The sequence below is a fragment of the Haloprofundus marisrubri genome (assembly GCF_001469955.1).
GTDB lineage: Archaea > Halobacteriota > Halobacteria > Halobacteriales > Haloferacaceae > Haloprofundus > Haloprofundus marisrubri.
Genome location: NZ_LOPU01000013.1, coordinates 1 through 55,494 on the forward strand (window position 1 = coordinate 1; position 55,494 = coordinate 55,494).

Consider the following 55,494-nt stretch of genomic DNA (forward strand, 5'->3'; position numbering starts at 1 on the left):
CCGTCTCCCGGTGCCCGGAAAACTCCCCTTTCGTCTCGAAAGCGTACTCACCGGCACCGAGTCCGGCCTGTGATATCTCCGATTCGCTGCTGGTGAACCTGTGCTCGGCTTCGCTCAGTTCCGTGTTGTCGACCCTGAGCGTCCACGTGTGACTGTCGCCCGCTTCGAGATACATCAGCGGTTCTTGGACGACGCGCGGCGCGATATGGAACCACTCGCTATCGACGCGTTTCCACAGTCCCCAGTCGTAGTAGTTCGTCTCGAACGCCACTTCCGTCCGGTTCGAGAGCGTGAACTCGACCATCGCTGCCGGCAGCGACGCGCTGTCTGTAGAGGACACGAGCGACAGCGGTGACTCGTCCGGAGTCACTTCGGGATAGCAGACGATGCGCCCCACGGAGTCGCCCACCGGCGGGCAGTCGGCGTCTTCGGGAGCGACCCCGACTTCGGGCGGTTCCGGTGGTTCGGAAGTCTCGGTCGGGTCGTCAGTCGTCACGCTGGACGTACCCGAACGCTCCGTCTCGTTCGTCGCTCCGCTGGCATCGCCGGAATCGTTCGGAGCGGTACAACCACCGAGTCCGACCGCAGCGGCGACGAGGAGGGCTCTTCGCTTCACACCACCGCGCTCACAGCGGTCGCATAAATGTCTCGTGGTCGACCAAGTAGCAGAAAACGCCGAGTCGCGTTCCGGAACGGAATACTACTTGCCCCCGTAGCGGCACACCTCGGACATGCCAATCGTCTCGCTGTCTCCGGAGGTGCGCTGAGTGGCCTCGCACGTCGGCGTCGACGTGGGCGGCACGTTCACCGACGTCGTTCTCCTGACCGACGACGGGTCGCTCGTCACCGCGAAAGTCCCCAGTACCGACGACCAGAGCGTCGGCGTGATGGAAGGAATCGAGAAAGCCTGTTCGGAGGCCGACCTCGACCCCGCAGACCTCGACGCGTTCTCGCACGCGATGACCGTCTCGGTCAACGCACTGCTCGAACGCGACGGTGCGAAGACAGCGCTCGTCACGACGGAGGGCTTCCGCGACGTGCTCGAAATCAGACGCCAAAATCGGCCGAGTCTCTACGACCTCGACGCCGACCTGCCGGAACCACTCGTCCCCCGTCGCCGCCGGTTCGAGGTCGACGAGCGTGCGACGACCGAGGGAATCGAACGCCCCGTCGACGCCGACGAACTTCGGACTCTCGCCGGTGACATCGCGGCCGCCGAAGCCGAGAGCGTCGCCGTCTCGCTGCTCCACGCGTACGCCCACCCGGAGAACGAGCAGGCCGTCGCCGACGCGCTCCGTGAAGAACTCGACGTGCCCGTCTCGGCGTCACACGAAGTGCTCGCGGAGTTCCGCGAGTACGAGCGAACCTCTACCACTGCCGTCGACGCGTACGTCACCCCGGCCATCGACGCCTACGTCGGTCGTCTCGAAGAGCGCGCGGGCGACGCAGGCGTCCCGACGCCGCGCATCATGCAGTCGAACGGCGGCATCGCCTCAGCGAAAACGGTCAGAGAACACGCGGTGACGACCGCGCTTTCGGGGCCGGCGGCGGGTGTCGTCGGCGCGGGCGCAACCGTCCAAGCCTCCGAGTCGCTTCGCGGCCTCGTCACCTTCGACATGGGCGGCACCTCCAGCGACGTGAGCCTCGTCCGAGACGGCGAGGTGGAACGAACGACAGACGCCGAAATCAACGGCCACCCCATCCGCGTACCGATGGTCGACGTCCACACCGTCGGTGCGGGCGGCGGAAGCGTCGCGTGGGTCGACGCCGGCGGCGCACTCCGCGTCGGCCCCGAGTCCTCGGGTGCGAACCCCGGACCGGCATCGTACGGTCGCGGCGGCGAGAAGCCTACTGTGACGGACGCGAACGTCGTTCTCGGCTACATCGGCGGCGACACCGCCTTGGGTGGCGAACTCTCGCTCGACGTCGACGCCGCCCACGACGTGCTCTCCGAACTCGCCGACGAGGCGGGCCTCGACGACGCTCTCACTGCCGCGCAGGGCGTCTACCGCGTCGCCAACGCGAACATGACGCGCGCGATTCGCACTATCACCGTCGAACGCGGCCACGACCCGCGGCAGTTCGCCCTCGTCGCTTTCGGCGGTGCGGGGCCGATGCACGCCGCCGCTCTCGCCGACGACCTGGGCGTCGAAACCGTCGTCGTCCCGCGCGCCTGCGGCGTGCTCTCGGCGTACGGTCTCCTCGCCGCCGACGAGAAACACGACTCCGTCAGAACCGTGCGAACGCCGCTTTCGGAAATCGACCTCGACCGGGTCGAAGCCGCCTACGACGACCTTCGAGCGGACGTGCTTGCGGACGTCGAAAAGTCCGAGGAGGCCAGCGTCGGTCGCGTCGCCGACCTGCGCTACGCCGGTCAGAGTTTCGAACTCTCGGTTCCTGTCGATGACGAGTTCGACGCCGAGGCGGTCGCAGAGCGGTTCACCGCCGCTCACGAGGAGACGTACGGCTACACGCTCTCGGACCCCGTCGAACTCGTCAACCTCCGGTCGACGGCGACGGTCGAACGCGACTCCCTCGACGTGACGTACGAGGCGACCGACGACCCGAGTCGCGGAACGCGTGAGGCGTTCTTCGGATTCGACGGCGACGGCGAGTTCCACGAGACGGCGGTGTACGACCGCGAGGCGTTCGCTCCGGGGGCGACCTTCGAGGGACCGGCGATTCTCGAACAGAACGAGAGCACCGCCGTCGTCCCGCCGGAGTGGTCGGGGGAAGTCGACGCCGATGGCACTGTGGTCCTCACCAAAGGAGGTGAGCGCCGGTGAGCGACGACCCGAACGCCGACGCCGAAATCGACGCGGTGACGCTCGAAATCGTCCGCAACCAGTTGGAGGGTGTCGCCGAGGAGATGGGGCAAGTGCTCATCACCTCGTCGTACTCGCCGAACATCAAGGAACGCCGCGACTGCTCGACGGCGCTGTTCGACGCCGAGGGCCGCCTCGTCGCCCAAGCCGAACACATCCCGGTCCACCTCGGCGCGATGCCCGCCTCCGTCGCGGCCATCCTCGACAGAGACCCCAAACCGGGCGACGTGTTCGTCCTCAACGACCCGTTCGAGGGCGGTACCCACCTGCCGGACGTGACGATGGTCTCACCCGTCGCCGTCGACGACGAGATTCTGGGATACGCCGTCTCTCGCGCGCACCACGCCGACGTGGGCGGGATGACACCCGGCAGCATGCCCGCAGGCGCACGCGAAATCTTCCAAGAGGGACTCCGCCTCCCGCCCGTCCGACTCGTCTCGGGGGGCGAGGTGGTCGACGACGTGATGAACGTGCTGCTCGCAAACGTCCGCAGTCCGAGCGAGCGCCGCGCGGACTTCCGCGCGCAAATCGCTGCCAACGACCGCGCGCAGTCCCGTGTCGCGGACCTCGTGAGCGAACACGGGAGAACGCAACTCCTCGCGGCGTTCGACGCGGTCATCGACTACTCTCGCCAGCGTATCACGTCCGAACTCGCCGAATTGCCCGACGGAACCTACCGCGCGACCGACGCGATGGAAGGCGATGGCGTCACCGACGACGACGTTCCTATCGAAGTCGAAGTCGAAATCAGTGGGGCGGAAGTCCGCGTCGACTTCGCGGGTACCGCCGACCAGGTCGCGGGCAACGTCAACGCGCCCTTGGCGGTCGCAAAAAGTGCAGTTTACTTCGTCGTTCGCGCGGTGACCGACCCCGATATCCCACCGAACCAGGGCTGTTACGACCCGATTTCGGTCTCCGCGCCCGAAGGGTCGCTTCTCAACCCCGTTCCTCCAGCGGCCGTCGTCGGCGGCAACGTCGAGACGAGTCAGCGCGTCACCGACACCGTCCTGACTGCGCTCGCCGACGCCGCCCCCGACCGCATCCCCGCACAGGGACAGGGAACGATGAACAACCTCATCATCGGCAATCGGGACGCTGGTGGGTTCACCTACTACGAGACGATTGCCGGCGGATTCGGCGCGCGCCCGACCAAAGACGGGATGGACGGCGTTCAAGTCGGGATGACGAACACGCTCAACACGCCCGTCGAGGCGATGGAAGCCGAGTATCCGCTGCGCGTCGAACGGTACGCCTTTCGGCAAGATAGCGGCGGCGACGGCGAGTTCCGTGGCGGCCTCGGTGTCGAACGTGCGGTCACCGTCGACGTCGATTCGACGGTTTCGCTTCTCACCGAACGCCGTCGGACCGCACCCGCTGGCGTCGCCGGCGGGGGGCCGGGCGCTGTCGGCGAGAACCTCGTCGGCGACGAGTCGGTTCCGGCGAAGACGACGCGCGAGATTCCGGCGGGAACGACCGTCACCGTGCGGACCCCGGGCGGTGGCGGGTACGGCGACCCCGCCGACCGCGACATGGAGGCCCGAGAACGCGACCGGGCCGACGAGAAAACGAGCGAGTGAGTACGACTCGAAGTCGTCGGCTTCGTTCGAGATTTGAGTTAGACGTCCGGCGACTCCATCACCTGCGGGACGCCTTGGGCGGTGATGGTTTCGCCGACGACGTACGACGACGCGGGCGCAGCCAAAAATTGTGCAATGTCCGCAATTTCCTCGCTGACGCCGATGCGTCGTTTCACCTCGCTTCGTTCGATGTCGTCGCCGGAGACGCCCATCTGCGTCTCGACGCCCGGCGTGGCGACGAATCCGGGCGCGATGCAGTTGACGCGGACGTCGTGGCCGGCCCACTCGTACGCCAGCGAGGTGGTGAGGTTGATGATTCCAGCCTTGGCCGCGCCGTAGTGGCTCATGTACGGTGACCCTTGCTGGCCGGCGACGCTGGAGAGGTTGACGACGCTGCCGCCGCCGTTCTCGCGCATGTGCTCCCCGGCGACTTGCGTGCAGTGGAACGTCCCGGTGAGGTTGATGTCGACGATAGTGCCCCAGCCGTTCGGCGAGATGTCCTCGAAGGAAGCCATGAACGACGCGCCCGCGTTGTTGACGAGCGTGTCGACGCCGCCGAACTCCTCGACGGTGGCTTCGACGAGCGCTTCGACGGCCTCGCGGTCGGTCACGTCGCACTCGACGGCCAGCGCGTTCGCGCCCGTCTCGCGGATTTCCGCGGCCACCGGTTCGACGTTGTCGTGGTCGCGCGAGCAGACGACGACGTTCGCGCCGTCGGCGGCGAACTCCTCGGCGATAGCCTTCCCGATACCGCTGGATGCTCCGGTGACGATAGCGGTCTGTCCAGCGACGCTGAACCTGTCAGTTACCATGGAACCGACGAGGTGTGCTGGAGTAATAAACGTGATACACGAGGCAGTTCGTCAATCGACGACGCGTTCGAGCAGTCGCGGAAGCAGTTCGGTCACATCGGCTCGAAAGACGTAGTCGGCGACTCCGTCACTCCCCGTTTTGTCGAGGTTGACGACGGCGAGCGTCCCGTCTCGCGCCGCGGTCCGCGGCAGCGACGCCGCGGGTTCGACCTGTAGCGACGACCCGATAGCCAAGAACGCGTCGCTCTCCTCGGCCAGTTCGCGTGCATCGGCCAGCGTCTCTCTGCCCAACTGCTCGCCAAACAGCACCACATCGGGTTTCCAAACGCCGCCACAGTCGCAGTGCGGTGGGGTCTCGCCGTCGCGGACGCGTTCGCGTACCGGCCCCGCAGTTTCCTGCTCACCGCATCGACGACAGACGACACGCTCGGCGCTGCCGTGGAGTTCGACGAGGCGCTGGGTTCCGGCCTCGGCGTGCAGGCCGTCGGTGTTCTGCGTGACGACGGCGTCCAGTACCCCTTCGCGTTCGAGCGTCGCCAGCGCGTCGTGGGCGATGTTCGGTTCGATTCCCGACGGGCGCATCGCGTCGTGGAGTTCGAGGCGGTCGGTCCAGAAGCCGGCGGGGTCGCGTTCGAACCGCGAGATGTGGAACGCTGCGGGGTCGAACTGGTCGCCCCAGATGCCGCCGTCGCCGCGGAACGGTGGGATACCCGAAGGAACGCTGATTCCCGCACCGGTGAGCGCGACGACGCTGTCGGCGTCACGGAGTTCGGCGGCGAGCGAGTCGAGTCGGTCGGTCACGACGCGTCTTCGGGGTCGACGGACAAGAAAGGGGCTGTCGACACACTCTCGCAACACTGTCCGAATCTAGTCCGCATCCGTCACCGTTCGCCGTACCTCGTAGACGGTCATCCCAAGCGTAATCAGCAACATCACTACGAGCGAGAGTTCGTAGAGCGTGTCGATGGCTGTCAGTCCTTCGGTGGCAATTCCGGTGAGCGTCTCCCGTTGGAGGGAGAGGTAGACGAGACAGAGTCCGAACAGCGAGAGCGCCCCGCTCCAGCGCCGCAGTCCATCAACGAACGTCATAGTGTCACGTCCTGCACCTGATACTTGAACGGTCGCACTCTCCAGTGGTTCGTCTCCATTTTTGACGTATCGCTCGCTTCGTCAACTCGCGAGGCCGTGTCGTAGCCACTAAACGTGGCTACCGATAGTTGAACCGCAGGCTACCGGAGCGAGCGAGGCCGAACGAAACCGGACAATCAGTTCTCGACCGGTGGCGAACGCGGCGGACTCTCGGCGTACTTCTGGTCGAACTCGCCGATGAGTTGCCCCATCTTCGCGTACCAGTCGTTGAGCATCCGCTGCATCTCCTGTGCGATTTCGTCGGCGCTGCGTGGGCGGTAGACGTGGTAGTAGCCGCCCTGTTCGTAGTTCACTTGTTCCTTCTGGAGGAACCCCGCCTGCAGCAACCGCTGGACCGAGCGGTACGCCGTCGACCGTTCGCGGTCGATTTCCTCGGCGATTTCGTCGACCGTGAGGGGGTCCGCGCGGTCGTTCAGCAGTTGGAAGACGTCTTTATCTATCTCCTTGAGGTCGTGGAAACACTCCAGCAGCCCCTCACACTGCATATCCTGTCGGAGCATCTCACCCATCGAGTTGGCCATCGGACACCTACGCTACGCGACGAACGTCCAAAACGGTTTGCATAGTCTGCGCAATACTGACACGGCGACCAACACGCCATTCGCTCGGATAACTCTGTACCGATGCGAGTGCTGCTTCGACTCTTCGCTCACTCTCGTTCGCTGTTGTTCGACCCGTTCGTCCGACAGTAGCCGACTGCTCCGGCGTAGCGGTCACAGTCGGCCCGAACGAGAACGTACACCGGTTGGTCGGTGTTCGGGCCGGGTTCGTAGTGTACCGAGGCAACGACGCAGTCGGGTGACTTTTCGACTTGCTTCAGGAGGTCGAACTCGTTCCAGTCCCCCTCGTCGACGCGGGCGGAGACGACGTACCGCCCGGCGACGGGATTCCACGTGCAGTCAGCAACCGAACCCGGTATCTGGTCGCCTTCCATCCGGTCGACAGCGTGCGACGACTCGTGGACCACTTCGCCGTCACGCACGACTCGAAGGCCGAACGAGTGGCCGGCGTCGCCGTCGTGGTTGCTGACGGTGAGTCTGCCGAGCGTCGTCGACCTCGAAAGCGGGAAGCGGTCGAGACACCCTGCGAGGCTCGACGCGCCGAGAAAGCCGACCGAACTGAGGAGGGCACGGCGGTTCATGCCTGTCGTCGTCCGTCGCCCAACAAATCTTTTCTGCGATTCGTCGACACGGGTCCGCTGACGGACGAATACGCTCAGAATGACTCGGTTCTCGACTCTCGGCCACAGCACGCAATTTGATATATCGATATATGATTCATGTGTGGCGACACGGACGAATTCTGCTCGTTCGTGGTTCGGATTCGAGCACGAACTCCCTCCAATCCGGGCGAAATTCCTCCTCTCGTCTCACCCCGACACACAGTTATTCATGCCTCCGGTGCGCGTGTACACGCATGACACGCGAGGGCGACTACTTCACCCGCCTCGTCGACCCCGAACGCCTCCGCGAGTATCTCTCCGCGGAACTCGGTCCCGTCGACGACGAAGCGTACGCTGTCGACCACCACCAGGAGGGTCACTCCAACGAGACGCTGTTCGTCACGTGGGACGACCGCGAACTCGTGATTCGCCGCCCGCCACCGGGGGAGACGGCATCCAGCGCCCACGACGTCCTTCGGGAGTACGAGGTTATGGACGCACTACAGGAAACTGATGTCCCCCTTGCGAACACCGTCCTCGCCTGCGACGACCACGACGTTCTCGGCAGCGACTTCTACGTGATGGACCGCGTCGACGGCGACGTGTTTCGAGAGTCCGAACCCGAGCGGTTCGCCACTCCCGACCACCGCGAGCGAATCGGAACCCAACTCGTCGACACGCTGTCGACGATTCACGCCGTCGACGTCGACGCAGTGGGCCTCGACGAGTTCGGCTACCCCGACGGGTTCACCGAGCGGCAAGTCAAGCGGTGGTCCGAGCAGTTGACGTGGGCGTTCTCGCGGACGACCGAGGAGCGCGAAGTCCCCGTGTTGTACGACGTGATGTCGTGGCTCACCGACAACGTCCCCGAGGAGTACCCGCACACGCTCGTCCACGGCGACTACAAACTCGACAACGTGATGTACGCCCCCGGAACGCCGCCCGAAATCAGCGCCGTCTTCGACTGGGAACTGTCGACGCTCGGCGACCCGCGGACGGATTTGGGGTGGATGCTCTCGTACTGGCGCGACGACGACCCTGAACCCGCGGTTCCAGACCTGACGACGACGTTCATGGAACATCCCGACTACTCGACCCGCCGCGAACTCGTCTCGCGGTGGGAGGAGGTGACCGGATTCGAGTACGAACACGACCGCTTCTATCGAACACTAGCAGTGTACAAACTCGCAGCGCTCGGCGAGATGTTCTTCCGACGCTACCTCGAAGGTAACTCCGACGACGACCTGTACCCACAGATGGAGACACAGGTTCCCGCACTCGCCGACCGAGCGATGCGAATTATCGACGGCGACGAACCGCTCTGAGAGCAGTCCACAACACTTAGTCCGTCTCCCGTCGATGGTGGGAGTATGACTGGTAGTGACTGGGGTGACTGGCTGCCGCGCGCCGTCGCAGCGGCCGAACCCGAGACTGTCGCCGTCTGGTATCTCGGTTGTAACGGCTTCGTCGTCAAAGGAAATCGCGGCACGACGCTGCTCATCGACCCGTACGTCGGTGTCGGTGACCCACCGCGGACGGTCCGGATGATTCCCATCCCGTTCGACCCCGAAGACATCGAGGAAGCGGACGCGATTCTCGCCACCCACGAACACACCGACCACGTCCACGGCCCGAGTCAGGCCCCGATTCTCGAAGAAACGGGCGCGCAGTTCTACGCACCGGACGACTCGCTCGCTGTCGCTCACGAGGACGAAAACTGGACGAGCGTCTGGGACGTCAGCGACGACCAGTTCACCGAAGTCACCGAGGGCGACACGTTCGAGGTTGGCGAGTTCACCGTCCACGTCGAACTCGCCGCCGACGCCGACGCGACCCACCCGGTGAGCTACGTCATCGAACACGACGCGGGCACCATCTTCCACGGCGGCGACACGAAACCGAGCGACGCCTTCGACGACATCGGCGAGAAGTACGACATCGACCTCGGCATCCTCGCGTTCGGGTCCATCGGCAACATCCCGAACAAGGAGACCGGCGAGATGGTCCGCACGAAGTGGTACAGCACCGAAAACGAGATTATCGACGCGGCTAGCAGCCTCCAGTTCGACCGCCTGCTGCCGAGTCACTGGGATATGTGGCGCGGGATGACCGCCGACCCGACGTCGCTGCACAAACACGCCGCTAGCTACGAGTACCCACGGGCACTGAGTATCGTCTCTATCGGTGACCGCGTCGACCTCTGAGGTCACCGCTTTTCTTCTCGTCTTTCGACTTCGCACACGCTTTTCGTTCCGCTCGTATCTCCGGTTCGACATCACGCTCTCCTTGTTCGATTCTCCAAACTGTCGTTCGTACCAGCATTTTCGCCGGTTGTTTTATGTACTATCTCCTGAATTACCCGGTATATGAGCCAAGAGTCAGACCACGGTGAAACGGTGACAGCCTCGGCGGGTGGAGTGACCGTCGAAAAGACGTTCGCGGCCGACGAGTTCCCCGTTCCTGCCGTCAAGTTCGTGATTCAGTCCGAGCGAGACGACGTCGTCGACGTTCGTCTCTCCGACGACATCCCGGAGTCGTTCTCGATGGACCGCGTGGGCTTTCACCCCGACTACGAGAGCGCGAACTGGACTGCCTACGAGGACCAGTTCGTCGAATACGAACGAACGCTCGACCCGTCCGAGGAAGTCCTGACCGTCTACGGCGTCCGTATCGAAGAGGACGAGGACTCCTCGGCGTTTCTCACCGACCCGATGCTGGAGACCATCGTCCCCGGCGACGGCGGCGACTCCGTCGAGTCCGTCGTGGGCGACGACAGTTCCCGTGCCGTGCGGAACGCCCTCGCCGACGAGGCGACCGAACTGCCCGGACTGGATGCCGACGACCCGCTCGCTGTCGACGCTGTCCCCGTCGAACCGGCGGAGTCGGACGCCGAGGAAACGGACGTGCCGGACCCGCTCGAACTCGACGACCCGCTGGCCGACGACCCTCTCGACGAAGACACCAGTGAGGACGTTTCGGAAGTGAGCGACCCGGAGACATCGGACGAAGACGACACCGACGTACCCGAACCCTTGGCGCTCGAAGACCCGCTCTCTGAGTCCGAAGAAGCGGCTGGAGAAGACGATGACCTCGATTCATCGGCCGAAGACAACCCAGAGGAGACAGAGACTCCGGCTCCGCGTTCACTGTCGGCGAACCTCACCGCAGCGGTCGTTCCTCGCTCGTCGGACGCCGAACCGTTCGGCACGCAGTTCGACGACGTGTCGGACAGTCACGTTCCCGACGACGGCGAATCCGAACCCGAGGCCCAAGCCGAACCCGAACCGAAAGCCGAATCCGAACCTGAATCCGAAGTGCCACCGGCAGATTCAGTCGCTCCCGCACCGACTCCACAGACTGGTATCGCATCGGCGCTTGCCGCCGAAATCCGAGCGGGTGAGGTCGCCGACGAGGACCTCGACCTCCTCCGTGAGGAACTCGACTTCGGCCTTCCACGGAGCGTCGACGTCCGGATTCGCCGCCTCCAGTCGCAGATGGACGACCTCGAAGCGTACTCCGACGCGCTCGAAACGTTTCTCGACGAGAACGGCACCGCCGACGAACTCGTCACCGAACTCCGGTCGGAACTCGATTCTCTCTCGACGACGACCGACGACCTCGAAGACGACATCGCTTCGCTGCGCGACGAAGCCGCCGACTTGAACGAAACGACGAAAACTGTCGACAGCCGAGTCGACGAGGTATCGAGTCGTCTCGACGGTGTCGACGACCGGGTCGAAGACGTCGCCGCCGGCGTCGACTCGCTGGACGACGAGATGGGTGACGTCCGAAGTGACCTCGCTGACCTCGACGAACGTATCGTCACCGTCGAAGAACTCAGCGCGGACGAACGTGCGGAACTGGAGGCCGAACTCGACGCGATAGAGGAAGAACTCGAAGCGCTCGACGCGTTCCGAGACCGTCTGAGCAGCGTCTTCGGCGGCGAACAGTAACGCTCGTCGGTCGAATCGCCACGGTTTTAAAGAATCTCCCGAAACGTAATCGGTTTACGACACCGCCCCTTCTCAGCGGACAATGACACAGACCGTGTCCGTCGCCGTCCCACGGAAGGGACGCCCGCTCGAAGCGGTACTCGAACGATTTGCAACCGTGGCGGGCACGCATTCGCATTCGCATTCGGTCGCCGACGACATCTCCTCGACGCTTCGATACGAGAAGTCGGTCACGAAAGGCAACACCACCGACGACCGGACGGTGTACGAACGACTCACCGAGTACAGCGACCTCTCGGACCCGAACCGCCCCGAGTACACGCTACTTCGTGACGGCCGGGACGGACTGCCGCGACGAATCGTCTTCGACAGCGTGACGCTCTCTCTCGACGGCGTCGACGTCCAACTCGTCGGCCGAGAGGAACCGTTCCGGGCGCTGCGAACCCACGAGTTCGCACTTGGATTCGACAGTGCGGACCTCGTACTGGAGGAAGTCGTCAGCCTCGAACCCGACGGCGTCGGTAGTCTCGGCGACATCAACGCCCGCATCGACCCGATGGAGTCCGACGTTCGCGTCGTCACCGGTCTCGGCGACACCGTCTACCACACACTGATGGCGAAACCGGAGATACTGCCGGCCGGAGCGACCCTCGACCGCTCGTTCGTTACCGACTACGAGGGCCCGCTCTGTATCTCCCCGCGATACGAACGACTCGTCGAAGCGGTACTCGGAACCGACGCCATCGAAGACGTCGAGTTCCGCTACCCCGAAGACGAGAGCGAAGAGGAAGCCGCTATCGCCAACACTGGACTCGGGGTCTACCTCACCATGACGGGGTCGACGGCACGCGAACACGGCCTCGTTCTCGGCGACCACCTCTTCCCGAGTGAAACGGTGTTGATGGAGAACGACGCCGAACGAGAGAGTGCCGTCGACCGAGTCAAATCGCTGCTCTCGGAAGTTTCACCCGAGACGGCGATTCGCGTGTAACCCCCGAAAAGCAACTTTTTCACGACCCGATTTTACTTTCGTACCGTCGACCGGGCCGAGAACCACTCCGATATCTCGAGAAGATTCTCTACTCTCCCGAGCGACTGTCGTGAGAGTCACTCCACTGTCTTGTTGTATAGATTGAAATGTGGGACTAGAATGGCCAACACTAGAGCTATAATTCAATCTGTCATGTAACAGCGCCGGCTGAATGCGGGTCTAGAAGAACATCTTAGTGAGCTAAGATTCGTGTGTAGGGATACACTCTTGTGACCGCAGTTCGACGCCAAACCGTGAGCGAACCGGACACCTCTCGGTCGTCGGTGAAGACGTACGTGCCGACCTACCAGAAACAACAGTGGGCCGACCACGCCGACGAACTCGGGATGACACAAAGTGAGTTCGTTCGGACGATGGTACAGGCGGGACGACGAGGCTTCGATTTGGAAGGTGAAGACGAAAAACCGGAGGCCCCTGTTGAGCCCTCGAACCCCGGGGGTAACGCCCTCGAAGGCAGGGTCCAAGAAGTGCTCCATCGACGAGGGGTCATGTCGTGGGACCAACTGGTCGAGGCGCTCTCGGGTGACTTCGAGAGTCGACTCGAAGAGACGCTCGACTCGTTGCAGTCGGCGAACCGGATTCGGTACAACGGGCGCGAGGGTGGATACGTGGTGACCGACAGTGAGTGAGAGCGAAGCAACCGACGACCCTATCGGCTACTTCCTCCAAGACATGGTGTACCACGGTAAGTCGGAACGAACACGAACCGAGTACGAACGAGTGCTCCGTCGGTTCGAGTCGTTTCTCGCTGACCCCGACGTGAATCCGGCCGGCCGGTCGGTCGTTCCCGCCGACGCAACCCATCGCGACTGCATGGCGTGGGTCCACTCGCTTCGCGGCACCGTCGCGTCGAGTACGGTCGCCATCTACGCGGCCTACCTCCACCGTTTCTACGGCTACATGACGCAGGTTGGCGTCTTCGACTCGAATCCGATGACGCTCGTCACCGAGGAGATGGACGAGTCCATCGAGAAGGACCCGACTCGTCGCGACATCGACGTCCCGACGATGCGGGCGTTCGTCGCCGACGTTCGCCACCCGCTGCACCGAGCGCTCGTCGGTACGTTTCTGAAAACCGGGATTCGTGTCGGCGAACTCTGTAATCTCGACCTTCAGGACCTCTCGCTCGACGACGCAGAACTCTCGAACGCGTACGACCTCGGCGGTCGACCCCAACTGGATGCCCGCCCGAACTCGCTTTTCGTCTCCTCGAACCCCACCGTCGGCGAACAGCACAACGGCGACGTTCGGTCGGCATCGAACAAACGGAAACGCGACACCGTGATTCCGATAGACGACGAACTCTCACAGCTCCTAAAATCGTGGCTGGCGATTCGGCCCGATTCAGTCTCACCGGCCGACCCACTGTTCGTCGGGACCAGCGAAGGGTGGGGTGAACGACTCACCCCGAACGCCGTCCACAATATCGTCACGACCTACGCGAGCGAGGTGGGATGGTATCGCTCCGGCGGCGGTGCCACCGAGAACGTTACGCCGCACTACTTCCGACACTTCTTCACCACGCATCTCCGCGACCGGACGGGTGACCGGGGTATCGTCAAATATCTCCGCGGCGACGTCGCCACCGACATCATCGATACGTACACCCACAACTGGGGCGGGCAAGTCCGAGAGACGTACGAGTCGAACATCTACTCGATACTGTGAGTCGTAGATAAGAGCGGAAGCCAGTCATCCGAGACGTTGCTGGAGTTCTCGTCTACTCTTGTTGGACACTGCTTTGAATAGCCATCCGGATATCCTGCTAGATAGATTTTCAGAAACCTATGCAAACATCTGGTTATCTAGCTGTATCGAAATTTCGACCGACAGGTACCGCGAGTCTCTCACTGCCGAACGACCAGTAGACATCGACCATGCCTCACCGATATTCGTCCAACCGGAGTTCGCTCGACTGTACGACCCATAGACATCGACACCGAAGACCCATCGCTGAGCTATCGAACTCTGACTCCCCCGAGACGTTGGTATCGCTCGAACGCCGAGTTCACCGATTCCGAGCGACCAACCGGGTTCGAGTTCGGAACTTCGTCCGTCACCGAACAGACAAACCACATGTCGCTATACCTAATTGGTGGTCTCCCTTCGAGTTTCAGAGCTCGAAAATACCGCTCTCCGTTCAGTCGGACGAGGTGCGCTGAACTGCGCTGTTCGGCGTCTGCAACGGTTCGGAGGCCGACAGACGTTTCTCTCGAATCTACCTACGGTCACTCGGAAGCGCACAGAATGTCCCTTCGACGCAATATCATGGACTGCTTGCGTCTCGACGAGCGAGCGTTTCGACCCGCCGTGGTCGAACTCCACGACGAGTACGGCCTCGGCGAGGGGCGACTACGTGAGTCGCTGTCGGACGGGTTCGAGGCGTTCGACGGCCCCGACGAACTCGACGACTACGAGACGTTCGGCGAACACGAGCGCAGACTCGTCTGGCGCATCTGGCTACTGGACGCGGTTTCCCTCGGCCTCACGCTCTCGGGGCCGGTGTATCAGGACAACCCGCTTATCTACGCGAACTCGGCGTTTCGAGAACTGACGGGCTACTCGATGGCGGAACTTCGCGGCGAGAATCCGCGACTGCTTCAGGGACCAGAGACCGAATCGTCGCCCGTCGACGACCTCCGGGAGGCACTCGATATCTGGGAACCGGTGACGGTCGAACTGTGGAACTATCGAAAGGACGGCACTCCGTTTCGGAACCGGGTCTCGCTGCTGCCGGTCGAAGACGACACGGGGATGGTCACTAACTGGGTCGGCGTTCAGGAACGCGTCGACCACGAGGCTGACTCGGAATCGGCGTCGAACTGAGCGACCTTGGCCGTCTCTTCTCCCGTTTCCCTCTCACACCGACTGTTTTTCTTCGACCAACGCCGGCGAGTCGTTCGCGGGGCTGTTCACCTGCGTCGAGACCGGGTACGCCCGCATCTCGGCTTCGGGGTACGGGTCCAGAAGCGTCGACGCCCCGTCCGCGTCGGCAGTGAGCCACTCGTGTTCTTCTTCCGGCGCGAGCACTACCGCCATCCGGTCGTGCAGCGGCGAGACGACTTCGTTCGGTTCCGTCGTGATGATAGCGAACGTCTCTATCGGGTCGGGGTCGCTCGCCCCACCGTCGTCGGTGAACTCGCCGAGTCCAGTCTGTGCTTCCGAGGGCGTCCACCGTTCCCAGATGCCGGCCATGGCGAACGGCCGGTCGTCTTCGAAGGCCACCCGATACGGTTGCTTTCCGTCGCCGTTCTCGCGCGGGGTCCACTCGTAGAAGCCGTCGGCGGGAACGAGACAGCGTCGCCGCTCGAACGCGTCGCTGAAACTCCGTTTCTCGGCGACGCTCTCGGCGCGAGCGTTGATGAACGACTTCGAACGCGACTCCGCCCACGTGGGGATGAACCCCCACTGGACGAACTGCAGACTGTCGGGTGCGTCGTTCGTGATAATCGGAAGGTTTTGACCGGGCGCGCAGTTGTATCGCGGTTCCAGCGGGCGCTCGGCGGTCACGTCGAACCGGTCTTCGAGTTCGGGTTGCGGGGTGAACAGCGTGTAGCGGCCACACATAGTTCGAGAGAGGGTGGCGACCGAGTTAGGTCGTCGGTTCGTCCGCCTCGCGTGACGGTGCGACGGCTTTAGGTTTCCCCGTCTCCGGCGTACGGACGTGCGAATCGAGAACAGTTTCATCCCCGTTCGCGGCGTCGGCGAGAAGACCGAACGCCAACTCTGGGAGTCGGGTATCACCCACTGGGACGAGTTCGAGCGGTCGGCCGTCGGCGAAACCACTGCGGACCGCATCGAGACGTTCATCGCCGAAGCGACCGAGCGCCTCGATGCCGGCGACTCGCAGTACTTCGATACCGCCCTCCCAAGCAGCGCGCGCTGGCGACTGTACGAGAACTTCCGCGACGACGCGTGTTTCTTCGACATCGAGACGACCGGCCTCGACGCCTCCTACGCCGACGTGACGACGGTGAGTCTCCACCGCGACGGCGAGACGACGACGCTCGTCCGCGGGCAAGACCTCTCGGCGGAGAGACTCCGAGACCACCTCGCGGACGCGCCGCTTCTCGTCTCGTTCAACGGCATCCGCTTCGACGCGCCGTTCTTAGAGGAGTCGTTCGACATCGACGTCGACGCCCCGCATCTCGACTTGATGTACCCGTGCAAAACGCTCGGGTTCTCCGGCGGTCTCAAACGTATCGAGAAGGACCTCGGCATCGACCGTGACCGGCCGGACCTCTCGGGCCGTGACGCGGTTCGACTGTGGCGCGAGTACGAACGCGGCGACGACGAGGCGCTCGATACGCTCGTCTCGTACAACCGTGACGACACCGTGAACCTCCAGACGCTCGCCGACGACGTCTCCTCGCGTCTGCACGACGACGTGTTCGCCAGCGTCTGCGGGCGTTGAAAAAGGGGCGCTAAACGAGCAGTTCAGGCGAGAATATCGCCGATGCGGCGCGCTTCGCCGTTCAGTTCGGGCTGTTTCTCGACGATTTTCAGCACCTCGTGGTCGGTCACGTCCGGGTAGGATTTCTGCGTCGCGTCCTCGATAAGCTGTTTTTCGAGGCGGAACTCGGTTCCGTCGTAGACGACGTCGACGCCCTGTTCGTCGAAAGAGAGGACAGTCATACCCGCCGTTTGCCACCGGGACGTAAAAACGTGGCCTGTCGTCGGACGGGCGTCTTGCGGACGGTTTATTATCCCTGACGTTTTGGTGCGGACTGTGCCACCCGGTCAGGACCCCCTCGACGCACTCCGCATCCCCGACGGAACGACCGTCGAGGAACACGACTTGGTCACCGACGGCGACGTCATCGTCGGGAGCCAAGCCACCGTCGACTTCGGCGTCCGCGGCCGGAACCTCGCGGCGGGCGAGCGCGTCACCTTCGGCGGCGACATCGAAGCCGACGGCGACTGCCGTCTCGATATCTGGTGCGACGTCGCCGGCAACGTCCTCGTCGGCGACGACGCTTACCTCGGCGAACGCGTCCACATCGGCGGCCGCCTGATGGTCTCGGGCGATTTGGACATCGGCGACGACGTCGAGATAGACGAGGGGTTCGAAGCCAGCGGCTGGATTGTCATCCGCAACCCGGTCCCGACGCTCGTCTTCTACTTCATCGTTCTCTCGCAACTCTTGAAACTCGGCGAACGCGACGCCGCCAACGAACTCGCGGCGGCGATGGCCGACGGCGACGTCCAACGCGACCCGCTCGTCGTCCCGCGCGGCGGCCACGTCTCCGACGACGCGTGGCGCGTCTCCACGCCCGCCCGTATCGGTAGCGACTGTCGCCTCCACGGCAACGTCCGCGCGGAGTCCATCCAAGTCGGCCAACGCAACAACATCTTCGGCAGCCTCCGCGCCCGCGAAGACATTTTCGTCGGCTCTGAAACCCGAGTGCATGGCGACGTGACCACTCGAACCGGGACGGTCCGCGTCGACGAGGGCGCGCGCGTTCTCGGCGACGTCTCCTGTTCGGACCTCGTCGTCCACGAAGGTGCGACCGTCGACGGGTCGATGCGCGCGCGCGGCGAAGTGAAACTCGTCCGTTCGGATATGACGCGCGAAATCGAGTGAGTCTCCAGTAACCGAAAGGAAATTCCCCACGACTGCGGAATGGTGAGTATGCTCACCATCGCGCTCGCGGGCAAGCCGAACGCGGGCAAGTCGACGTTCTACACCGCGGCCACGATGGCCGACGTGGACGTGGCGAACTATCCCTTTACCACCATCGACGCCAACCGCGGCGTCACGTACGCACGGACGGAGTGTCCCTGTCTCGAACGCGACGAGCGCTGCGGCAACTGTGAGGACGGCAAACGCTACGTCCCCGTCGAACTGCTCGACGTTGCAGGGTTGGTCCCCGGCGCACACGAGGGCAAAGGCCTCGGAAATCAGTTCCTCGACGAACTGACGAACGCCGACGTCATCGTCAACGTCGTCGACGCCTCCGGCGGCACCAACGAGGAGGGCGAACCCGTCGAAGTCGGCACGTACGACCCTCTCGACGAGGTGGACTTCATCGAAGAGGAGATGGACCAGTGGCTCGCGGGCATCATCGACCGAAACTGGGAGTCCGTCGAGCGCAAATCCCGCTCGCCGGAGTTCGACATCGACGACGCCCTCGCGGACCTACTTACGGGGTTCGGTGCGTCGGAGTACGAAGTCGCCGCCAGCCTGCGCGAACTCGACTACCCGTCGGACCCGATGCAGTGGACCGACGAGCATCGTGAGGCGCTGGCGCGTGACGTTCGCGCGCGAACCAAACCCATCGTTCTCGTCGCCAACAAAGTCGACATCGCCCCCGAGGAGAACGTCGAACGCCTGCGCGAGACGGACAAACTCGTCATCCCCGCGACGGCGGACGGCGAACTCGCGCTTCGACGCGCCGCCGAGGCCGGTATCGTCGACTACGACCCCGGCGACGAGGATTTTGAACTCGTTGGCGACGTAAACGACGCCCAGCGGAAGGGCCTCGAACAGATTCGTGACGTGATGGCGGAGTACGGCGGCACCGGCGTCCAGCAGGCGATAAACGAAGCGGTGTACGACTTGCTCGACCACCTCACGGCGTATCCGGTTCAGAACGAGTCGAAGTGGACCGACGGACAGGGGAACGTCCTCCCCGACGCCTTCTTGGTGCCGGAGGGGTCGACGCCGCTGGACCTCGCGTACGCCGTCCACTCCGACATCGGCGACGGCTACGTTCACGCCGTCGACGCCAAGTCGAAACGCCGTATCTCCGACTCCTACGAACTGGAAGAAGGCGACGTCATCAAAATCGTGAGTACGGCAAAATAGTCGTGAAAACGGCGGAATAGCCGTGAATACCGCGACGTAGCCACGTTTCGCGTCCCTGTCGAGAGCCACCGAGCGTCCACACCGACGCTCCGCTCTCGACTGTGGTGCGCGAAAAAGGTGTTCAGAAGCCGTCGTTAGTCGGCGCTGCTGCCGACCGTGTTGTCGCTACGCGCGTCGGACGCGCGGTTGTGCTGTTGACGCTCCCACGACCATCGCTGTCGGATGGCGCGCCGGCCCGATTCGGTCAGTTCGTAGTAGTTCGTCCGCTGGTCGAGCGTCCCTTTCTCGACGAGGCCCGACTCGACGAGGATGTCGAGGTTCGGGTACAGACGACCGTTGTTGACCTCGCCGCCGAGGTACTCCTCGATGTGGACTTTGATGTCCTGTCCCGAGGGGTGGTCGTGTCCCGCACAGACGAACAGCAGGTCTCGTTGGAAGCCAGTTAGGTCGTTCACATCAACACGGAGGACACTCAGGATGTTAGTTATCGAGCTGCTAAGCAGTATTTCGTGAATTTCACCGCAGAGTTAGTAACTGCTTGCCGACCGTATCGACCGTCTATCGCGGACCGTTTCAGACCGTTTCAGACTGTTGCAACCCGATGCTGTCTGGTGGTTTCTCCGTTCACACGATTTACCAACATATCCGACCGAGTTTCACGCTCTGACGGACCGCAGATTCCCCGTCACGGCGATTCGAAGCAGCACCGCAGAGAACAGCACCACCCAACACGCGAAGAAGACGACGGCGATGGTTCCCAGATACTCGACGTCGGTCCCGCCGACTTGCAACTCCTTGAGCTGCCACAGATACACCGTCGTCTCCACACCCATCACGACGAGGAGCACCGCGACGACCCTAACCGTCTTCGTCGACACCGTTGCTCCCTCGGTTCTCACCAGAACAGCTTCTGAAAGTGAAGTTCTCTGTGAAATACATTTACAGACTCTACTCACCGTGGTGTAGATATAGGTACTGCTGGCCGTCTCGTGTGGGGCGGTCCAGCGACCTGTCGCTCCCGAACGACACCCGGACCGACGTTTGAAGTAGCTCCTTGTTGGCAGCTAGCATATGTTTAGGGCCATCCTCCCCGACGGCGACATGGAGTGTGCGAACTACGAACACGGAAAGCACGGCGTCAACATCTTCACCGCTGACGAGGAGTTCATCGCGTTCATCCCGTACACGAACCTCGTCGCGCTCATCAACGAAGAGGTCCAACTCGGCGACGAACCGTCTATCGCGGACTGACCGGCCGGCGAGTGGCCCCGGTCCGTTCTCACGTCCCTAGTGTTCACGAGAACGGCCGATACCACACCGCCGCGACGAGAAGCGCCAAGAAGACGTACGACCCGCGGACAAGCAGCATCGTCGCCAGCGTCGGTTCCGTCGTCCGCGCGGAGACGGCGACGACGATACCCAACGCGATGGCCGCGGCGACGGTTCCGACCGGGAACACGCCACCGGATGCGAACCCGACGACGAGTCCGAGTCCAGAAACGAGAAACGCGTACGCGAGTCGGCGGGCGTCACGCCGGCCGAGAACGACTGCGACGGTCCGTTTGCCGATAGAGCGGTCGTACGCGTAATCCTTCGAGTCGTCGATAATCTTCACGCCCGTGAGTATCACGAGAAAGACGAGCGAAAACGCCAGCGGCGTCGCTGCGAACGTCTCGGTCTGGACGTAGTACCCACCCAAGATAGCCAACGCGATACCCGTGGGATAGCCCAACGTCGTCGTCACCGCTCGCATGTCCAACTGCGGGGCGTGGAGGTAGCCGATTACCCAGCAGGGGAGCGTCACCGCGGCAGCGACGGGGTCGACGAGCGCCCAGAGAGCGGCGAGACAGCCTGCGAACCCGACTGTCGCTCCGACGAGCGCGAGACGGCAGCCACCGACAGAGAGGGGATGGTCGTCGTCCTCGTCTCGGAGGTGGAAGTCGACGTAGCCGTCCTTGACGTGGGCGGTGTAGACGGCGAAGAAGACGGCGAGTGCGTGGACTGCGCCGACGACAGGCGAGAACTCGCCGGCGAGTACGCTGCCGAACCACGACGCGGCGACCGGCGGTAACATGAACACCGGGTGTACCTGTGACCCGAACGCCCGAAGCGCCGCGACCGGTCCGGTTCCGTGTCGTGCGACTCCCATGGGCTAGTCGCCAGTAAACGGAGAGATAAATCCTGTCCGCGTCGATACCGCGTCGATTCTGTGTCGACACCGCGTCGATACCGCGTCGCTCGCGCGACTGTGACTCAGCGAACCGCTCGCGTGGCGTCGGCCATGATTTCGATGGCTTCCTTCAGTTCCTCGGTCCCCGTCGCGTACGACAGGCGTGCGTAGCCCGCGCCGTGTTCACCGAAGGCATCGCCGGGGACGACGATGACACCCCGCGACAGCACCTCGTCGACCCATCCCTCCGGGACCTCGGGCATCGCGTAGAACGCGCCGCCGGGCGTCGGCACCTCCAAGCCGGCATCGGTGAGGCCGTCGACGACGAGGTCGCGTCGCTCGCGGAACGAGTCGGTCATCTCGTCGACGATGTCGCGCGGACCCGACAGGGCCGCCTCAGCGGCGTACTGCGCCGGAGCGCTCGCGCAGGCTTGGACGTACTGGTGAACCCGCAGCATCCGCTCGACGCGGCGCTCTGAGCCGTACACCCAGCCGAGTCGCCAGCCAGTCATCGAGAACAGTTTCGAGGCCGAGTTGACGACGACGACGTTGTCGGTCTCGGCGTACTCGATGGGCGAGCGGAACTCGCCGTCGAAGACGGTGTACTCGTACACCTCGTCGGAGATGCAGAGCACGTCGTGCTCGTCGGCGATGCGGGCGAACTCGCGGATATCTTCTTCGGGCGAGACAGCGCCCGTCGGGTTGCCGGGGCTGTTGACGACGAACGCCGCCGTGTTCTCGGTGATGGCGTCTTCGACCGCTTCGGGGTCCAAGGTGAGGTCCTCGCGGAGCGGAACGGGGACCGGTTCGCCGCCGGCGAGTTTCGCCAGCGCGTCGTAGGAGACGAACCCGGGGTCGGGGATGAGCACTTCCTCGCCGTCGTCGACGTGCGCCTCCATGGCGATGTGGAGCGCCTCGCTGCCGCCCGCAGTGGCGATAATCTGTTCCGGTGAGAGGCTGATTTCTTGGTCGGTTTCGTGCTTGGTGGCGATAGCCTCACGGAGCGGGAGAATCCCTTTGTTGCCGGTGTAGCCGTCGGCTTTCCCGGACTGAATGGCGTCGACGGCCGCCGCTCGGGCGTGTTCGGGCGTCGGGAAGTCGGGTTGGCCGATGCCGAGGTTGATGGCGTCCTCGCCGGCCGCCTCGAACACCTTCCGGATGCCGCTGATAGAGATTCGCTCGACTCGCTGGGAGAACTCCGTCATGCACCTATCCGTGTGTGCCGCCAGCATAGTTCTTGCTTCCGCGGAAGCCAGTCGAAAACAGGAGAGAAATCCGGCCGACGGTGTAGTGTCGCGCCCGCGACACCGTTCGACCCGCTTCAGTTGTTACGGACGACGTTACCGCTGGAACCGTTGCGCAGGAGAATCTCGCGGCCGCCGTTGGTGCGGACGTCATTGTTCCCGACACGGTTGTTGTCCGAATTACTGAGTTCGATACCCTCGTCGTCGTTGCGGACGACTTCGTTGCCGACGAGTTCGTTCTCGTCGGCGCGAAGGAGGTAGAAGCCGTCGTCGCCGTTGTCGCGGACGACGTTGCCCTCGAAGCTGTTGCGGTCGGACCCGCGGACGTAGAAGCCGTCGTCGCCGTTGCCGACGACGGTGTTGTCGGCGAACCGGTTGTCGCTGCTCTCGCCGAGTCCGATACCGTCGTCGCGGTTGTTCGTCACCGTGTTGCGTTCGACCGTCGCACCCTCGGTGTTCGTCAGGCCGATACCGTCGTTGCGGTTCCCGTCGACGGCGTTCTCGACGATGGTCGTCTCGGGCGCGGCGACGACGTTGACGCCGTTGACGTGGTTTTCCACGAGTTCGTTGCCGTCGATGGTTGTGCCTTCGGCACCGCGGACGAAGACGCCGTCACCACCGTTTTCGCGGACGGTGTTGTCCGTGACTTCGGTGTCGATAGCGCCTTCGCCGAGGCCGATGCCGTCGTCACCGTTGTTCTCGACGAGGTTCGAGCGGACGAGAGTGCGCTCTGCGGAACCCTCCGAGTCGCCGAAACTCTGCACGGCGATACCGTCGTTGCCGTTCTCGCGGACGACGTTCTCCTCGACGACGTTGTCGGCGGTGTACGACGAGACGAAGATTCCGTTGACGCCGTTACCGACGATTTCGTTGCCGCGGATGGCGTTGTCGGTCGAATCGCCGAAGTCGACGTCGCCGTCGAGGTAGACGCCGTGGCGGTCGTTCCCTTCGATGCGGTTGTTTTCGACGACCACGCCGCCGTACATCGAGGTGAGGAGGACGCCGAACTCGTTGTTCTCGATGGTGTTGTTCGAGACGGCGACATCCGAGGCGGCGAACACCGCGAGTCCGTACCGCTCGTTGTCGGCGATGCGGTTCTCGGCGACGACGGAGTCGGCCGTCTCGCTGAGGCTCATCCCGAACGTGTTGGAGACGATATCGCTGCTCTCGACGGTGAACGTCCCGAACTCGCCGACGACGCCGAGGAGGTCGTTGTCGCGGACGACGCTCTCTGTGACCCTCAGGTCGGCTCCCGTCGCACCGATACCGACGAGGTTGTTCTCGGCGACGACGTTCTCGACGGTCGCCTCGCTGTCGAACCGTACCTCGACGCCGACACCCCAGTCGGAGACGACGACGTTGCGGACGGTGACGTTGCTCGCGGAGTCGAAGTCGCCGACGACTTCGATGCCGACGCTCGGTCGGCCGTCGATACCCTCACGGCGTTCGGTGAGTCCGTCGACGGCGTGGCCGCCACCGTCGAAGACCACGTCGGAAGACTCGATAGTGATGCAACTCAGTTCACCGAACTCGGCGATGTCGCGCGTCAGTACGTACACGCCCGGTTCCGAGATGAGCGTGCAGGAGTCCACTTCGTACGCCCCATCGGTCTGCCCCGCCGCGAGACCGACGAATCCGCCGAATCCGACGAACCCTCCGACCGTCGAGACGACGAGTAGGGTCACGACGACGGACACACCTATATAACGAACATTCATGAAGTATTGACGCGAGGCGGAGAGATAACAGTAATTCAGACGTTCGGGACGGTTAGACCGGCGAAAAGTGATGCGAGGGCCTATCCGTCGACTTCGTCTCTGAGGTCTTCGATGTGCGCTTCGAGCAGTCCGAGTGCCGCGTCGGCGTCCATGTATCCCTGTTCGTACTCGCCGAGAACGGTGTCGGTGTCGTCGAGGAACGTCTCGACTGCGGATTCGAGTTCGTCTGCCATACCCACCCCGTCGATTCGGAGGCTCTTGTCTCATTGGGTCCGCCTCCAGCAATCTGCCCCCGCTCCGGAGCGCCTTTAGTCTCCACCCGCAAACCCCGGAGTAGTGACGGTCACGTTGCGCTACGAGGACGGCACTATCCGCATCGACGCCGACAGCGGCGACTCGGTGCCGTCGCTGCCGTTCGTCGAGGAGGACCCGCGAAGCGGCGTCGCCCGTGCGCCCGCCTACCGCTACGCGCAACTCCGGCGCGTTCTCGACGGCTGTGGCGTCGACTGCGACGACCGGGTGCTGCCCGACTCTTCGCTCACGCTCTCGACGACGTACGACCTCCGCGAGTACCAACGCGACGCGTTGGACGCGTGGCGCTCGAACAGCCAACGCGGCGTCCTCGAACTCCCGACCGGCAGCGGGAAAACCGTCGTCGCCATCGCCGCGATGGTCGAACTCGGCGTCCCGACTCTCGTCGTCGTCCCGACAATCGACCTGCTCGAACAGTGGCGACGCGAACTCGAAACGGAGTTCGAGATGCCTATCGGCCAGTTCGGCGGCGGCGAGCAAACCCGAGAAGAAATCACGGTTTCGACGTACGACTCGGCGTACCTACGCGCCGACGAGGTCGGCGGCAACTTTGGGTTCGTCGTCTTCGACGAGGTTCACCACCTCGGCGGCGAAGGCTACCAAGATATCGGCCGCCTGCTCGCTGCACCCGCCCGAATGGGTCTCACAGCAACATTCGAGCGCCCCGACGGCGCACACGAGGCTATCGAGGAACTCGTCGGCAGTCGGGTGTACGACATCTCCGCCGACGAGTTGGCGGGCGAACACCTCGCCGACTACGCGATTCGCCGTGTCGAAGTCGAACTCACCGACGAGGAACGCGAACGCTACGAAGACGCCCAGGGAACGTTCGTCGACTACCTGCGGACGGCGAACATCACGTTCCGAAGCGGTAGCGACTACCAGCGACTGGTGAAACGTTCGGGGAACGACCCACGCGCACGCGAGGCCTTGCTCGCAAAACAGCGCGCCCGCGACATCATGATGAACGCCGACGAGAAGGTGCGCGAACTCGGTCGGATTCTGGACCGCCACCGCGAGGACCGCGTCATCGTCTTCACCGCTCATACCGACCTCGTCTACCGCCTCTCCGAGCGGTTTCTGCTCCCCGCTATCACGAACGAGACGGGCGCGCCCGAACGCCGCGAGATTCTCGGCCGATTCAGAGAGGGCACCTACTCGCGGGTCGTCACGGCGAACGTGTTGGACGAGGGCGTCGACGTGCCGGACGCGAACGTCGCTGTCGTCCTTTCTGGTAGCGGAAGCGAACGCGAGTTCACTCAGCGACTCGGCCGGATTCTCCGGCCGAAGGACGATGGGCAGGTGGCGACGCTGTACGAACTCGTGAGCGCCGAAACTGCAGAAGAGCGGGTGGCGGCGCGGCGGCGGTGACTCGGGCGCTAGTTTATCCGGAACCGGCCACTGCCACGCTCACCTGCAACTGCCCGTTGCGCTGGAACTCCTCGAAGGAGACGGGGACGACCGTCTCGAACTCCGCCGTCGAATCGCCCGAAACCGTCACCTCCGCTGTTCCCACCGTTTCTTCGTCGCCGACGGTGACACGAACCCGCACGACGCCGGTTCGCTCCTCGGGACTTCCGTTGTCGACGGTGCCGAACGCGCGAAGTTGGTCGTTATCGGTTCCTTCGTAATCGAACGCGGCGATGGAGAGCGGGTCCGGTTCGGGCGTCTGCTGGGGGCTGTCCGCCGGTGCGTCGGGCGGACCGCGCGGACCCGTCGCCTGTGGGAGCGAGGAGAGACAGCCCGCCGAGAGCGCTGAGAGCGCCGGGAGGAGTGCGGTCACGAACGTCCGTCGCTTCATGGCCGAGCGTCTGCGCGGGCCCGTATGAGCCTTGTCCTCCGTCGGCGACGGCGTGACCCCGAAGTCACCGAAGCAGCCGACCAAAACCCCACGGCGCTTTTATCACCCGAAACGAAACGACGACCGTGCTGACGAAAGACCTCCTCCGAGTGTCGCGCCGTGGCGGCGGCTACCGGCCGCAGTTCGTCGACTCGTCGCGTCGGCCGCTGGCGGCGACGGTGCTCGGAACCTACGCGGACCACGTCGGCGAGCGGCGGGAGGCACTCACGACGGCGCTCTCGAACTTGGAAGCCGACGCCGACGACTTCAAACTCGTCCGCGGGTTCGCCGCGCTGGCCGACCGGGAGGCGACGTTCGAGACCGACGCCGCGTTGCCGCCCGAGCGTGCGCGTCGCGTCGTCTTCGAGAGCGCCGAAGCCGTCGGCGGCGTCGCCGACGACGATGACCGAACCGCGGCGCTCGACACCGCGGCGGACCGACTGGGCGTCGAAAGCGACGAAATCGAAACGTCGCTGTACGCCGACAGAGACGTGAACCAGCGGCTCGCCGCGTTCGACTCGCGGTGGTCGCCCGACGAACTCCTCTCGCAGTACAACCTCTCGCTCGCTCAAACAGCCCTCTTCGACGCCACCGAGGTGAGGGTCCGAAGTTCGGACCCGAAGGCGCTCGTCTCGACGGTCAAACGGCTTCGGCTGATGTACGAGATTCGAAAGACAGACGAAGGGAGAGAGGTCGTCGTCACCGGTCCAGACTCCTTGTTTCGTCGGACTCGACGCTACGGGACCGGGTTCGCGCGCTTGCTTCGAACGGTCGCCAAATCGAGTGACTGGTCGCTCACCGCGACCATCGACGACAGGGGAACCGAACGCGAGATGACCCTGACTAACGAGGACGTGTCGGTGCCGGGCGTCGAACCGGTCGCGGAACCGACGTACGACAGCGGCGTCGAATCCGACTTCGCCGCCCGGTTTTCCGCTCTGGACCTCGACTGGGACCTCGTGCGCGAACCCGAACCGCTCGAAACCGGGTATCGCGTGATGATTCCGGACTTCGCGTTCGACTACCGACACAGCGAGTTCAGAATCTACTTCGAGATTATGGGCTTTTGGACGCCCGAGTACGTCGAGAAGAAGCTCTCGCAACTGGCGGAGTTGGAAGCCGTCGACATGGTCGTCGCCGTCGACGAGTCGCTGGGCGTCGGCGAGGAGATTCGCGCCCGCGACCACCGCGCGATTCCGTACTCGGGGTCGGTTCGACTGAAAGACGTCGTCGACGTACTCCGCGAGTACGAGGCCGACCTCGTCGCCGTCGCGGCCGACGGCCTTCCCGACGAACTCACTCCGGCGGCCGACGTGACGACGCTCGACGCCGTCGCTGCGGAGTTGGGTGTCGGCGTCGACGCCGTCGAAAATCGCGTCTTTCCCGAACACGAACGACTCGGACGGACGCTCGTTCGGCCCGCCGTCCTCGACGAGGTCCGTGCGGAACTCGACGCGGGGATGTCGCTGTCGGCGGCCGAAGCGACGCTCGACGAACACGGAATCGACGACGCGAGTGCGGTGCTTTCGGCGCTTGGCTACCGCGTCGAGTGGGAGGGACTCAGCGGCGGGACCCTTCGACAAAAGGCGTGACCGAAGCAGAATCGAGCGACTCCGGAGCGCCGAGGCTGACAACGAGTCGATAAAAAGCACTTACGGCTCGCCTGCGTTCCGACCCTATGGCGGACTCAGTAGGGCCAGCGCCGACCGAAAACACTCGTCGGGGTGACCCGATTCGGTGTACGTTCCGAGCCGACGGCACCGACGACACCGACGCCGAGTACGAAGGCGTGATTCAGCCGTGGGCTGGTCGAACCGGCGGCCTCTACGTCGCGTGGCAAGTCGGCCCGGTGTCGGGTCGACTCGGCACGTACCGCGCCGCCGCCGACGAACTCCGCTTCGGGTACAGCGGATTTCCCGAACGACCGGGACAGCGTCGGTACGCGGCGAAGCTCTCCGAGAGCGTCTCCGACCGCCTCAGCGCGGAACTCGCTTCGCTCACCGAGCCGATGCTGTCGCCGCATCTCGGCGCGATACCGACCGTTTTCGACAGCGAGGTGTTTCTCGCACCGCCGAACGCCGCCACCACCGGTGAGGTCCACCACTACGAACTCGTCGGGCGAAAAGGGACGTTTCGGGGCTGGATACAACCGTGGCGACCACCGAACGGCGGCGCGGTGTACGTCGCGTGGCGACTCGACAGCGAGGACCACGACACCTACCCGTTCGAGGCAACGGGTCACCGCTTCGGCGTTTTCTTCGACGGCGCGGTGTGGTTGGGGTCGGTGTTCGACACGGTGTCGCTGTTCCGAATCGCTTCCGGAAGGACCGGGTCGCTCGACAGTCTCGGCGAGGACGTGGAGGCGCTGTACGAGGAGACGACGGGGCGGCGGTTTAGGGCGACTGAGCGCGAGTAATCGAAGAAATCTCAGTCCAGCACCGGCAGCGACTCCTGTCGCCCCTTCGGCACCGTCGACCGGAGTTCGCCGTGTAGATACAGACCGACACCCATCGGTTCACGTTCGCCGACGAGTTCGTGGGCGACGAGGAGGTAGCCCCAGTCGCCGTCCCACTCGACTTCTTGGTCCTCGCCGGCGGCGAAGCGCGTCGCCGCCTCACCGGAGAGTTCGACGACGTTCTTCGTCGCATCTCGTCCGAATCGCTGGACGGCGTTCGTCGTCGGCTTCCAGTGTTCCTGTCGCGTGCGCAGGAAGGCCATCCCGAGACCTTCGATGCGGATGGGGTCGACGGTATCGCCGCCGAACGCCCAGATTTTGCCCTTGCCTTTCTCCCAGAAGGTGAACTCGTCGAACGTTTCTGGGGAGATACCGAACCGCTCCTCCCACCAGCCGACGACTTCCTCGCGGGTCGCTCGGCCGGGAACTTCGCGCTCGTCGGCGGTTGCGGGGAGGCGGTCGAACTGCTGGCCGGAGTTCGACGGTGTGTCTCCAGTTTCGTCGCCGTCGTGCTCTCCGCTCATGCCGTCACCTCCAGTTTCGCACAGAAGAACCCGCCCGTGTCGTTGTGGTGCGGGTAGACGCGGTGAGCCTTCGTCACGTCGGGGTGGTACTCCTCGCCCTCCCACTCGGTGACACCTGAGACAGTGTCGAGCGGCGAGTCGAACTCGACCATCCGGCAGTCTTCTTCCTCCAGCGCGTGGGTGAGGATGGCCTCGTTCTCCTCGGGGGCGAACGTGCAGGTGGAGTAGACGACGGTGCCGCCGGGCTTCGTCGCCTGAATCGCACGGCGGAGCACACCTTTCTGGATACCGGCGACGCTGTGGACGTGGTCCAGCGTCCACTGGTCGAGTACGTCGGGGTTCTTTCGAACTGTGCCTTCACACGAACAGGGCGCGTCGACGAGCGCTCGGTCGAACGCCTCGCGTGCCGCCTCGTCGGGTTCGTCGTCACCATCGCTGTCGCTGCCGTCGTATCTGTAACCGCCGAACTGGTCGGAACCGAACGGTTTCAGCGAGAAGTTTCGAGCGTCTTGATTCGTCACTGCGAGATTTGTCACACCGAGTCGTTCGGCGTTGTGTCGCAGCGCCGAGAGGCGGCCGAGGTTGTTGTCGTTGCCGACCAAGAGACCCGTATCGTCCATCTGTGCGGCGAGTTGCGTCGTCTTACTTCCGGGAGCGGCGCAGGCGTCCCAGACGAACTCGCCGGGTTGGGGGTCGACGGCGAGCGCCGGCAGTGCCGATACTTCCTCTTGGCCGTGAAGCCAGCCGTGGAAGTACGGCCACGTCGTTCCCGGACTGCGGCCGTCGAGTTTCAGGATTTCGTCGTGCCAGCCGGCCGGTTCGTAGCCGACGTCCTCCTCGTCGAGCGCTTCGCGGGCGCGTTCGGGCGTCGTCTTGATGGTGTTCACGCGGACGACGGACGGAAGCGGTCGCTCGCAGGCGGCGAAGAACGCCTCCTCGTCGTCGACGAGCGGCGCGTACCGCTCTAAGGGATTCATGTCCCTGCTTTCCCGGCGGCGCGTTTGTCCGTTTCGGACTGCGGCGCTGGGTTCATTCTGTCGCCCTCGCGGGGCGGTTTTACAACGCTGGCGCACCTATCTCGGCCATGGCGCGAATCAACGTACTCGCCGACGACTTGTCGTTCGACGAACCGCTGCTCGTAGAGGGACTGCCGGGCGTCGGACTGGTCGGTAAAATCGCCGCCGACCACCTCGTCGAGACGTTCGAGATGACTCACTACGCGAACGTCCACTGCGAGAGCATCCCCAAGGTCGCCGTCTACCGCGACGACGACCGGGGGGTCCACACACCGGTGCGCATCTACGGCGACGCCGAACGGGACCTTCTGGTCCTCCAGAGCGACGTTCCCATCTCGCCGGGCGCGGCCACCGAGTTTGCGGACTGTCTCAGCGACTGGTTCGACGACGTGCGCCTCACGCCCATCTACATCAGCGGCCTTCCCCGCGAGAAGGACGAGGAACCGCCGGAACTGTACGGCATCGGCACCGGCGACGCCGCGTCGATGCTCGACGACGCCGGCATCGACGCACCTGCCGAAATGGGTCTCGTCTCCGGTCCGACCGGCGCGCTGTTGAGCTACGCCGTCGAAAACGAGATGGACGCCGTCGGCCTCGTCGTCGAGTCCGACCCGCAGTTCCCCGACCCGGAAGCGGCCCGCGTCGTCGTCACCGAGGGCATCAATGCTCTGTCCGATATCGACGTGCCGACCGACGACCTCGTCGACAGAGCCGAGGAGATTCGAGACGCCAAGCAACGGCTGGCCCAGCGGCTTCAGAACGCCCAGAACGACGAGAGTTCGCAGGCACAGCCGCTGCGGATGTATCAATAGCACCTTTTACGCTGCGCGGACGGCGAAGCCGTCCGCTCGGTAAAAGCTGCACCAAAAGCACTCCTCCCTCGCTTCACTTCGTTCCGCTCAGTCGTCGGCCCGCTCGCTCACTTCGTTCGCTCACGGTTCGACTGGTACTGTCCCCGCTCTTGCCCACCCCCACCTCGCCGTTTGTTTCTGCAATCCTTAAGCCGAACCAGCGGTACGTTTCGACTATGACCGACGACGCTACTGACGAGTCAGCGGCGGAGCGACAGGCCGACGAACACACCGAGGAATCGGTCGACGGCGCGTCGGCGGACGCCGAGGCGGCCGAACGCGTCGACCACGGCGGCGAGCAAGTCGAAGGGGAATCGGCGACCGACGGACTCGCCGCACGCGCGGCGGAGTACGACGACGACCTCGCCGCCGACGTGGCTGCCCTCCAGTCGCGCGCCGACGAACTCGAATCCGACCTCGACGAGAAAGACGCCCGCGTCGAGGAACTGGAGTCGGGCCTGCGCCGCACGCAGGCGGACTTCAAGAACTACAAGAAACGCGCCCAGAAGAAACAGGACGACATCCGCGACCGGGCGACCGAGGACCTCGTCGCGCGTCTCGTCGGCGTCCGCGACAACCTCCTGCGCGCACTCGACCAAGAGGAGAGTGCAGACATCCGTCCCGGCGTCGAGTCGACGCTCAAGGAGTTCGACCGGGTTCTCGACGACGAGAACGTCGAACCCATCGAACCCGACGCCGGCGAACCCGTCGACCCACAGCGCCACGAAGTGATGATGCGCGTCGACAGCGACCACCCCGAGGGAACCGTCGCCGACGTCTACCAACCCGGCTACGAGATGGCCGAGAAAGTCATCCGCGCGGCACAGGTGACGGTGAGCAAAGGCGACGAGTAATCCCTCTCAGCTTTTAGACCCGGACTGACCGCTTCGCGTACGCTTTTGTCGACTCGATGTCAGTCTCTATCATGCGACTCTCGCTCCGCAACCGCTTCCGTGAGACGCCGCGCATCCGATTTTCGACCCACGGTGACGGCGACGAGGACCTGTTGTTCGTTCTCGGCTGGGGGAACGAACCCGAACACGAACACGTCTCGTGGCTTCTCGACCGTCTCGGCGAGCGCTATCGCGTCCACGCGGTCACCATCCCCACGAACGGTTGGGAGTTCGACGACCAGTATCTCGCCCCCGTCCGCAACTACTGGGAGGACCACGAGTTCGACGCCGTGTTGAGCCACAGCACGGGTGGTCTCGTCACCGCCCACCTCGCCGCCGTCGTCGTCCTTCCGCCACAGGTGTTCTTGAGTCCGTGGTGGGGGATGGCCCCGAACGAGGGCGTCGAGTCGCTCCTGCTTCCGTATTTCCTGTCGCTGCCGACGAGCAGACGACTGCTCGAACCCGAGCGAGACACCGCACACATCGGCGACCTGAAGTCCGCAGACGAGTACGAGGGCGAACCCGCGGCGCTCTCGCCAGCGTTTCTTTCGACCATCGTCGACGCGCAAACCCGACTCCCGGGGTTCGACGACCGAGACGTGGTGTTCGTCTCGCTGTCGGACCGTATCGTGAGCGTCCGCGCCATCGGTGACCGGACGCCGGCCGCGAACCTCAGGCCGTACGACGGTGGCCACGAGTTCTTCGCGTCGTCCGGTCGGGAGACGGTGGTCGAAGACGTACTGGCCGCCCTCGACGCGGGAGTCGACGCCGTTCGATGACGCGACGGAACCGCTACACGATTGTATAAAAGCACTCTCTCTTGTTTCGTTCACCCTCGGGAAAACCGGGAGACAGCGGCGACCCACCGTTGCTGCTTCGGCGCTCCCGTCTAGTAACCTTTAACCGGCGCAAACCGGTAGTTGTCGGCAAATGGCGAGTAACAAGATTCTCGGTATCGACCTCGGTACCACGAACAGCGCGTTCGCGGTGATGGAAGGTGGCGACCCCGAAATCATCGTCAACGCCGAGGGCGACCGCACGACTCCCTCCGTCGTTGCGTTCACCGACGACGAACGACTCGTCGGCAAACCGGCGAAGAATCAGGCGATTCAGAACCCCGACCGGACGTTCCGCTCCATCAAGCGTCACATGGGCGAGGACGACTTTACGGTCGACGTCGACGGCGAGGAGTACACGCCCGAGCAGGTGTCGGCGATGATTCTCCAGAAAATCAAGCGCGACGCCGAGGAGTATCTCGGCGACGACGTGGAGAAAGCAGTCATCACGGTTCCCGCGTACTTCAACGACAAACAGCGACAGGCGACGAAAGACGCCGGCGAAATCGCCGGCTTCGACGTCGAACGCATCATCAACGAACCGACGGCGGCGTCGATGGCGTACGGCCTCGACGACGACTCCGACCAGACGGTTCTCGTCTACGACCTCGGCGGCGGCACGTTCGACGTCTCTATTCTCGACCTCGGCGGCGGTGTCTACGAAGTGGTCGCCACCAACGGTGACAACGACCTCGGCGGCGACGACTGGGACGAGGCCGTCATCGACCACCTCGCCCAAGAGTTCAAAAACGACCACGGCATCGACCTCCGCGAGGACAGACAGGCGCTCCAGCGCCTGAAAGACGCCGCAGAGGAAGCGAAAATCGAACTCTCCTCGCGCAAGGAGACCGACATCAACCTCCCGTTCATCACGGCGACGGACTCCGGACCGGTTCACCTCGAACAGTCGCTCACCCGCGCGAAGTTCGAGAGCCTCACCTCGGACCTCATCGACCGGACGGTCGAACCCACCGAACAAGCGCTCTCGGACGCCGGCTACTCGAAATCCGACATCGACGAGGTCATCCTCGTCGGCGGGTCGACGCGGATGCCGCAGGTCCAAGAGAAAGTCTCGGACCTCGTCGGCAAAGAACCGAAGAAGAACGTCAACCCCGACGAAGCCGTCGCCCTCGGCGCGGCCATTCAGGGCGGCGTTCTCGGCGGCGAAGTCGACGACATCGTGTTGCTCGACGTGACGCCGCTCAGCCTCGGTATCGAGGTCAAAGGCGGCCTGTTCGAGCGCCTCATCGAGAAGAACACGACGATTCCGACCGAGGAGTCGAAAATCTTCACCACTGCGGCGGACAACCAGACTTCGGTTCAGGTCCGCGTGTTCCAAGGCGAACGCGAGATGGCGCAGAACAACGAACTGCTCGGCGAGTTCCAGTTGACGGGTATTCCACCCGCACCCGCCGGAACGCCGCAAATCGAAGTGACGTTCAACATCGACGAGAACGGCATCGTCAACGTCGAAGCCGAGGACAAAGGCTCCGGCAACCGCGAAGACATCACCATCGAAGGCGGCGCGGGCCTCTCCGACGAGGAAGTCGAGCGGATGCAGGAAGAAGCCGAACAGCACGCCGAAGAGGACAAGGAGCGCCGCGAGCGCATCGAGGCCCGAAACGAGGCCGAAGGCGCGGTCCAGCGTGCGGAGAAGTTGCTCGAAGAGAACGAGGAAAACATCGAGGACGACCTCTACGCCGACATCGAGTCGTCCATCGAGGATGTCGAGGCGACGCTCGAAGACGAGGACGCCTCCACGGAGGACCTCGAAGCGGCGACCGAGGACCTCTCGAAGGAACTGCAGGAAATCGGCAAGCAGATGTACCAGCAGCAGGCGCAAGCCGGACCCGGCGGCGCTGGCGGCGCAGCAGGTGGCCCCGGCGGTGCCGGTCCGGGCGGCATGGGCGACATGGGCGGCGACGAGTCCGGTGACGACGACGAGTACGTCGATGCCGACTTCGAGGACGTCGACGACGACGAGAAGTAACCGACTCGCCTAACCCGCTACACCGGACCGACCCGACGAATATTCTTCTCCGAACGACTCCGACCACCGCCGCCGAGCCATTCCGTTCAAGTAGTTCCCCCGAATAAGCAGAGACAACTGATGAGCGAGGACTTCTACGACGTACTCGGGGTGTCACGCGACGCCGACGAGGACGAAATAAAGAAGGCGTACCGGAAGAAGGCCGCCGAGTACCACCCGGACGTGAGCGACGACCCGAACGCCGACGAGAAGTTCAAGAAGGTCAAGAAAGCCAAGGAGGTGCTCTCGGACGACGAGAAGCGCCGGATGTACGACCAAGTCGGCCACGACCGATTCGAAGAGGCCCAGAAACGCGGCGGCGTCGGTGGCGGCGGTGGCGGTGGCTTCGGCGGCGGCAACCCCTTCGGCGGCGCAGGCGGTGGCGGCGGCTTCGAGGACATCTTCAACCAGTTCTTCGGCGGCGGCGCGGGCGGCAACGGCCGCGGTCAGCAGAACCGACCTCGCCAAGGCCGGAACCTTCGGACGAACCTGACGCTCGACCTCGAAGACGTGTACGAAGGCGTCACGAAGCAGGTGACCATCACCCGGCCCGAGCACTGTTCGGACTGCGACGGCGAAGGCCACCCCGCCGACGCCGACTCACAAACCTGCCCGGAGTGTAACGGTCAAGGTCAGGTGACGCAGGTGTCGCAGACGCCGTTCGGCCGCGTCCAACAGACGACGACGTGTCGGCGCTGCGAGGGCGCGGGCGAGATATACGACGAGACGTGTAGCACCTGCGGCGGCGACGGCATCATGCAAGAGGAGGTGACGCTCACCGTCGACGTTCCTGCGGGTATCCAGAACGGACAGACGCTCCGGATGGAACGTGAGGGCGCACCCGGTGAGAACCGCGGACCCAACGGCGACCTGCTCATCGACATTCAGGTTCGCCCGCACGAGGACTTCGAACGCGACGGCGACGACCTCCACTACCAGCATCCAATCTCCTTCCCGCAGGCGGTGTTCGGGTCGACCGTCGAGGTTCCGACGCTCGGCGGCACGGTCGAGATGGACATCCCAGACGGAACCCAGAGCGGCGAGACGTTCAGACTCAAAGGAAAGGGGATGCCTCGACTGCGCCGCCGCGGCGAGGGTGACCTCTACGTCCAAGTGCAGGTCGTGACGCCCGACAAGATGAACAACGAACAGCGTGAGGCGCTCGAAGCGTTCGCCGAGGCCGGCGGCGAGGAAGTCGACGTGAAGGAAGGCTTCTTCGAGAAGATAAAGAACTCCTTCTAACGCACCTTTTTTCGCGGGGGCGTCACGCGCCTTCGGCGCGCTCGACCCCCGCGAAAAAATCTGCACCAAAAAGAGCCGCTCGCTCGGCCATTCGGCCTCGCTCGCGGTACTGGAGTATCGACCTCCGCACCGCTACCGCGCCGGTTCCGTGTTTCTATAACTGTATTGCCTTGTTGAAAACTTCAAAATGTGAGAGAGTGTGTACATCACTTCGGCGAAACAGTTAGTACAGCTACAAGCAGTGGATATCTATGGATAATGGCACCTCGTTGATTGTAAGCAGTTTGGGGATGCTGATAATTGCGAGTTATCAATTGTACACGTACACGACTGGGGACGCCAGTACAGAGCGTCTCTGGCTCGCAGGAGTGGCACTTCTGGTGATGCTGGGTGCAATCTACTCTGGAACGAAAATGAGGCCAAAAAGAGATTATAGAAAGTCTCTCTGATGAGACGGAACGGAGCGTACGCGCTCTGTATTCAGCACACACTCACCAAACTACTACTGACTACGGGTTTCCACAGAGCCAACTGCGCTAACCCGGAGAATGGACCAGTTCAGGCCTCCCACCAGTGCCGACCGACCGTCACCGCCCAGAGCGCGATGAGGAGTTTCCGAACCATCGAAAACAGAAACATCATCACCGCCAGTCCGGCCATCAGATACCAGAAACGCGCCCACCCCGCGAGACTGAGTTCACCGAGTAGCCAGAAAATTCCCGTTGCAGCACCCGTGACGGTGGGAAGTGCGATAGCGACACCCAGCGCCGCGAACACGACCGAGAGACCGAGGTTGTAGCTGTGTCTCTGGAGGTGCTGTGAGGTTCGCTGGAGGGCCGTCGGTGGCGAGGGAAGAGCCATGCCGTTACGTGTCTTCGAACTATCATAATTCTACCGACGAGAACACACCGAATCCCAGAGTCGAACGCGACAGGCGGCCGACGAACTTACTTGCGACTTGCAGTCCAACCTTCCGTGTGTCTTATTCGAAGACCAACTACCGGGACGTAGAACCGAAAGCAAACGGCATGTACTTTCTGCGCGATGCCCTCGACACCGACAACCTCGGCGTGACCGTTCTCGACTGCGAGGCGGGTTGGTCTGGGATGGAACACGACCACGGCGACGAGGGTCACGAAGAGGTGTACCTCCTCGTCGACGGCGAGGCGACGGTCACCATCGACGGCGACGACGTGACGCTGGAACCCGGCGACGCGACAGATAACGGTCGGTGACGAGGAGAGTACGCTCGTTCTCGCGGGCGCGCCGTAACCGCTCCTCTCTCCGCTTTCGGAGACTCTCAACTGTCAACGACAGTGCCAGATGCTACGTTTCTCGGTACCGTTTGACAGGATATGAGTGACTCCGATACCGACCGAATCCCCGTCACCGTCGTCAGCGGCTATCTCGGCGCGGGAAAGACGACGCTCGTCAACCACGTACTGCAGAACAAACAGGGGTTGGAAGTCGCCGTCGTCGTCAACGACATGGGTGAGGTGAACGTCGACGCCGAACTGCTCGCCGACGCCGCAGATGGTGACGGCGAGAACGACGAAGGCGTTCTCGACCTCTCGAACGGCTGTATCTGTTGTGAACTACAGGGTGACTTGCTCGAACAGACTGCCGAATTAGCCGAGACGCGGTCGTTCGACTACCTGCTCGTCGAATCGTCGGGTATCAGCGAACCGCTGCCCGTCGCGCGGTCGTTCGTCGAAGGCTCACCCGACAGCGATGTCGACCCCGGCGATTACTACCGACTCGACACTACCGTCTCGGTCGTCGACGCCTACGGCTTCTGGAAGGAGTTCGACCCGACGACCCGCAAGGCGTCCGCCTCGGCAGAGCGACCCCTCGCCGACGTGTTCGTCGACCAAATCGAGTTCTGTGACGTCCTCCTCTTGAACAAGTGCGACATGGTGCCCGACGACGAACTCGACCGCATCGAGTCGGTGATTCGTGAACTGCAACCCCGCGCGGACCTCACCCGGACGACGTACTCCGAGGTCGACCCCGAGCGGATTCTGGGTACCGGGTTGTTCGACGTGGCCGAGGCCAGAAAGAACGTCGGCTGGAAACGCCGCCTCGCCGAACACGAGGAGAGCGCGGAGACGGACGCTTCCCACGACGGCCACGACGCTCACAACCGCGACGCTCACGACGACCACGGTGAACACGAGGGACACGACCACGGCGACCTGACGGCCGCGGAGGCACACGGCGTCTCGTCGTTCGTCTACGCGAACGAGACACCGTTTCACCCACATCGGTTCGCCGCGTGGCTCCGCGACTGGGACGGCAGCGTCGTCCGCGCGAAAGGATTCTTCCTGCTCGGCGGGGCCGAAGGGTCGGTGATGGGGCTGAGTCAGGCCGGCCCCTCGATACAGGCGGGACCAATCGGCGAGTGGGACGGCGACGACACACCGCGGACGCGTCTCGTCTTTATCGGCAGCGAGATGGACGAACAGCGACTCCGAGCGGAACTCGACGACTGCCTCGTAAACGAGAGTGAACGTACCGAACCCGCGGCGCGCGACGACCCGTTCCCGCTGGCGATGACCGTCGAGGGCTGAGCACCTCACTCCCCGAGGCCGTCGGGTCAGTTACGCGAACTCCTCGCGGAGTTCGTCCCAGGATTCGTCGAAACCGTAGTTATCGTTCGCCGCTTTCTGTTTGTCGATGGCGTCCTGATACACCGTGTCGTACTGGAGCAACTCGGTCCACCCCTCCATCGCGTAGTTACAGTACTGGCACATTGTCACGATAGATACGGCGCACTGGGGTTTATATCCTCTATATTTGATGGTTATCCGACGACGCAATCAGAAGAGTGATATAACATGGCCGGTGAGGGAAGGCAACGAACCGTGATAACTGGACGTTGTGACCACTGTGAGTGGTCGATGATTGCAAATTCGTATACGGACATGGTCCAAGGCTACCAAGACCACCTCAGAGAGAACCACCCGAGAGCGTGGGTTCGAACCTAAAAAATAGCGACGGGTTTCGTTGGCTTACGGTTCGAGGAGAACCTTGGTGACGCCTTCTTCGCGGTTGTCGAAGCGCTCGTACATCTCGGGTGCTTCGTCGAGTCCGACCCGGTGCGAGACGACGAACGTCGGGTCCGCACGACCCTCGATTATCATGTCTCGCAGTTGCCGGTTGTAGTTCTTGACGTTGCACTGGCCGGTGCCGAGTTTCTGGCCCTTCTCGAACAGTTTCCCGAAGTCGATACCGAGTCGACCCTGTGCGGCCATCTCGTCGGGTGCGCCCGGGTCCGAGGGGACGTACAGTCCCGGAATGCCGAGTTTCCCGGTCGGACGGACGGTGTGGATGAGTTGGTTGAGTACCACCGCCGGGTTCTCGCGTGCGGGGTCGTACGCGTCGTCACCGGGGTCGGTCTCGGGGTCGATAGCCTGGTAGCCGACGGCGTCGACGCCTTTGTCCACGCCGCTGCCGTGGGCGTCTTTTATCTGTTCGACCGGGTCTGCCTCCTCGAAGTTGATGGGCATCGCGTCACAGTGCTGTTCGGCGAGTTCGAGACGGCTGTCGACGCGGTCGACGACGTAAATCTCGGAGGCGCCCTGTATCTTCGCACTGTAGGCGGCCATCAGACCGACCGGTCCCGCCCCGTAGATGGCGATAGATTCGCCCGGTCGGAGGTCAGCGAGACGCGTCCCGTGCCACCCAGTCGGGAAGATGTCTGCGAGAAGCGCGAATGCGTCCTCGTGTTCGTCACCCTCCGGTAGTTTCAGCGCGTTGAAATCGGCGTACGGGACGCGGAGTTTCTCGGCCTGCCCACCCATATACGGCCCCATAGCGACGTACCCGTACGCACCACCGGCGAAGCCGGGGTTGACGTTGGTACAGAATCCCGTGTAGCCGTTCTCACAGTTCTGACAGAACCCACAGGCGACGTTGAACGGCATCACGACCCGGTCGCCTTCTTCCAACGTGTCGACACCGTCTCCGACCTCTTCGACGACACCCATGTTCTCGTGTCCGAAAACGATGCCCGGGTCCGCCGACGTTCGACCCTCGTACATGTGGAGGTCAGAGCCACAGATACAGGAGGTGGTAATCTCGACGATTACGTCGTTCGGGTGTTGTAGTTCCGGTTCGTCTACTTCTTCGACTTCCACATCGTGTGGTCCTTTGTAAACCACAGCGTTCATTGACATTTGCTAGAACCTCACGTGGTAACCCATCAAACAGCCTATTATATCTAATTCAAGACATTTTGAGTTACGGATAGACTGTTAGCATCGTTCGTAGATGAGTTGTCATCGGACACACCGACTGTCTCGAAACCGAACTGCTCGGCGTCGGTGTCGACTCCTCGGTGTGTTTTTCTCGTGCGCCTCCCTACGTCGCTCGTGAACGTTCTCGGAGAGATTGTCGGGCGTGACCGGCGAACCGACCGCCCGGCGGTTCGTCTTCCGTCGGCGGGGCGGACGATGAGTTACCACGACTTCTGCACGACGGCGTGGAAAGCCGGCAACGTGTTTCGGCATCTCGGCGTCGCGGGCGGGCGCGGCGTCGAAGTCGAACCGCTCGCCACACCGGAGGCACTTCTCTCATTTTTCGGTGCCGCGCTGCTCGGGTCGCCCGTCCGCTTCGAGGTTCGTGGTGACGACGACACGCGCCTCGTCGTCGCAACCGCCGACCGCGAAGCCGAGTTCGACCCCGCTCCGGGGACGAAACTCGTCGTCTACGGCGACCGCCCGACTCGCCCCGAGACGACGCACTGGGAGTCGGAGGTGTGGAGCGAGAACCCGGCGATACCGCCGTACGAGGTGAATGCGAGCGACGCGGCCCTTCTTACCGACGACACGACGCACACCCACGAAGAACTGCTGACGCTCGCGCGCGGCGTCGTCGACGACTACGGCCTGACCGAGACCTCGCGGGTCGCCGTCGCCGGCGGACTCTCACATCCGGGTGTCGTCGTCGCCGGTGTCGTCGCTCCGTTGCTCGCCGGTGGAACTGTGGTCCTCGACACGGAACCCGACGAAGCAGCCGACTTCGCTGTCGTCTCCGGTGACGACGCAACGATAGAGGAATCGACCGTCGTCGAGGCCGATACGGTACTGTAAGCTGTCGGGTGCGCGGACTGCCGGACACCCAAACGCTACGTGCGCTGGGGGGAATCTCCGAGCATGACCGACGTAGCCGACCGGAAACGCCGAGCCATCGACGCCATCGACGACCACGCAGCGGACATCGTCGAGTTCGCCGAATCGGTCGAAGCCGAACCCGAACTCGGGTTCAAGGAGACAGAGACGACGAAGAAGGTCGTCGCCGAGTTAGAAGGGATGGGTCTCGACGTCGAGGAGAACATCGCCGTCACCGGGGCGAAAGCGCGACTGAACGCCGATACGACCGCCGAAACAAACGGCAACGACGAGTTCGTCGTCGCCGTTCTCGGCGAACTGGACGCTCTCGTCAACCCTGCGCACCCAAAAGCCAATCCGGAGACGGGCGCGTGCCACGCCTGCGGTCACCACGCCCAGTTAGCAAATCTCGTCGGCGCGGCGTACGGTCTCACCGCCGCAGGCGTCGTCGACAACTTGGCGGGCGCTATCGATTTCGTCGCCGTCCCCGCCGAGGAGTATCTCGACTTGGGGTACCGACGCCAGTTGGTCGAAAGCGGCGACGTGGAGTTCCTCGGCGGCAAACAGGAACTCATCCGCCGCGGTCACTTCGAGGACGTCGACTGCGCGATGATGATTCACGCCGGCAGCGACACGCCCGAACGCGTCGTCACGAGCGATTTTTCCTCCAACGGCTTCGTCGGCAAGTTCGTCACCTATGAGGGGAAAGAGTCCCACGCCGGGGCCGCACCCGAAGAGGGTGTCAACGCACTCAACGCGGCGATGCTCGGTATGAACGCCGTCCACGCCAATCGAGAGACGTTCGCCGACGACGACCACGTCCGCGTCCACCCCATCGTCACCAACGGCGGCGACGGCGTCAACGTCGTCCCGAGCGACGTGCAGATGGAGTCGTACGTCCGCGCGAGCACTATCGATGCTGTAAACGACGCCAACGAGAAGACGAATCGGGCACTGGAATCCGGCGCGATGGCCGTCGGCGCGAACGTCGAAATCGAGGACTATCCGGGTTACATGCCGCTTCGCACCGACGAGACGATGGTGTCGGCGTACGACGCGAACGTCGCCGAAATCTTGGGCGACGATGCACTCACTCCCGGCAAACCACATCTCACCGGGTCGACCGACATGGGCGACGTGACCCAGATTCTCCCCGGTATCCACCCGTACGTCGGCGGTTTCTCGGGTGCGGTCCACGCCCGCGACTTCGAGGTCGTCGACGAGGAGATGGCGTACGTTATCCCCGCGAAACTGACCGCGATGCTCGTCATCGACCTCCTGTCCGACCCGGAGAAGCAGGCCGAGATTCGAGCAGCCAAGGCCGAAAAGCGCTCGGCCGACGAGTATCTGGAGGTCGTCCGCGGGATGCGCGAGACGGTCGTCGGCGAGTACAAAGAGTAAATTCAGTCGTCGAGGTCGGCGGCGTCGAGCGCTCGGGCCGCGTTCCAGTATCGCTCGTGAACGTCGTGTGCCCACGACACCACCGTCTCGTCGTCGGTGTCGACCGAGGCCTGTAACAGGCCGTCGTCGTCGCGCAAGAAGAGGTGGACGACGTCGTCGGCGACGGTGACGGCGACGGGAACTTCGTCGTCGACGATGCGGAGGTCCGCGCCGGGGAGGTCGAGCAACTCCCGGAGACGCTCGCGGAGCGTCGAGTCGTCGGCGATGGCGTCGATAGCGCTCGCCGAAAAGACTCCTTCGAACGTCTGTTGGCCGTCGTCGACACGCCGTCTGACCACGTCCATGCTCTGTTCGTTGAACGCGTGAGAGACGATTTCGACGCGTTCGGCGTCGCGCAACAGTTCCAACACGCGCTGGACCGGGGCATTCGGACGCGTCTGCGTCGGCGTCGTAATTGTCGCGTCTCGAAGCCGTCGGAGGTCGAACGTCATCGTCTCGGTGGGGAGCCAGTTGGCGACCCGACGGAGTCTCTGTTCGGTTTCGACGATTTCGCGGAGGTCCGAAAACCCCGCTCCGACCAGTCGGCCCGTCGGCGTCGCTGCGTACTCGCGTCCCGACTGTTCGACCCAGTTTCGGTCCTCGAAATCGTGGAGGATGCGGCCGAGCGTCGGTTGCGAGGCTCCGGTTCGTTCTTCGAGTTCGCGGCGGGTGTGCGGTTGCGACGACACCGCGTCGAGTACTTCGACACGGTTCGCCGAGAGGGCGAGAAATTCGATATCTTCGAGCGCCGACTCCATGGCCTCCGTTCTCATGGAAGTCATATGTGCGTTTCGCAGTGTGAATATTTTTCAACATGTGAAATCCAGTCGGCGCGTTCGCTTGTTTCTTCCTGTGAAATATTTACTGAATATATGTTTAAGCCCCAGTCTCGTACTCCTATTCGATGACGCCTACGTTCACGCTCTCTTCGTCGGCCGGTCGACCTGTTTGCTCTGACCGCGACGGAGCGCCCACTTTGGAGGTGGTTCGCTGATGGTCGGCAAACGCTCGCTCGTGTTTTTCGCGCTCGCCAGCGTCTTCTTCGGCGGTGTGTTCGTCGCGGCCAAGGCCGGTCTGTCGTACTTCCCACCGCTGCTGTTCGTCGCGCTCCGTTTCGACGTCGCGGCCGTGGTGCTTCTCGGCTACGTGGTGCTGACGACGGCCCGCGAGGACCTCCTCCCCTCGACGCGCGGCGACGTCGCGGGCATCGTCGCCACCGGCGTGCTCGCCATCGGCCTCGCCAACGGCCTTCTGTTCGTCGGCCAGCAGTACGTTTCGAGTGCCGTCGGCTCTATCATCTTCAGCCTCTCGCCCATCTTCACGCCGCTTCTCGCGGCGTTTCTGCTCTCGGACGAACGCCTCTCGCGCCGCGGCGGCGTGGGCGTGCTCGTTGGTCTCCTCGGCGTCGCACTCGTCGTCGGCGTCGACCCCGAGAGCCTCATCGGTGGTGGCGTCGTCGGCAAGGCCGTCATCCTCGCCGGTGCCGCGAGCGCGGCACTCGGCGGCGTCCTCATCCGCCGTGCCGACGGCACGCTGTCGAGTACCGTCCGGACCGCGTGGGCACTGCCCGTGAGCGCGCTGTTGGTCCACGGGATGAGCCTCGGCGCGGGGGAATCACTTGCGGCCGTCTCGTGGACGCCCGCCGCCGTCGTCGCACTCGGCTACGTCGGCGTTCTCGCTGGCGCTGTCGCCTACATCGCCTACTTCGGTCTGCTCGACGACGTGGGCGCGATTCGGGCGAGTCTCGTCTTCTACGTCAGCCCCGTCGTCGCAACGCTCGGCGGGTGGGCACTGCTGGGCGAGTCGATTTCGCTCACTACTATTGCAGGTTTCGGCGTTATCTTCGCCGGGTTCGCGGTTCTCGGCTCCGAGGAACTCGAAGGTCGGTTGCCGGAACTCGTGGCGCGGCTTCCGACGGGCGAGTCGTCGATGATGCTGACCGACGGCGGCCGCGACACGGAGAGTCGGTCGGGTTGCGACGCTGATTGAGCGACGACCCTTGCCACTATTCTATCACTTTGTGTGTCTCTTTCGCTGACAAATTATTTGTACTGATGATTAGAACGAGCCAGTAGATGGTCTCCAAGAGCACGAAGACGGCGCTCCTCCTCTGTTTCGGAATCGGCCTGTTGCTGAATCCGGTGTATCTCTACCCGAACAACCTCGACGGCACGAAAAGCGTGGTGACCTACGAGGTCGAACCGGTTCCGAACGAGACGGTCGCAAGTCAGGTGGTCCATCTCTCGGAGCAGACGCTCGGTTGCGGCACTGAGCGAGCGTGTGCGTTCGAACGCGAGGTAGCCGAACGAGGTTCGCTCAGGTACAACTACACGGTTCGAGAGCGGTCCCCGGAGTGGGACCCATACAGCCTGAGCTACGCGAGATACAACCTCGTTAACATCGACGGGCAGTTCTACGCTCCGGCGGTTAGGGAGGACGGCGAGCAGACAGTTCTGACTCACCGCGAACTCTCGACGATGCAAGCCCTCGAACACATCGCGGTTCCGAGTAGCGAAACCTCGCCCGAGGTGCGCCGGGCCGTAGAAACCGGCTCTGTCACGGTCGTCGACGACCAAATCCCCGAATTCGAGCGAAACGACCCCATCGCCCACGACGACGAGGTGTACTCCGTAGCGGGGCGAAGCTACAGCTCGGGTCCCGTCGAGAAAGTCCTCGTCTGGCGGATGCTATTCGTCCTCGTCGGACTTTTTGCTATCTCGACTGCGTGGGACCGCCGCGGTCGTGAGTAGTCGTCTCGTCGTCGATATCGATACACCGACCGTTATCTCATCTTCGAAACCAATCGCAGCAACCACTCGTCCCGATAGCTCAGATAGTACGCGCCGACGTACATCACGAGAAACGTCCCGAACAGTCGGACCACGCGCAGTGCCGGCCCCAACGGTTCTCCGACTGCGGATTCGAGGGCGGCGAACACGACGGAAGCGACTGGCGAGAGCAAGATGAACGCGAGGACGAACTCGACGAGCGCTCGGGCGGAGTAGCCGCTGTCGACGAAGACGTACGTTCCGATACCTGCGCCAGCCAGTACGAACACGGTGTAGAGCGTTCCGAGTAACCGGGCGTACTCCACGATGGCTGTCTGTCCGAGGAGTGCCGTTACGGCGGTGTAGAGTAGGACACCGACTGGACTGACGAGCATGGCCAGTCCAGCGAAGACGACGACGTTTCGGACTCCGTCTCGGAGGCTCATTCGCCGCTTTCTTTTGCGAACCATCGTTTCAGTCTGCCGAACCCGTCGCGGTAGACAAGTTGATGCGAAACCCAGTAGGTAGTGGCGAGCGCTCCGCCGAGGTACAGCGGTAACACCAAGTCGTTCGGTGGGAGCAACTCGCTCAGAAACGAGAGCAGAAACCCGAACGACAACTGCGCGACGAATCCGACAGGCTGGACCGTGGCGACGAGAAGCCACAGTCGGGAGACGGAGTAGTCACCACGCAGGTACAGCGTCCCACCGACGAGACTGCTCGTCAGTACAATAGCCGTCATGAGCGAAACCATGCTCGTCTCACCCCGCAGCACGAACACGTAGAACTGGACGCTCGCTCCCACCACCGGAAGCGAGAGCGCCGCCCAGCCGAGATACGTTCCGAGGATTCGACCGCCAGTCTGGACCGTTCGGTGCGCGGACACAGTCGAAAGAGGCAGGACTCGGTTACTGTAATGCGGGTCTTACGCCCGCTCAGTCGCTCCTTTTGACGCCATTATACGCACCACAGTCATCCCCTCACTTCGCCGCTTTCACCTTCTCCAGCGCCTCCGGATTCTCGATACTGCTCATGTCGCCGAGTTCCTCGTCTTCGTACACCGACGCGATGGCGCGTCGAATGATTTTGCCGCTCTGGGTTTTCGGGAACTCGTCGACGAACAGCACCTCGCGCGGGCGGAACGGCTTGCCGAGTTCCTCGCCGACGACGCCTCTGAGTTCTGCGCGCAGGTCGTCGTTGGCGTCGACACCGTCTTCGAGGACGACGTAGGCGACGACGGCGGTGCCTTTGGTGTCGTCGGAGACGCCGACGGCGGCGGCCTGATTCACTGCGTCGTGGTCGATGAGCGCGCCCTCGACTTCGGCGGGACCGACTTTCCGCCCGGCGACGTTGAGTACGTCGTCGGCGCGGCCGTGGAGGAACCAGAAGCCGTCGTCGTCTTTCTGCGCCCAGTCGCCGTGGTTCCACATGTCGTCGAAGCGTGACCAGTACTCGTTCAGATAGCGCTCGTCGCCGTCCCAGAGGCTCTTGGTCATCGACGGACAGGAGTCGCGCGCGACGAGGTAGCCGCGTTCGTGGGTGTCGGCGATGCTCTCACCCGTCGCATCGACGATGTCGATGTTCATTCCCAGTCCGGGTCCGCCGAGTGTGCAGGGTTTCAGCGACTGGATTGGCAGCGGCATGAGGAAACAGCCGCAGATTTCGGTGCCGCCGGAGATGTTCATGATGGGTGCCTCGCCGCCGCCGACGTTCTCGTAGAACCACATCCACGACTCGGGGTCCCACGGTTCGCCCGTCGACCCCAGAAGTCGGAGCGAGGAGAGTTCGTAGCCGTCCAACCAGTCGTCGCCGTACTTGCGAAGCGCGCGAATCGCGGTGGGTGAGATACCGAACACCGAGAGTTTGTGGCGGTCAATCATCGACCAGAATCGGTCGGGTTCTGGGTGGTCCGGTGCGCCCTCGTACATGAACACGGTGCCGCCGTGGGCGTGGTTGCCGATGAGCGTCCACGGACCCATCATCCAGCCGATGTCGGAAACCCAGAAGAAGCGGTCCGACGGCTTGTGGTCGAAGCCGAAGTAAATCTCCTTGGCCGCTTGCATCAGCACGCCCGCCTGCGTGTGGACGATGCCTTTCGGCTTGCCCGTCGTCCCGGACGAGTACAGCAGCATCGACTCCTGTTCACTCGGCAGTTCCTTCGTCTCGTACTCGTCGTCGGCGGTTTCGACCGTTTCGTGCCACCACTCGTCTCTGTCGCCGTGCCACTCTATCTCCGAACCGAGTCGCTCGTAGACGATGGTGTGTTCGACGTGGCCCGCCTGCGCGATGGCCTCGTCGGCGGCGTCTTTCAGCGTCACCTCGCCGCCGCGGCGGTAGAAGCCGTCGCCGGTAAAGAGTACCGAACACTCGCTGTCTTCGATTCTGGTGGCCGTGGCGTCGACGCCGAATCCGGAGAAGATGGGCACCGCGACGGCACCGACTTTGAAACAACCGTAGAGAATCGAGATGACTTCCGGGACCATCGGCATGTACAGACCCACAGTGTCGCCCGTCTCGATGCCGCGTGCTTCGAGCACGTTGGCGACGCGGTTGGCTTGACGGTACAGTTCGTGGTAGGTCACCTCGCGGACGTCGCCGGGTTCACCCTCCCAGATACAGGCGACTTTGTTCCGAGCGCCGGAGTCGACGGCGGCGTGTCTGTCGAGGGTGTTGTGTGCGATGTTGATAGTGCCGCCGGGGTACCATCGGGAGAACTGCGGGCCGTCGCTGTCGTCGCGGACACTGTCGTAGTCGTGGAAGAAGTCGATGCCCAGATAGTCGGGCAGGAGGTCCCAGAACCAGTCGACGCCCGACTCCGGTTCGCCGTCGACGTCGCTACAGGTCCGAGCGATGAGTTCGTCGTAGTCGTCGATGTCGTACTCCTGCATGAATCGGTAGACGTTCGTCGATTCGACGAACTCCCGAGTCGGTTCGTGGACCTCCTCGTCTGTGTCGGGCTGTGTGTTCATCGGTCGCATCTTTTACTGCCGCCATCAAGTAGCTTGCTCACCATCGTCTGTGATAGATTCACGACGTGAGGAAGCGTCAGTGCCTTCGGGTAACTGTCCGCGTAACCCGAGTCTCGGGGTTTCCGTAGATACAGACCCGACGACATATGTCGCCAATCTGTTAAGTAGGTCGTCGTGGGACGTACCGACGGAGGCAAACAGATGTCTGATGAACCCGAAAACCGGGAACGAAACGTCACGGCCAACCGAGAGAGTATCCAGTCGTGGGCCGACGAACGCGGCTACGTGCCGGTGTACGACGAGCGAGACACAGGGGAGATGAACTACCGGTTCGTCCGCGAGAGCGAGGTAGACGACAGCCACGACCGACGCGAGTGGGACGAGTTCTTCGAGACGTTCGAGTCGGAGAACGTCGCCTTCGCCTACACCGACGAGGAGATGGAAGGCGACACCGAACCGTGGCAGTTCGTCGCGCGCTCCGACGTCGCAGAACGGGCCGCACTCGACAGCGAGGAAGCCAAAGAGGCGCTGATGGAAGGCGAGACGGTGACCACCGAAGTCACGGAGACGAAAGTCGTCGAACGAACTATCGTCGAACACGACACCATAGAGAGCGACGTCGTCGACACCGAGACCATCGGTGAGACGACTGTCGACCGCGAACTCGTCAGTCGAGAACTCGTCGAGGCGTCGTTTCTCGACCAGGGTCGAATCGAGGCGGTCATCGAGGAACACTGGACGAACACGAACGAGATAATCGAGCGGATGACCGTCCACAGTCGCGTCGTCGACACGGAACTGGAGGAAGAAGACACCGTCGAGAGCGACACGATGGAGGCGGATATCGACGTCCGAGGCGTCCAAGAGACCGTCGTCGAGAGCGACATCGTCGAGGCCGACGCCGTCGGAAGCGAAGTCGTCGAGGCGGGTATCGTCCAGAGCCACGTCATCGAAGGCGACGTCGTCGAGAGCGAACTGTACCAGCGAACGCTCGTCGAAGAAGACGTCGAGGAGCGAAAGCGCGGTATCTACACCCTCTCGGAGACGGAACTGCTCGACACCGACGTCGTCACGAGCGAAGTCATCGAGCGCGAAATCGTCGACCGCGAGTACGAAGGGATGGAAGCCGCCGAGATAGATGAGATGGCGGTGACCGCCGACACCGAGATGACCGAGCGAGAGACGATGGACGCGGAGACGGCTACGACGGCCGAGGGGACGGAAGCCGACCAGACGGACCAACCAGAACGGGGCGAAGGAACCGCCGCACCGACCGAGACCGAGGGAACGGCCGCCGCCGAGGAGAACCGCTCCGAAGCGGTCGAACGCGAGGATACGGCCGCCACCGAGGAAGCCGAGACGCATCTCGACCAGAACGACCAGGGCAAAGACGTCGTCGACGAGGGTGGCCGCGAGGTTGGTATCGTCGCCAAAGTCGAAAGCGGCGTCATCCACATCGACCCCTCACCGAGTCTCACCGACCGACTGAAAGCCGAACTCGACTGGGGCGACGCCGACGACGACACGTACACCCTCTCGGAGTCCGACGTGCGGGAAGTGACGAACTCCCGCGTCGTCGTCCGCGAGATGTGAGGTCGCCGTCCGGCACTCGCAGGCGCTGCACGTCGCGTAAATTCTTTTGCCCGTTCGTGTGCTACTAACAGACATGTACGTCCGAGACGCCAAAAACCGAGACGAGGTGTGGCTACTCGACCACATCGAAGCGATGGACCTCGACGACGTCGCGTTTCGCTCACGCGACTACGTCATCGCCGTCGACGAGGCGTCGAACAGTCGTGCAGGGTTCGGCCGGATTCGAATCCACAAACACGACGACGGCGACTTCTGCGAACTCACCGGCATCGGCGTGTTGGAGGAGTGGCGCGGTCAAGGCGTCGGCGCACACGTCGTCGAACGACTCGTGAAGACCGCCGGCGACGAGGGGTTCGACCGCGTGTACTGCTTTACGAACGAACCCAACTATCTCGTCCGGTTCGGCTTCGACCCGGTCGAGTCGGCGTCGCTTCCCGAGGAGGTCCGCACCCGACTCGAAGCCAAGCGCGAGGGCGTGATGCCCGACGCAGTGGCGCTGTCGCTCCCCGTCGACGCCTTCGAGATGCCCACAGAAGCTAGAGAGGCGTTCAAACGCGCCGCGCCGGAGGCGGACGCCGAATCGGAACCCGAAGAACGCGCCGAGGATTTCGGCATCGACCCCGAGTCGGCGACGTACAAGTACGATACCGGCCGATAGAACGCTCCCGGCCAGTAGCCCGCTCTACGTCCGGTCTTCGAGGAAGTCGGTGCTGAACACGATCCACGCTAGCACCGAACAGAACAGAATCGGTGGGAGGATGGCGAACGCCCACAGTGGTTCGATACCCCAGAACAGCAACAGAACCACGTCGAACAGTCCGAGCGCGAGAAACGGCGCGACGGCGAGGGCGGCCCGCTTGCGGTTTCGGTCGTTCTCCTCCGTCAGCGGCGTCGAGTCCGGCGAGTCGGAGTCACTCGTCGTGGCAGCCATACCCGAACTCCGTAGCCGACCCTCAAAAGGGCCGCGCTCCGTTCGAGACGTGAACTACGCTCGGTCCCTGTCTTCCAGTCGGGAGGCGAACTCGACGGCAACGAACAGTGCGGTGAGTGCGACGGTTGCGAGTACCGCGCCGTAGAGCGCCATCGGTACCGGACTCACCGGGAGCGTGACGACACCGAGAAGCGTAATCGACTCGCCTGCACTGTTCTCGCCGACGAACAGGCCGATGAGACCTGCGACGAGGACGACGATGCCACCGACGCCGAGGAGGATACGACGACCGCGGTCGGATTCGCTCACACTCGAACTCGGCGGTGTCGACTATAGACTCTTTCTCACTCCGTTCGTCGTCGCCAGCGGGAGCCGCTCGGTTGCTTGGTCGCTTCCCTCCCCCGACTCCGACTCTGACCCCACCAGTGGCGGAGCGATTATAACCGCCGCGTACGTCGTCGAAACACTATGGTCGACGAACTCGTCGAGAAAGCCCGCCAGGTGCTCTCGAACGCTCACGTCCCGTACTCGGAGTACCGCGTCGGAGCAGCGCTTCGAACGACCGACGGCACGGTGTTCGTCGGGTGTAACATCGAGAACGCAAACTACAGCAACAGTCTCCACGCCGAGGAAGTCGCTATCGCGGAGGCAGTGAAGAACGGCTACCGGGAGTTCGACCGCCTTGCCGTCTCCTCGGGCGTCCGCGACGGGGTCACGCCCTGCGGCATGTGCCGACAGACGCTCTCGGAGTTCTGTGCCGACGACCTCGTCGTCGTCTGCGACGAGGGCGGCGAGGAGACGAGCAAGTACACCCTTGGCGAACTCCTGCCGAACACCATCTCCGAAGGGACGCTGTCGGACGCGGCCGGACGGTCGGACGAGAACTGAGCCCGAGCCGATTTCTTTTTTCTCGCAACACACTGTATCAATCGAATGATTTATAGTGTAAACAGCTAACAAGCGACACGCCCGCGTCTCGATACCATACTATCGTCTGTCATCCCACCAGTGTGTGTCGCCGACGCCGTTCCACGGGTGTCGGTGTACCGACGCGGGTTTTTTGACCGCAGAGCGGGTGTACTGTCGGGAAGACGACATCATTACACATCACCGGTTTATTTGTCGTACCGTCTCCGAGAGCGGGTATGACAGACACCGACGCCAGCGAGGACCCGAACGACGAGGTGCAGTACCACATCGAAGTCGCCGAAGGCGACGTCGCCGACGCCGTACTTCTTCCCGGCAACCCCGAGCGTGTGGACAAGATAACTGCGCTGTGGGACGACTACGACGAAGTCGCCTACCACCGCGAGTACCGGACGGCGACGGGCGCCTACGACGACGCACCAATCTCGGTCACGTCGACGGGTATCGGCAGTCCCTCCGCGGCCATCGCCATCGAGGAACTCGCGCGCGTCGGCGTCGACACGTTCATCCGCGTCGGTTCCTGCGGCGCGATTCAACCCGAGATGGACGTCGGCGACCTCGTCATCACCTCCGGCGCAGTTCGTCAGGAAGGAACCAGCGCCGAGTACGTCCGCGAGGACTACCCGGCCGTCGCCGACCACGAGGTCGTCTCGGCGCTCGTCGCCGCCGCCGAACGACTCGGCTACGACTACCACGTCGGCCTCACGATGAGCGCCGACAGTTTCTACGCCGGACAGGGTCGCCCCGGACTCGACGGGTTTCGTGCTGCTGGCAGCGAGTCGCTCGTCGAAGAACTGCAGGAAGCGAACGTGAAGAACATCGAGATGGAAGCCAGCGCACTCTTGACTATCGCCAACGTCTACGGCCTCCGCGCGGGCGCGGTCTGTTCGGTGTACGCCAACCGAATCACCGGCGAGTTCCGAACCGAAGGCGAGTCGCGGGCGGCGGAGACGGCCAGTCTCGCCGTGGCGCTTCTCGCACGCATGGACGAGGTCAAGCGCGAGGCAGGCGTCGACACTTGGCACGCCGGCCTCTCGCTGTAAGACCCTCACGCCTCCCCGGTTCGCTCCACCCGTCACGGAATCGGGACGCACCCCAAATTCGTGCGTTCTCGCGGCCGACGGGACCGTTCTCGTTCCAAAGCCCCTTTATCTCATGGCTTCGCAAATAGACGCATGACTCAGAAGGTCGTCGTTCTCGGTGCCGGGTACGCGGGCGCCGGCGCGGTGAAAGCGTTCGAAGACGAGATAGAAGACGGCGAAGCCGAACTCACGTGGATTTCGGACCGAGACTACCACCTCGTGCTTCACGAGGTCCACCGGGTCATCCGCGACCCGAGCGTCGAATCGAAAGTCGCCGTCCCCATCGACGACATCAAATCGCCCGACACGAACTTCGTGAAGGGTCACGTCGAGAACGTCGACGTCGACGAACGCGTCGTCGAACTCGACGACGACCGGACCGTCGACTACGACTACCTGCTCGTCGGCCTCGGAAGCGCCACCGCCTTCTACGGCATCGAGGGTCTCGAAGAGTTCTCGCTGACGCTCAAGAGCCTCGACGACGCCCGCGAGATTCACGAGGAAATCAAGGCAGCAGCGGAAGACGCCTCCCGCAGCGAACCCGCCCAAGTCATCGTCGGCGGTGCGGGCCTCTCCGGCATTCAGGCGGCCGGTGAAATCGCGGAGTTCCGCGACAAACACCGCGCGCCCATCGACATCAAACTCGTCGAGGGCCTCGACGAAGTGTTCCCCGGTAACGACCCCGAACTGCAGGGCGCGCTCCGCAAACGGCTCAACATCCAAGACATCGAAATCATGACCGGCGAGTTCATCTCGCAGGTCGACGAGGAGACCATCTACGTCGGCGACGAGACGGAACTCGACTACGACGTGTTCATCTGGACCGGCGGCATCACCGGTCAGAAGGAAGTCGCGGAAGCGAAAGTCGACAAAGACGAGCGCTCGAACCGCATTTTCGCCGGTTCGGACTTCTCGACGAGCGACGAACGCGTCTTCGCCATCGGCGACTCGGCGCTCATCGACCAGGGTAACGACAACATCGCCCCGCCGACCGCACAGGCGGCGTGGCAGGCGGCGGAAGTCGCCGGCGAGAACCTCGCGCGAACGGTTCGCGGCCAGCCACTGAAAACGTGGGCGCACAAGGACAAGGGGACGCTCGTCTCCGTCGGCGAGATGGCTGTCGCCCACGGCGTCCAAGGTGTGCCCGTCCAGACGTTCGGCGGTCCCGGTGCGAAGTTCCTCAAGAAAGCGGTTGCGACGCGCTGGATTGCCGACATCTCGTCGGCCAAGCGCGCCGTCACCGCCTGGGACGACATGTAGGCGGCGGCCGCCTCGTGCGGCCCACTGATTTTCGTTTTTTCTACCTCTCCGCTTTCGGCGTCACCACCCGACGAGCGACCGCACCGGTCGCTGCCGCTACTGTCGGCGTCGTCGCTCCGAGAGTAAGAGAAGAGAACCGCAGAAAACGAGAGAGTGTCCCCGACTCAGTTAGTGTTCAGGCTCCTCCGCGGGTGCGACCATGTCGTCGATGCGGAGGATGAGAATGTTGCTCGTGTCGTCTTTGCCGTCGACGGTGCCCTCGACGAGGAGTTTCGAGAGCGGCGTCGGACCGACGGTGACCTTCTCGCCCTCGTGGAAGTCGCGAACCGACCCCTGCAGGTGAATCTCCGCGCGGCAGAGTTCGGGGTGGTGGACGCTCGAGAGGTCGATTTCCTCGACGTTGGCGTTCTCGACGCGTTCGTCCTCGTGGAACAGCGGCACCGTCGCCGGTTCGTCCATCTCTTGGACGTCGAGCGCTTCGTAGGCGTTGGCCGTCGGCTTGTAGCCGCCTTTCGGGCCCGGCACGCCTTCGACTAACTGCAGCGCCTTCAGACTCTGCATCTGATTGCGGATGGTGCCCGGGTTGCGGTTTACCTCTGCGGCGATGTCCTCGCCTTTCACTGCGTCTTCGGCCTGACGGTAGAGGTTTATCAAGGCCGTGAGTATCTGTTTCTGACTCGGGGTGAGTTCGATAGACGACATAAACGAACGTTCGCAATTGATGTTCTTAAATTCGACGGATAGCCGGTTTTTCAGTGAAAATCATGGTGATGCTATCGGCTGCGTAACTGTCTCTTTCGAGAATGATTGTTCGTTGACGCGCTTTCACTGATTCGACCGGAAAACGTTCGCGTTCAAGTGAATGTAACCGGTAGGCCTTTACCGCCGCCTCTGGGCGTACACGTATGCAGAATCAGCGAGTTCTCGTTACCGGCGGGGCCGGATT

General features: G+C 63.3%; 58 protein-coding genes and 2 pseudogenes (1 of these 60 only partly in view). 33 read left to right on the plus strand and 27 right to left on the minus strand.

Annotation, left to right across the window (positions count from 1 at the left end; all coding sequences use genetic code 11):
* Nucleotides 1-616: pseudogene (locus AUR64_RS02470) on the minus strand (hypothetical protein); the annotation flags it as partial.
* A gap of 151 nt (nt 617-767) precedes the next feature.
* On the opposite strand from AUR64_RS02470, the gene AUR64_RS02475 reads away from it, so the two are divergent.
* Together AUR64_RS02475 and AUR64_RS02480 are read left to right on the plus strand one after the other, a co-directional pair.
* Nucleotides 768-2,786: a hydantoinase/oxoprolinase family protein gene (locus tag AUR64_RS02475; RefSeq protein WP_058580375.1), complete on the plus strand. Its 2,019-nt coding sequence runs from the start codon at nt 768-770 to the stop codon at nt 2,784-2,786.
* Nucleotides 2,783-4,402, plus strand: coding sequence for a hydantoinase B/oxoprolinase family protein (locus AUR64_RS02480; RefSeq protein ID WP_058580376.1), 1,620 nt, complete (start codon nt 2,783-2,785; stop codon nt 4,400-4,402). The genes AUR64_RS02475 and AUR64_RS02480 overlap by 4 nt, the downstream gene beginning before the upstream one ends.
* A gap of 38 nt (nt 4,403-4,440) precedes the next feature.
* Here AUR64_RS02480 and AUR64_RS02485 read toward each other — a convergent pair whose 3' ends face one another.
* The 5 genes from AUR64_RS02485 to AUR64_RS02505 form a co-directional block, all read right to left on the minus strand.
* Nucleotides 4,441-5,214, minus strand: coding sequence for an SDR family NAD(P)-dependent oxidoreductase (locus AUR64_RS02485; RefSeq protein ID WP_058580377.1), 774 nt, complete (start codon nt 5,212-5,214; stop codon nt 4,441-4,443).
* 51 nt (nt 5,215-5,265) lie between these two features.
* On the minus strand, nt 5,266-6,015 hold the full coding sequence (locus AUR64_RS02490) for an SIR2 family NAD-dependent protein deacylase (RefSeq protein ID WP_058580378.1): 750 nt from the start codon (nt 6,013-6,015) through the stop codon (nt 5,266-5,268).
* Nucleotides 6,016-6,081: 66 nt separating this feature from the next.
* Nucleotides 6,082-6,303, minus strand: a complete 222-nt coding sequence (locus tag AUR64_RS02495) for a hypothetical protein (RefSeq protein ID WP_058580379.1) — start codon at nt 6,301-6,303, stop codon at nt 6,082-6,084.
* A gap of 176 nt (nt 6,304-6,479) precedes the next feature.
* Complete coding sequence (locus AUR64_RS02500) at nt 6,480-6,884, minus strand: helix-turn-helix domain-containing protein (RefSeq protein WP_058580380.1); 405 nt, start codon at nt 6,882-6,884, stop codon at nt 6,480-6,482.
* Between the two features lie 128 nt (nt 6,885-7,012).
* The gene (locus tag AUR64_RS02505) at nt 7,013-7,504 is read right to left on the minus strand and encodes a hypothetical protein (RefSeq protein WP_058580381.1); all 492 of its coding nucleotides are present in this window, start codon (nt 7,502-7,504) and stop codon (nt 7,013-7,015) included.
* Nucleotides 7,505-7,779: 275 nt separating this feature from the next.
* Here AUR64_RS02505 and AUR64_RS02510 point away from each other — a divergent pair, with 275 nt between their 5' ends.
* The 7 genes from AUR64_RS02510 (at nt 7,780) to AUR64_RS02540 (ending at nt 15,355) form a co-directional block, all read left to right on the plus strand.
* Nucleotides 7,780-8,850 carry a phosphotransferase family protein gene (locus AUR64_RS02510; RefSeq protein ID WP_058580382.1) on the plus strand — a complete coding sequence of 357 codons (1,071 nt, stop codon included), beginning with the start codon at nt 7,780-7,782 and terminating at the stop codon, nt 8,848-8,850.
* A 45-nt stretch (nt 8,851-8,895) separates the two neighbouring features.
* On the plus strand, nt 8,896-9,729 hold the full coding sequence (locus AUR64_RS02515) for an MBL fold metallo-hydrolase (protein ID WP_058580383.1): 834 nt from the start codon (nt 8,896-8,898) through the stop codon (nt 9,727-9,729).
* Between the two features lie 162 nt (nt 9,730-9,891).
* Entirely contained in the window at nt 9,892-11,478 is a 1,587-nt protein-coding gene (locus tag AUR64_RS02520) for a hypothetical protein (RefSeq protein ID WP_058580384.1), read from the plus strand.
* A gap of 82 nt (nt 11,479-11,560) precedes the next feature.
* Nucleotides 11,561-12,469 (plus strand): hypothetical protein, encoded by a 909-nt coding sequence (locus tag AUR64_RS02525; RefSeq protein WP_058580385.1) that lies wholly within the window; start codon nt 11,561-11,563, stop codon nt 12,467-12,469.
* 293 nt (nt 12,470-12,762) lie between these two features.
* Nucleotides 12,763-13,158: a DUF5805 domain-containing protein gene (locus tag AUR64_RS02530; RefSeq protein ID WP_058580462.1), complete on the plus strand. Its 396-nt coding sequence runs from the start codon at nt 12,763-12,765 to the stop codon at nt 13,156-13,158.
* A 43-nt stretch (nt 13,159-13,201) separates the two neighbouring features.
* Nucleotides 13,202-14,197 carry a tyrosine-type recombinase/integrase gene (locus tag AUR64_RS02535; RefSeq protein WP_155120489.1) on the plus strand — a complete coding sequence of 332 codons (996 nt, stop codon included), beginning with the start codon at nt 13,202-13,204 and terminating at the stop codon, nt 14,195-14,197.
* 600 nt (nt 14,198-14,797) lie between these two features.
* Complete coding sequence (locus AUR64_RS02540) at nt 14,798-15,355, plus strand: PAS domain-containing protein (RefSeq protein ID WP_205628363.1); 558 nt, start codon at nt 14,798-14,800, stop codon at nt 15,353-15,355.
* 33 nt (nt 15,356-15,388) lie between these two features.
* Here the strand turns inward: AUR64_RS02540 and AUR64_RS02545 are convergent, their stop codons facing one another.
* Nucleotides 15,389-16,096, minus strand: coding sequence for an SOS response-associated peptidase (locus tag AUR64_RS02545; protein ID WP_058580388.1), 708 nt, complete (start codon nt 16,094-16,096; stop codon nt 15,389-15,391).
* 97 nt (nt 16,097-16,193) lie between these two features.
* Between AUR64_RS02545 and AUR64_RS02550 the strand changes: the two genes are divergently transcribed.
* Nucleotides 16,194-16,943, plus strand: a complete 750-nt coding sequence (locus tag AUR64_RS02550; protein WP_058580389.1) for a ribonuclease H-like domain-containing protein — start codon at nt 16,194-16,196, stop codon at nt 16,941-16,943.
* A gap of 23 nt (nt 16,944-16,966) precedes the next feature.
* Here AUR64_RS02550 and AUR64_RS02555 read toward each other — a convergent pair whose 3' ends face one another.
* Nucleotides 16,967-17,164, minus strand: coding sequence for a DUF5800 family protein (locus tag AUR64_RS02555; protein ID WP_058580390.1), 198 nt, complete (start codon nt 17,162-17,164; stop codon nt 16,967-16,969).
* Nucleotides 17,165-17,258: 94 nt separating this feature from the next.
* Here AUR64_RS02555 and AUR64_RS02560 point away from each other — a divergent pair, with 94 nt between their 5' ends.
* Nucleotides 17,259-18,113, plus strand: a complete 855-nt coding sequence (locus tag AUR64_RS02560; RefSeq protein WP_155120483.1) for a polymer-forming cytoskeletal protein — start codon at nt 17,259-17,261, stop codon at nt 18,111-18,113.
* Nucleotides 18,114-18,161: 48 nt separating this feature from the next.
* A complete protein-coding gene (locus AUR64_RS02565) occupies nt 18,162-19,337 on the plus strand; it encodes a redox-regulated ATPase YchF (protein WP_058580463.1) in 1,176 nt (391 codons plus the stop codon).
* 134 nt (nt 19,338-19,471) lie between these two features.
* Here the strand turns inward: AUR64_RS02565 and AUR64_RS02570 are convergent, their stop codons facing one another.
* Together AUR64_RS02570 and AUR64_RS02575 are read right to left on the minus strand one after the other, a co-directional pair.
* Nucleotides 19,472-19,792, minus strand: coding sequence for a PadR family transcriptional regulator (locus AUR64_RS02570; protein WP_058580392.1), 321 nt, complete (start codon nt 19,790-19,792; stop codon nt 19,472-19,474).
* Between the two features lie 201 nt (nt 19,793-19,993).
* Complete coding sequence (locus tag AUR64_RS02575) at nt 19,994-20,215, minus strand: hypothetical protein (protein ID WP_155120485.1); 222 nt, start codon at nt 20,213-20,215, stop codon at nt 19,994-19,996.
* A 193-nt stretch (nt 20,216-20,408) separates the two neighbouring features.
* Here AUR64_RS02575 and AUR64_RS02580 point away from each other — a divergent pair, with 193 nt between their 5' ends.
* A complete protein-coding gene (locus tag AUR64_RS02580; protein WP_058580394.1) occupies nt 20,409-20,588 on the plus strand; it encodes a hypothetical protein in 180 nt (59 codons plus the stop codon).
* Between the two features lie 43 nt (nt 20,589-20,631).
* Here AUR64_RS02580 and AUR64_RS02585 read toward each other — a convergent pair whose 3' ends face one another.
* The 4 genes from AUR64_RS02585 to AUR64_RS20850 all read right to left on the minus strand — a co-directional run bounded on the left by AUR64_RS02585 (nt 20,632) and on the right by AUR64_RS20850 (nt 24,702).
* Nucleotides 20,632-21,486 carry a UbiA family prenyltransferase gene (locus AUR64_RS02585; RefSeq protein WP_058580395.1) on the minus strand — a complete coding sequence of 285 codons (855 nt, stop codon included), beginning with the start codon at nt 21,484-21,486 and terminating at the stop codon, nt 20,632-20,634.
* Nucleotides 21,487-21,590: 104 nt separating this feature from the next.
* Entirely contained in the window at nt 21,591-22,712 is a 1,122-nt protein-coding gene (locus AUR64_RS02590) for a pyridoxal phosphate-dependent aminotransferase (RefSeq protein WP_058580396.1), read from the minus strand.
* 116 nt (nt 22,713-22,828) lie between these two features.
* The gene (locus AUR64_RS02595; protein WP_082230559.1) at nt 22,829-24,469 is read right to left on the minus strand and encodes a right-handed parallel beta-helix repeat-containing protein; all 1,641 of its coding nucleotides are present in this window, start codon (nt 24,467-24,469) and stop codon (nt 22,829-22,831) included.
* 80 nt (nt 24,470-24,549) lie between these two features.
* Nucleotides 24,550-24,702, minus strand: coding sequence for a hypothetical protein (locus AUR64_RS20850; protein ID WP_169794651.1), 153 nt, complete (start codon nt 24,700-24,702; stop codon nt 24,550-24,552).
* Between the two features lie 103 nt (nt 24,703-24,805).
* Between AUR64_RS20850 and AUR64_RS02600 the strand changes: the two genes are divergently transcribed.
* Entirely contained in the window at nt 24,806-26,152 is a 1,347-nt protein-coding gene (locus AUR64_RS02600; protein WP_058580398.1) for a DEAD/DEAH box helicase family protein, read from the plus strand.
* Nucleotides 26,153-26,165: 13 nt separating this feature from the next.
* Here the strand turns inward: AUR64_RS02600 and AUR64_RS02605 are convergent, their stop codons facing one another.
* Nucleotides 26,166-26,582 (minus strand): hypothetical protein, encoded by a 417-nt coding sequence (locus AUR64_RS02605; protein WP_071391197.1) that lies wholly within the window; start codon nt 26,580-26,582, stop codon nt 26,166-26,168.
* Between the two features lie 125 nt (nt 26,583-26,707).
* Between AUR64_RS02605 and AUR64_RS02610 the strand changes: the two genes are divergently transcribed.
* A complete protein-coding gene (locus tag AUR64_RS02610) occupies nt 26,708-28,213 on the plus strand; it encodes a DUF790 family protein (RefSeq protein WP_058580400.1) in 1,506 nt (501 codons plus the stop codon).
* 86 nt (nt 28,214-28,299) lie between these two features.
* The gene (locus tag AUR64_RS02615) at nt 28,300-29,037 is read left to right on the plus strand and encodes a hypothetical protein (protein WP_058580401.1); all 738 of its coding nucleotides are present in this window, start codon (nt 28,300-28,302) and stop codon (nt 29,035-29,037) included.
* Between the two features lie 11 nt (nt 29,038-29,048).
* On the opposite strand, the gene AUR64_RS02620 is transcribed toward AUR64_RS02615, so the two are convergent.
* Both AUR64_RS02620 and AUR64_RS02625 read right to left on the minus strand, forming a co-directional pair.
* A complete protein-coding gene (locus tag AUR64_RS02620) occupies nt 29,049-29,600 on the minus strand; it encodes a DUF7122 family protein (RefSeq protein WP_058580402.1) in 552 nt (183 codons plus the stop codon).
* A complete protein-coding gene (locus AUR64_RS02625; RefSeq protein WP_058580403.1) occupies nt 29,597-30,577 on the minus strand; it encodes an RsmB/NOP family class I SAM-dependent RNA methyltransferase in 981 nt (326 codons plus the stop codon). Before AUR64_RS02625 ends, AUR64_RS02620 begins: the two co-directional genes overlap by 4 nt.
* 107 nt (nt 30,578-30,684) lie before the next feature.
* Here AUR64_RS02625 and AUR64_RS02630 point away from each other — a divergent pair, with 107 nt between their 5' ends.
* From AUR64_RS02630 to dnaJ, 5 genes are all read left to right on the plus strand, one after another.
* Complete coding sequence (locus AUR64_RS02630) at nt 30,685-31,428, plus strand: proteasome assembly chaperone family protein (RefSeq protein ID WP_058580404.1); 744 nt, start codon at nt 30,685-30,687, stop codon at nt 31,426-31,428.
* A gap of 215 nt (nt 31,429-31,643) precedes the next feature.
* Nucleotides 31,644-32,321: a nucleotide exchange factor GrpE gene (locus AUR64_RS02635; RefSeq protein ID WP_058580405.1), complete on the plus strand. Its 678-nt coding sequence runs from the start codon at nt 31,644-31,646 to the stop codon at nt 32,319-32,321.
* Nucleotides 32,322-32,434: 113 nt separating this feature from the next.
* On the plus strand, nt 32,435-33,139 hold the full coding sequence (locus AUR64_RS02640) for an alpha/beta fold hydrolase (RefSeq protein WP_082230561.1): 705 nt from the start codon (nt 32,435-32,437) through the stop codon (nt 33,137-33,139).
* Nucleotides 33,140-33,290: 151 nt separating this feature from the next.
* On the plus strand, nt 33,291-35,186 hold the full coding sequence (dnaK, locus tag AUR64_RS02645; protein ID WP_058580407.1) for a molecular chaperone DnaK: 1,896 nt from the start codon (nt 33,291-33,293) through the stop codon (nt 35,184-35,186).
* Between the two features lie 120 nt (nt 35,187-35,306).
* A complete protein-coding gene (gene dnaJ / locus AUR64_RS02650) occupies nt 35,307-36,467 on the plus strand; it encodes a molecular chaperone DnaJ (protein ID WP_058580408.1) in 1,161 nt (386 codons plus the stop codon).
* A 558-nt stretch (nt 36,468-37,025) separates the two neighbouring features.
* On the opposite strand, the gene AUR64_RS02655 is transcribed toward dnaJ, so the two are convergent.
* A complete protein-coding gene (locus tag AUR64_RS02655; protein ID WP_058580409.1) occupies nt 37,026-37,328 on the minus strand; it encodes a hypothetical protein in 303 nt (100 codons plus the stop codon).
* Nucleotides 37,329-37,444: 116 nt separating this feature from the next.
* Here AUR64_RS02655 and AUR64_RS02660 point away from each other — a divergent pair.
* A pseudogene (locus AUR64_RS02660) lies at nt 37,445-37,739 on the plus strand (cupin domain-containing protein).
* 83 nt (nt 37,740-37,822) lie between these two features.
* Complete coding sequence (locus AUR64_RS02665) at nt 37,823-39,037, plus strand: CobW family GTP-binding protein (RefSeq protein ID WP_058580410.1); 1,215 nt, start codon at nt 37,823-37,825, stop codon at nt 39,035-39,037.
* Between the two features lie 30 nt (nt 39,038-39,067).
* Here AUR64_RS02665 and AUR64_RS20855 read toward each other — a convergent pair whose 3' ends face one another.
* Both AUR64_RS20855 and AUR64_RS02670 read right to left on the minus strand, forming a co-directional pair.
* On the minus strand, nt 39,068-39,220 hold the full coding sequence (locus AUR64_RS20855) for a hypothetical protein (RefSeq protein ID WP_169794652.1): 153 nt from the start codon (nt 39,218-39,220) through the stop codon (nt 39,068-39,070).
* 258 nt (nt 39,221-39,478) lie between these two features.
* Entirely contained in the window at nt 39,479-40,639 is a 1,161-nt protein-coding gene (locus AUR64_RS02670; protein WP_058580411.1) for a glutathione-independent formaldehyde dehydrogenase, read from the minus strand.
* A gap of 201 nt (nt 40,640-40,840) precedes the next feature.
* On the opposite strand from AUR64_RS02670, the gene AUR64_RS02675 reads away from it, so the two are divergent.
* Nucleotides 40,841-41,560 (plus strand): hypothetical protein, encoded by a 720-nt coding sequence (locus AUR64_RS02675; RefSeq protein WP_058580412.1) that lies wholly within the window; start codon nt 40,841-40,843, stop codon nt 41,558-41,560.
* Nucleotides 41,561-41,623: 63 nt separating this feature from the next.
* On the plus strand, nt 41,624-42,979 hold the full coding sequence (locus AUR64_RS02680; protein WP_058580413.1) for an amidohydrolase: 1,356 nt from the start codon (nt 41,624-41,626) through the stop codon (nt 42,977-42,979).
* Nucleotides 42,980-42,981: 2 nt separating this feature from the next.
* On the opposite strand, the gene AUR64_RS02685 is transcribed toward AUR64_RS02680, so the two are convergent.
* Nucleotides 42,982-43,776 carry a helix-turn-helix transcriptional regulator gene (locus AUR64_RS02685; RefSeq protein ID WP_058580464.1) on the minus strand — a complete coding sequence of 265 codons (795 nt, stop codon included), beginning with the start codon at nt 43,774-43,776 and terminating at the stop codon, nt 42,982-42,984.
* A 235-nt stretch (nt 43,777-44,011) separates the two neighbouring features.
* On the opposite strand from AUR64_RS02685, the gene AUR64_RS02690 reads away from it, so the two are divergent.
* Nucleotides 44,012-45,007: a DMT family transporter gene (locus tag AUR64_RS02690; protein WP_058580414.1), complete on the plus strand. Its 996-nt coding sequence runs from the start codon at nt 44,012-44,014 to the stop codon at nt 45,005-45,007.
* 86 nt (nt 45,008-45,093) lie between these two features.
* Nucleotides 45,094-45,768, plus strand: coding sequence for a hypothetical protein (locus AUR64_RS02695; protein WP_058580415.1), 675 nt, complete (start codon nt 45,094-45,096; stop codon nt 45,766-45,768).
* A 32-nt stretch (nt 45,769-45,800) separates the two neighbouring features.
* Here the strand turns inward: AUR64_RS02695 and AUR64_RS02700 are convergent, their stop codons facing one another.
* The 3 genes from AUR64_RS02700 to AUR64_RS02710 all read right to left on the minus strand — a co-directional run bounded on the left by AUR64_RS02700 (nt 45,801) and on the right by AUR64_RS02710 (nt 48,755).
* A complete protein-coding gene (locus AUR64_RS02700; RefSeq protein ID WP_058580416.1) occupies nt 45,801-46,232 on the minus strand; it encodes a hypothetical protein in 432 nt (143 codons plus the stop codon).
* Nucleotides 46,229-46,672: a hypothetical protein gene (locus AUR64_RS02705; RefSeq protein WP_058580417.1), complete on the minus strand. Its 444-nt coding sequence runs from the start codon at nt 46,670-46,672 to the stop codon at nt 46,229-46,231. Before AUR64_RS02705 ends, AUR64_RS02700 begins: the two co-directional genes overlap by 4 nt.
* 94 nt (nt 46,673-46,766) lie before the next feature.
* Nucleotides 46,767-48,755: an AMP-binding protein gene (locus AUR64_RS02710; RefSeq protein WP_155120487.1), complete on the minus strand. Its 1,989-nt coding sequence runs from the start codon at nt 48,753-48,755 to the stop codon at nt 46,767-46,769.
* Between the two features lie 201 nt (nt 48,756-48,956).
* Between AUR64_RS02710 and AUR64_RS02715 the strand changes: the two genes are divergently transcribed.
* Nucleotides 48,957-50,348: a hypothetical protein gene (locus tag AUR64_RS02715; protein ID WP_058580419.1), complete on the plus strand. Its 1,392-nt coding sequence runs from the start codon at nt 48,957-48,959 to the stop codon at nt 50,346-50,348.
* A 73-nt stretch (nt 50,349-50,421) separates the two neighbouring features.
* Complete coding sequence (locus AUR64_RS02720; RefSeq protein ID WP_058580420.1) at nt 50,422-51,006, plus strand: GNAT family N-acetyltransferase; 585 nt, start codon at nt 50,422-50,424, stop codon at nt 51,004-51,006.
* A 24-nt stretch (nt 51,007-51,030) separates the two neighbouring features.
* Here AUR64_RS02720 and AUR64_RS02725 read toward each other — a convergent pair whose 3' ends face one another.
* Both AUR64_RS02725 and AUR64_RS02730 read right to left on the minus strand, forming a co-directional pair.
* A complete protein-coding gene (locus AUR64_RS02725) occupies nt 51,031-51,279 on the minus strand; it encodes a hypothetical protein (RefSeq protein WP_058580421.1) in 249 nt (82 codons plus the stop codon).
* Nucleotides 51,280-51,333: 54 nt separating this feature from the next.
* Nucleotides 51,334-51,588 (minus strand): DUF7520 family protein, encoded by a 255-nt coding sequence (locus AUR64_RS02730; RefSeq protein WP_058580422.1) that lies wholly within the window; start codon nt 51,586-51,588, stop codon nt 51,334-51,336.
* Nucleotides 51,589-51,747: 159 nt separating this feature from the next.
* On the opposite strand from AUR64_RS02730, the gene cdd reads away from it, so the two are divergent.
* From cdd to AUR64_RS02745, 3 genes are all read left to right on the plus strand, one after another.
* Entirely contained in the window at nt 51,748-52,167 is a 420-nt protein-coding gene (gene cdd, locus AUR64_RS02735) for a cytidine deaminase (RefSeq protein ID WP_058580423.1), read from the plus strand.
* 257 nt (nt 52,168-52,424) lie between these two features.
* Nucleotides 52,425-53,249, plus strand: a complete 825-nt coding sequence (locus tag AUR64_RS02740; protein ID WP_058580424.1) for a nucleoside phosphorylase — start codon at nt 52,425-52,427, stop codon at nt 53,247-53,249.
* Nucleotides 53,250-53,381: 132 nt separating this feature from the next.
* Nucleotides 53,382-54,548: an NAD(P)/FAD-dependent oxidoreductase gene (locus tag AUR64_RS02745; protein WP_058580425.1), complete on the plus strand. Its 1,167-nt coding sequence runs from the start codon at nt 53,382-53,384 to the stop codon at nt 54,546-54,548.
* Between the two features lie 168 nt (nt 54,549-54,716).
* Here the strand turns inward: AUR64_RS02745 and AUR64_RS02750 are convergent, their stop codons facing one another.
* On the minus strand, nt 54,717-55,250 hold the full coding sequence (locus AUR64_RS02750; protein WP_058580426.1) for an Rrf2 family transcriptional regulator: 534 nt from the start codon (nt 55,248-55,250) through the stop codon (nt 54,717-54,719).
* A 203-nt stretch (nt 55,251-55,453) separates the two neighbouring features.
* On the opposite strand from AUR64_RS02750, the gene AUR64_RS02755 reads away from it, so the two are divergent.
* On the plus strand, nt 55,454-55,494 hold the 5' portion of the coding sequence (locus AUR64_RS02755) for an NAD-dependent epimerase/dehydratase family protein (RefSeq protein WP_058580427.1). It continues 877 nt past the right edge of the window; the window shows 41 of its 918 coding nt (coding positions 1-41); the start codon lies at nt 55,454-55,456; its stop codon lies beyond the right edge, outside the window.

Excerpts from the sequence above, each read along its gene's own strand:
- AUR64_RS02525 (WP_058580385.1), top strand. The coding sequence starts at position 11,561 with ATGACACAGACCGTGTCCGTCGCCGTCCCACGGAAGGGACGCCCGCTC.
- AUR64_RS02495 (WP_058580379.1), bottom strand. The coding sequence starts at position 6,303 with ATGACGTTCGTTGATGGACTGCGGCGCTGGAGCGGGGCGCTCTCGCTG.
- AUR64_RS02540 (WP_205628363.1), top strand. The coding sequence starts at position 14,798 with ATGGACTGCTTGCGTCTCGACGAGCGAGCGTTTCGACCCGCCGTGGTC.
- AUR64_RS02695 (WP_058580415.1), top strand. The coding sequence starts at position 45,094 with ATGGTCTCCAAGAGCACGAAGACGGCGCTCCTCCTCTGTTTCGGAATC.
- AUR64_RS02630 (WP_058580404.1), top strand. The coding sequence starts at position 30,685 with ATGGCGCGAATCAACGTACTCGCCGACGACTTGTCGTTCGACGAACCG.
- AUR64_RS20850 (WP_169794651.1), bottom strand. The coding sequence starts at position 24,702 with ATGGCAGACGAACTCGAATCCGCAGTCGAGACGTTCCTCGACGACACC.
- AUR64_RS02535 (WP_155120489.1), top strand. The coding sequence starts at position 13,202 with ATGGTGTACCACGGTAAGTCGGAACGAACACGAACCGAGTACGAACGA.
- cdd (WP_058580423.1), top strand. The coding sequence starts at position 51,748 with ATGGTCGACGAACTCGTCGAGAAAGCCCGCCAGGTGCTCTCGAACGCT.
- AUR64_RS02605 (WP_071391197.1), bottom strand. The coding sequence starts at position 26,582 with ATGAAGCGACGGACGTTCGTGACCGCACTCCTCCCGGCGCTCTCAGCG.
- AUR64_RS02565 (WP_058580463.1), top strand. The coding sequence starts at position 18,162 with ATGCTCACCATCGCGCTCGCGGGCAAGCCGAACGCGGGCAAGTCGACG.
- AUR64_RS02590 (WP_058580396.1), bottom strand. The coding sequence starts at position 22,712 with ATGACGGAGTTCTCCCAGCGAGTCGAGCGAATCTCTATCAGCGGCATC.
- AUR64_RS02505 (WP_058580381.1), bottom strand. The coding sequence starts at position 7,504 with ATGAACCGCCGTGCCCTCCTCAGTTCGGTCGGCTTTCTCGGCGCGTCG.
- AUR64_RS02580 (WP_058580394.1), top strand. The coding sequence starts at position 20,409 with ATGTTTAGGGCCATCCTCCCCGACGGCGACATGGAGTGTGCGAACTAC.
- AUR64_RS02670 (WP_058580411.1), bottom strand. The coding sequence starts at position 40,639 with ATGAACGCTGTGGTTTACAAAGGACCACACGATGTGGAAGTCGAAGAA.
- AUR64_RS02655 (WP_058580409.1), bottom strand. The coding sequence starts at position 37,328 with ATGGCTCTTCCCTCGCCACCGACGGCCCTCCAGCGAACCTCACAGCAC.
- AUR64_RS02520 (WP_058580384.1), top strand. The coding sequence starts at position 9,892 with ATGAGCCAAGAGTCAGACCACGGTGAAACGGTGACAGCCTCGGCGGGT.
- dnaK (WP_058580407.1), top strand. The coding sequence starts at position 33,291 with ATGGCGAGTAACAAGATTCTCGGTATCGACCTCGGTACCACGAACAGC.
- AUR64_RS02725 (WP_058580421.1), bottom strand. The coding sequence starts at position 51,279 with ATGGCTGCCACGACGAGTGACTCCGACTCGCCGGACTCGACGCCGCTG.
- AUR64_RS02690 (WP_058580414.1), top strand. The coding sequence starts at position 44,012 with ATGGTCGGCAAACGCTCGCTCGTGTTTTTCGCGCTCGCCAGCGTCTTC.
- AUR64_RS02750 (WP_058580426.1), bottom strand. The coding sequence starts at position 55,250 with ATGTCGTCTATCGAACTCACCCCGAGTCAGAAACAGATACTCACGGCC.
- AUR64_RS02615 (WP_058580401.1), top strand. The coding sequence starts at position 28,300 with ATGGCGGACTCAGTAGGGCCAGCGCCGACCGAAAACACTCGTCGGGGT.
- AUR64_RS02680 (WP_058580413.1), top strand. The coding sequence starts at position 41,624 with ATGACCGACGTAGCCGACCGGAAACGCCGAGCCATCGACGCCATCGAC.
- dnaJ (WP_058580408.1), top strand. The coding sequence starts at position 35,307 with ATGAGCGAGGACTTCTACGACGTACTCGGGGTGTCACGCGACGCCGAC.
- AUR64_RS02665 (WP_058580410.1), top strand. The coding sequence starts at position 37,823 with ATGAGTGACTCCGATACCGACCGAATCCCCGTCACCGTCGTCAGCGGC.
- AUR64_RS02710 (WP_155120487.1), bottom strand. The coding sequence starts at position 48,755 with ATGAACACACAGCCCGACACAGACGAGGAGGTCCACGAACCGACTCGG.
- AUR64_RS02685 (WP_058580464.1), bottom strand. The coding sequence starts at position 43,776 with ATGGAGTCGGCGCTCGAAGATATCGAATTTCTCGCCCTCTCGGCGAAC.
- AUR64_RS02485 (WP_058580377.1), bottom strand. The coding sequence starts at position 5,214 with ATGGTAACTGACAGGTTCAGCGTCGCTGGACAGACCGCTATCGTCACC.
- AUR64_RS02740 (WP_058580424.1), top strand. The coding sequence starts at position 52,425 with ATGACAGACACCGACGCCAGCGAGGACCCGAACGACGAGGTGCAGTAC.
- AUR64_RS02515 (WP_058580383.1), top strand. The coding sequence starts at position 8,896 with ATGACTGGTAGTGACTGGGGTGACTGGCTGCCGCGCGCCGTCGCAGCG.
- AUR64_RS02745 (WP_058580425.1), top strand. The coding sequence starts at position 53,382 with ATGACTCAGAAGGTCGTCGTTCTCGGTGCCGGGTACGCGGGCGCCGGC.
- AUR64_RS02700 (WP_058580416.1), bottom strand. The coding sequence starts at position 46,232 with ATGAGCCTCCGAGACGGAGTCCGAAACGTCGTCGTCTTCGCTGGACTG.
- AUR64_RS02555 (WP_058580390.1), bottom strand. The coding sequence starts at position 17,164 with ATGACTGTCCTCTCTTTCGACGAACAGGGCGTCGACGTCGTCTACGAC.
- AUR64_RS02715 (WP_058580419.1), top strand. The coding sequence starts at position 48,957 with ATGTCTGATGAACCCGAAAACCGGGAACGAAACGTCACGGCCAACCGA.
- AUR64_RS02620 (WP_058580402.1), bottom strand. The coding sequence starts at position 29,600 with ATGAGCGGAGAGCACGACGGCGACGAAACTGGAGACACACCGTCGAAC.
- AUR64_RS02635 (WP_058580405.1), top strand. The coding sequence starts at position 31,644 with ATGACCGACGACGCTACTGACGAGTCAGCGGCGGAGCGACAGGCCGAC.
- AUR64_RS02595 (WP_082230559.1), bottom strand. The coding sequence starts at position 24,469 with ATGAATGTTCGTTATATAGGTGTGTCCGTCGTCGTGACCCTACTCGTC.
- AUR64_RS02500 (WP_058580380.1), bottom strand. The coding sequence starts at position 6,884 with ATGGCCAACTCGATGGGTGAGATGCTCCGACAGGATATGCAGTGTGAG.
- AUR64_RS02585 (WP_058580395.1), bottom strand. The coding sequence starts at position 21,486 with ATGGGAGTCGCACGACACGGAACCGGACCGGTCGCGGCGCTTCGGGCG.
- AUR64_RS02625 (WP_058580403.1), bottom strand. The coding sequence starts at position 30,577 with ATGAATCCCTTAGAGCGGTACGCGCCGCTCGTCGACGACGAGGAGGCG.
- AUR64_RS02545 (WP_058580388.1), bottom strand. The coding sequence starts at position 16,096 with ATGTGTGGCCGCTACACGCTGTTCACCCCGCAACCCGAACTCGAAGAC.
- AUR64_RS02720 (WP_058580420.1), top strand. The coding sequence starts at position 50,422 with ATGTACGTCCGAGACGCCAAAAACCGAGACGAGGTGTGGCTACTCGAC.
- AUR64_RS20855 (WP_169794652.1), bottom strand. The coding sequence starts at position 39,220 with ATGTGCCAGTACTGTAACTACGCGATGGAGGGGTGGACCGAGTTGCTC.
- AUR64_RS02510 (WP_058580382.1), top strand. The coding sequence starts at position 7,780 with ATGACACGCGAGGGCGACTACTTCACCCGCCTCGTCGACCCCGAACGC.